The sequence below is a fragment of the Pandoraea oxalativorans genome, from assembly GCF_000972785.3.
In the GTDB taxonomy this organism is placed as follows: Bacteria; Pseudomonadota; Gammaproteobacteria; order Burkholderiales; family Burkholderiaceae; genus Pandoraea; species Pandoraea oxalativorans.
In genome coordinates this window covers 5,230,227-5,287,897 of record NZ_CP011253.3, presented here as the reverse complement: position 1 = coordinate 5,287,897, position 57,671 = coordinate 5,230,227, and the positions used below count along the sequence as shown (strand labels likewise).

At 61.8% G+C, this 57,671-nt stretch carries 45 protein-coding genes, 4 tRNA genes and 3 pseudogenes (2 of these 52 cut by a window edge); 37 read left to right on the top strand and 15 right to left on the bottom strand.

All coding sequences use genetic code 11. The annotated features are described in order from the left end of the window. On the bottom strand, positions 1–287 hold the 5' portion of the coding sequence (locus MB84_RS23405; protein ID WP_046289961.1) for an IS110 family transposase. The gene continues 697 nt to the left of window position 1, outside the view; only the first 287 of its 984 coding nucleotides appear in the window; its start codon is at positions 285–287; its stop codon lies beyond the left edge, outside the window. A 260-nt stretch (positions 288–547) separates the two neighbouring features. Then, a protein-coding gene (locus MB84_RS23400; protein ID WP_157122856.1) for an IS3 family transposase occupies positions 548–1,758 on the bottom strand; the annotation gives its coding sequence in 2 pieces (ribosomal slippage) (positions 548–1,443 and positions 1,443–1,758; 1,212 coding nt in all). A 177-nt stretch (positions 1,759–1,935) separates the two neighbouring features. Here MB84_RS23400 and tnpA point away from each other — a divergent pair. Beyond that, the gene (gene tnpA / locus MB84_RS23390; protein ID WP_052652724.1) at positions 1,936–2,289 is read left to right on the top strand and encodes an IS66-like element accessory protein TnpA; all 354 of its coding nucleotides are present in this window, start codon (positions 1,936–1,938) and stop codon (positions 2,287–2,289) included. A gap of 125 nt (positions 2,290–2,414) precedes the next feature. Here tnpA and MB84_RS23385 read toward each other — a convergent pair whose 3' ends face one another. Genes MB84_RS23385 through tnpB form a run of 3 tightly spaced genes read right to left on the bottom strand, consistent with a single transcriptional unit; the run spans position 2,415 to position 4,966 of the window. Further along, positions 2,415–3,011: a plasmid pRiA4b ORF-3 family protein gene (locus MB84_RS23385; protein ID WP_046290070.1), complete on the bottom strand. Its 597-nt coding sequence runs from the start codon at positions 3,009–3,011 to the stop codon at positions 2,415–2,417. Between the two features lie 11 nt (positions 3,012–3,022). Continuing rightward, on the bottom strand, positions 3,023–4,567 hold the full coding sequence (gene tnpC / locus MB84_RS23380) for an IS66 family transposase (RefSeq protein WP_046290069.1): 1,545 nt from the start codon (positions 4,565–4,567) through the stop codon (positions 3,023–3,025). A 51-nt stretch (positions 4,568–4,618) separates the two neighbouring features. After that, positions 4,619–4,966, bottom strand: a complete 348-nt coding sequence (gene tnpB, locus MB84_RS23375; RefSeq protein ID WP_046290068.1) for an IS66 family insertion sequence element accessory protein TnpB — start codon at positions 4,964–4,966, stop codon at positions 4,619–4,621. A gap of 268 nt (positions 4,967–5,234) precedes the next feature. Here tnpB and MB84_RS23370 point away from each other — a divergent pair, with 268 nt between their 5' ends. Then, complete coding sequence (locus MB84_RS23370) at positions 5,235–6,500, top strand: IS256 family transposase (RefSeq protein WP_046290067.1); 1,266 nt, start codon at positions 5,235–5,237, stop codon at positions 6,498–6,500. A gap of 6 nt (positions 6,501–6,506) precedes the next feature. Here MB84_RS23370 and MB84_RS29190 read toward each other — a convergent pair whose 3' ends face one another. Then, positions 6,507–6,833 (bottom strand): transposase, encoded by a 327-nt coding sequence (locus MB84_RS29190; RefSeq protein WP_245725588.1) that lies wholly within the window; start codon positions 6,831–6,833, stop codon positions 6,507–6,509. 76 nt (positions 6,834–6,909) lie between these two features. On the opposite strand from MB84_RS29190, the pseudogene tnpC (MB84_RS23365) reads away from it, so the two are divergent. Together tnpC (MB84_RS23365) and MB84_RS23360 are read left to right on the top strand one after the other, a co-directional pair. Then, a pseudogene (gene tnpC, locus MB84_RS23365) lies at positions 6,910–7,416 on the top strand (IS66 family transposase); the annotation flags it as partial. Between the two features lie 155 nt (positions 7,417–7,571). Next, complete coding sequence (locus MB84_RS23360; protein WP_046293183.1) at positions 7,572–8,594, top strand: IS110 family RNA-guided transposase; 1,023 nt, start codon at positions 7,572–7,574, stop codon at positions 8,592–8,594. Between the two features lie 326 nt (positions 8,595–8,920). Here the strand turns inward: MB84_RS23360 and istB are convergent, their stop codons facing one another. Further along, positions 8,921–9,742, bottom strand: a complete 822-nt coding sequence (gene istB / locus MB84_RS23355; protein ID WP_044453167.1) for an IS21-like element helper ATPase IstB — start codon at positions 9,740–9,742, stop codon at positions 8,921–8,923. Then, the gene (gene istA, locus MB84_RS23350) at positions 9,739–11,232 is read right to left on the bottom strand and encodes an IS21 family transposase (protein WP_044458677.1); all 1,494 of its coding nucleotides are present in this window, start codon (positions 11,230–11,232) and stop codon (positions 9,739–9,741) included. Before istA ends, istB begins: the two co-directional genes overlap by 4 nt. Before the next feature lie 157 nt (positions 11,233–11,389). On the opposite strand from istA, the pseudogene MB84_RS23345 reads away from it, so the two are divergent. From MB84_RS23345 to MB84_RS23260, 19 genes and pseudogenes are all read left to right on the top strand, one after another. Further along, positions 11,390–12,559: pseudogene (locus MB84_RS23345) on the top strand (IS3 family transposase); the annotation flags it as partial. 289 nt (positions 12,560–12,848) lie between these two features. Further along, positions 12,849–13,934 (top strand): IS110 family RNA-guided transposase, encoded by a 1,086-nt coding sequence (locus MB84_RS23340; protein WP_046289963.1) that lies wholly within the window; start codon positions 12,849–12,851, stop codon positions 13,932–13,934. A 16-nt stretch (positions 13,935–13,950) separates the two neighbouring features. After that, positions 13,951–14,241 (top strand): annotated as a pseudogene (locus MB84_RS29185) (transposase); the annotation flags it as partial. Between the two features lie 133 nt (positions 14,242–14,374). Then, positions 14,375–15,139 carry a glycosyltransferase family 25 protein gene (locus MB84_RS23335; RefSeq protein WP_052652717.1) on the top strand — a complete coding sequence of 255 codons (765 nt, stop codon included), beginning with the start codon at positions 14,375–14,377 and terminating at the stop codon, positions 15,137–15,139. A 162-nt stretch (positions 15,140–15,301) separates the two neighbouring features. Further along, a tRNA-Tyr gene (locus MB84_RS23330) sits at positions 15,302–15,387 on the top strand. Positions 15,388–15,462: 75 nt separating this feature from the next. Continuing rightward, positions 15,463–15,536, top strand: a tRNA-Gly gene (locus MB84_RS23325). Positions 15,537–15,567: 31 nt separating this feature from the next. Next, positions 15,568–15,642 (top strand) — tRNA-Thr (locus tag MB84_RS23320). 72 nt (positions 15,643–15,714) lie between these two features. Then, the gene (tuf, locus tag MB84_RS23315) at positions 15,715–16,923 is read left to right on the top strand and encodes an elongation factor Tu (protein ID WP_046290065.1); all 1,209 of its coding nucleotides are present in this window, start codon (positions 15,715–15,717) and stop codon (positions 16,921–16,923) included. 64 nt (positions 16,924–16,987) lie between these two features. Continuing rightward, positions 16,988–17,063 (top strand) — tRNA-Trp (locus tag MB84_RS23310). A gap of 22 nt (positions 17,064–17,085) precedes the next feature. Further along, complete coding sequence (gene secE / locus MB84_RS23305) at positions 17,086–17,466, top strand: preprotein translocase subunit SecE (RefSeq protein ID WP_039393786.1); 381 nt, start codon at positions 17,086–17,088, stop codon at positions 17,464–17,466. Position 17,467: 1 nt separating this feature from the next. Further along, positions 17,468–18,025 (top strand): transcription termination/antitermination protein NusG, encoded by a 558-nt coding sequence (gene nusG / locus MB84_RS23300; protein ID WP_046290064.1) that lies wholly within the window; start codon positions 17,468–17,470, stop codon positions 18,023–18,025. 143 nt (positions 18,026–18,168) lie between these two features. Then, positions 18,169–18,600 (top strand): 50S ribosomal protein L11, encoded by a 432-nt coding sequence (rplK, locus tag MB84_RS23295; RefSeq protein ID WP_039393782.1) that lies wholly within the window; start codon positions 18,169–18,171, stop codon positions 18,598–18,600. Further along, positions 18,600–19,295 carry a 50S ribosomal protein L1 gene (gene rplA / locus MB84_RS23290; protein WP_046290063.1) on the top strand — a complete coding sequence of 232 codons (696 nt, stop codon included), beginning with the start codon at positions 18,600–18,602 and terminating at the stop codon, positions 19,293–19,295. Before rplK ends, rplA begins: the two co-directional genes overlap by 1 nt. 322 nt (positions 19,296–19,617) lie before the next feature. Next, positions 19,618–20,115: a 50S ribosomal protein L10 gene (gene rplJ, locus MB84_RS23285; RefSeq protein ID WP_046290062.1), complete on the top strand. Its 498-nt coding sequence runs from the start codon at positions 19,618–19,620 to the stop codon at positions 20,113–20,115. Between the two features lie 60 nt (positions 20,116–20,175). Beyond that, positions 20,176–20,553 carry a 50S ribosomal protein L7/L12 gene (rplL, locus tag MB84_RS23280; protein WP_046290061.1) on the top strand — a complete coding sequence of 126 codons (378 nt, stop codon included), beginning with the start codon at positions 20,176–20,178 and terminating at the stop codon, positions 20,551–20,553. Between the two features lie 528 nt (positions 20,554–21,081). Beyond that, positions 21,082–25,188: a DNA-directed RNA polymerase subunit beta gene (rpoB, locus tag MB84_RS23275; protein WP_046290060.1), complete on the top strand. Its 4,107-nt coding sequence runs from the start codon at positions 21,082–21,084 to the stop codon at positions 25,186–25,188. 26 nt (positions 25,189–25,214) lie between these two features. Further along, a complete protein-coding gene (gene rpoC, locus MB84_RS23270) occupies positions 25,215–29,426 on the top strand; it encodes a DNA-directed RNA polymerase subunit beta' (protein WP_046290059.1) in 4,212 nt (1,403 codons plus the stop codon). A 249-nt stretch (positions 29,427–29,675) separates the two neighbouring features. Then, the gene (locus MB84_RS23265) at positions 29,676–31,100 is read left to right on the top strand and encodes a mannose-1-phosphate guanylyltransferase/mannose-6-phosphate isomerase (protein WP_046290058.1); all 1,425 of its coding nucleotides are present in this window, start codon (positions 29,676–29,678) and stop codon (positions 31,098–31,100) included. A gap of 297 nt (positions 31,101–31,397) precedes the next feature. After that, positions 31,398–34,244 carry a Fic family protein gene (locus MB84_RS23260; RefSeq protein WP_046290057.1) on the top strand — a complete coding sequence of 949 codons (2,847 nt, stop codon included), beginning with the start codon at positions 31,398–31,400 and terminating at the stop codon, positions 34,242–34,244. Between the two features lie 60 nt (positions 34,245–34,304). Here MB84_RS23260 and MB84_RS23255 read toward each other — a convergent pair whose 3' ends face one another. Beyond that, positions 34,305–36,461 (bottom strand): TonB-dependent receptor family protein, encoded by a 2,157-nt coding sequence (locus tag MB84_RS23255; RefSeq protein WP_046290056.1) that lies wholly within the window; start codon positions 36,459–36,461, stop codon positions 34,305–34,307. Positions 36,462–36,857: 396 nt separating this feature from the next. Here MB84_RS23255 and hpaH point away from each other — a divergent pair, with 396 nt between their 5' ends. The 8 genes from hpaH (at position 36,858) to MB84_RS23215 (ending at position 43,537) form a co-directional block, all read left to right on the top strand. Beyond that, positions 36,858–37,667 carry a 2-oxo-hept-4-ene-1,7-dioate hydratase gene (gene hpaH, locus MB84_RS23250; RefSeq protein WP_046290055.1) on the top strand — a complete coding sequence of 270 codons (810 nt, stop codon included), beginning with the start codon at positions 36,858–36,860 and terminating at the stop codon, positions 37,665–37,667. 71 nt (positions 37,668–37,738) lie between these two features. Continuing rightward, the gene (gene hpaI, locus MB84_RS23245) at positions 37,739–38,512 is read left to right on the top strand and encodes a 4-hydroxy-2-oxoheptanedioate aldolase (RefSeq protein ID WP_046290054.1); all 774 of its coding nucleotides are present in this window, start codon (positions 37,739–37,741) and stop codon (positions 38,510–38,512) included. Continuing rightward, a complete protein-coding gene (locus MB84_RS23240; RefSeq protein WP_046290053.1) occupies positions 38,509–39,984 on the top strand; it encodes an aldehyde dehydrogenase family protein in 1,476 nt (491 codons plus the stop codon). Before hpaI ends, MB84_RS23240 begins: the two co-directional genes overlap by 4 nt. A gap of 75 nt (positions 39,985–40,059) precedes the next feature. Further along, positions 40,060–40,923, top strand: a complete 864-nt coding sequence (locus MB84_RS23235; protein WP_046290052.1) for a DODA-type extradiol aromatic ring-opening family dioxygenase — start codon at positions 40,060–40,062, stop codon at positions 40,921–40,923. Between the two features lie 12 nt (positions 40,924–40,935). Then, positions 40,936–41,889 (top strand): fumarylacetoacetate hydrolase family protein, encoded by a 954-nt coding sequence (locus MB84_RS23230; protein WP_046290051.1) that lies wholly within the window; start codon positions 40,936–40,938, stop codon positions 41,887–41,889. A gap of 4 nt (positions 41,890–41,893) precedes the next feature. Beyond that, positions 41,894–42,883 (top strand): 2-dehydropantoate 2-reductase, encoded by a 990-nt coding sequence (locus MB84_RS23225; protein WP_046290050.1) that lies wholly within the window; start codon positions 41,894–41,896, stop codon positions 42,881–42,883. A gap of 28 nt (positions 42,884–42,911) precedes the next feature. Beyond that, positions 42,912–43,202 carry a nucleotidyltransferase family protein gene (locus MB84_RS23220; RefSeq protein WP_046290049.1) on the top strand — a complete coding sequence of 97 codons (291 nt, stop codon included), beginning with the start codon at positions 42,912–42,914 and terminating at the stop codon, positions 43,200–43,202. After that, positions 43,199–43,537, top strand: coding sequence for a HepT-like ribonuclease domain-containing protein (locus tag MB84_RS23215; protein ID WP_046290048.1), 339 nt, complete (start codon positions 43,199–43,201; stop codon positions 43,535–43,537). Before MB84_RS23220 ends, MB84_RS23215 begins: the two co-directional genes overlap by 4 nt. Positions 43,538–43,586: 49 nt before the next feature. Here the strand turns inward: MB84_RS23215 and MB84_RS23210 are convergent, their stop codons facing one another. Both MB84_RS23210 and MB84_RS23205 read right to left on the bottom strand, forming a co-directional pair. Further along, positions 43,587–44,873 (bottom strand): MFS transporter, encoded by a 1,287-nt coding sequence (locus MB84_RS23210; RefSeq protein ID WP_046290047.1) that lies wholly within the window; start codon positions 44,871–44,873, stop codon positions 43,587–43,589. 80 nt (positions 44,874–44,953) lie between these two features. Continuing rightward, a complete protein-coding gene (locus MB84_RS23205) occupies positions 44,954–46,153 on the bottom strand; it encodes an amino acid aminotransferase (RefSeq protein ID WP_046290046.1) in 1,200 nt (399 codons plus the stop codon). A gap of 128 nt (positions 46,154–46,281) precedes the next feature. On the opposite strand from MB84_RS23205, the gene MB84_RS23200 reads away from it, so the two are divergent. The 4 genes from MB84_RS23200 (at position 46,282) to MB84_RS23185 (ending at position 52,882) form a co-directional block, all read left to right on the top strand. Then, the gene (locus MB84_RS23200) at positions 46,282–47,214 is read left to right on the top strand and encodes a LysR family transcriptional regulator (protein ID WP_046290045.1); all 933 of its coding nucleotides are present in this window, start codon (positions 46,282–46,284) and stop codon (positions 47,212–47,214) included. 331 nt (positions 47,215–47,545) lie between these two features. Further along, the gene (locus tag MB84_RS23195; protein ID WP_046290044.1) at positions 47,546–51,670 is read left to right on the top strand and encodes an autotransporter family protein; all 4,125 of its coding nucleotides are present in this window, start codon (positions 47,546–47,548) and stop codon (positions 51,668–51,670) included. Beyond that, on the top strand, positions 51,634–51,870 hold the full coding sequence (locus tag MB84_RS23190) for a DUF302 domain-containing protein (protein WP_245725439.1): 237 nt from the start codon (positions 51,634–51,636) through the stop codon (positions 51,868–51,870). Before MB84_RS23195 ends, MB84_RS23190 begins: the two co-directional genes overlap by 37 nt. Before the next feature lie 256 nt (positions 51,871–52,126). Next, a complete protein-coding gene (locus MB84_RS23185; RefSeq protein WP_046290043.1) occupies positions 52,127–52,882 on the top strand; it encodes a dienelactone hydrolase family protein in 756 nt (251 codons plus the stop codon). A gap of 287 nt (positions 52,883–53,169) precedes the next feature. Here the strand turns inward: MB84_RS23185 and MB84_RS23180 are convergent, their stop codons facing one another. Next, on the bottom strand, positions 53,170–53,478 hold the full coding sequence (locus MB84_RS23180; protein WP_084009946.1) for a DUF4148 domain-containing protein: 309 nt from the start codon (positions 53,476–53,478) through the stop codon (positions 53,170–53,172). Positions 53,479–53,896: 418 nt separating this feature from the next. Between MB84_RS23180 and MB84_RS23175 the strand changes: the two genes are divergently transcribed. After that, a complete protein-coding gene (locus MB84_RS23175; protein ID WP_046290042.1) occupies positions 53,897–54,295 on the top strand; it encodes a CopD family protein in 399 nt (132 codons plus the stop codon). Between the two features lie 154 nt (positions 54,296–54,449). After that, complete coding sequence (locus tag MB84_RS23170; RefSeq protein WP_046290041.1) at positions 54,450–55,241, top strand: AraC family transcriptional regulator; 792 nt, start codon at positions 54,450–54,452, stop codon at positions 55,239–55,241. On the opposite strand, the gene MB84_RS23165 is transcribed toward MB84_RS23170, so the two are convergent. The 3 genes from MB84_RS23165 to MB84_RS23155 all read right to left on the bottom strand — a co-directional run. Continuing rightward, entirely contained in the window at positions 55,189–55,911 is a 723-nt protein-coding gene (locus MB84_RS23165; RefSeq protein ID WP_046290040.1) for an HAD family hydrolase, read from the bottom strand. The genes MB84_RS23170 and MB84_RS23165 overlap by 53 nt on opposite strands. 159 nt (positions 55,912–56,070) lie before the next feature. Further along, a complete protein-coding gene (locus MB84_RS23160; RefSeq protein WP_046290039.1) occupies positions 56,071–57,306 on the bottom strand; it encodes a hypothetical protein in 1,236 nt (411 codons plus the stop codon). A gap of 193 nt (positions 57,307–57,499) precedes the next feature. Beyond that, positions 57,500–57,671 carry the final stretch of a hypothetical protein gene (locus tag MB84_RS23155; RefSeq protein ID WP_052652711.1) on the bottom strand. The gene runs 1,010 nt beyond the window's last position, so only the last 172 of its 1,182 coding nucleotides appear in the window; the start codon falls outside the window, past its right edge — the gene reads right to left on this strand; it ends in the stop codon at positions 57,500–57,502.

Below are 57,671 nucleotides of genomic sequence, written 5' to 3'. Positions count from 1 at the left end.
ACGCCCATTCCCGTCGCAAAAGCACGCACCTGCGCAGGATTAACGACAGACACGGAGAGCCCGGCATCGTGCAGGCCACACGCGGCCATCTCGTGATAGACGCCGGTACCTTCGAGCGCGACATGTACGTGGCTCGGCTCGGTGTGTCTCTTGCCCAACCAGCCCAACAGATCGGTTAGGCCGGCGCGGCTATTGGCAACAACCTTCGTACTATGCTTGCCGTTTGTCATGTCCAGCAGGCAGCAATCCAGCTTGGCTTTGGCAACATCAATACCGAGGTAGAACATCAATTTGATCCTTAATCGAGGAATCAATACCAACTCACCCACTTGCCTTGTACATACAGGGTCCACGCCCTTGGCTACCGTTCAGTGTCTGTGCTGGTGAGGGCGAGGCGAAGGGCATTATCTCCACAGCAAGGTCCAAGCCTTCAGGCTCCAAACATGCTCACTTCACCTCATGTGACGGTAGCTAACCATCACGAAGACGAAGATACAAGGCTCCAACTCTTGAGAGTGGAGTTGACCCTGTAAAACCGGACACACCATCACACTAAGGTTGCTGAATCCATCGAGCGCCGGAACTCGCGAGGCGAGCGGTATTTCAGCGCGCTATGGGGGTGCTTCTCGTTGTAATGCTCAAATGCAATGGCCAGATTGTGAGCAGCGGTTGCAGCATCCGGCTTCGGCATGAAGGCGACGTAGTCGCGCTTCATCGTTTTCACGAAGCTCTCGGCCATGCCGTTACTTTGCGGACTGCACACGGGCGTGGTCAATGGCTTTAGTCCGATGTTCATCGCAAACCGGCGCGTATCGTCAGCCGTATAGCCCGAACCATTGTCGCTCAGCCACTCGATTTCGGACGGCGTATGCACCTCGTTGCCGAACCGATTTTCCACTGCGGCCAGCATCACGTCGCGCACAATGTCGCCGCTGTGGCCTGCTGTCGTCGCCGCCCAGCTCATCGCTTCTCGGTCGCAGCAATCCAGCGCAAACGTCACACGCAGCGGCTCGCCGTTGTCGCAGCGGAACTCGAAGCCGTCCGAGCACCATCGCTGATTGCTGCGCGCGACGGCCACTTTGCCATCATGTCGACGGTGGGCTCGCGGCGCAATCGGTCGGCGCTGCGTCAGCAGCCCATGCGTTCGCATGATGCGATAAATGCGCTTGGCATTGAACGGCGCCAGTCCAACTGCAACGCGCTCGTTGCGCAACGTGCCCCAAACCCGCCGGTAGCCATAGCTGGGCAAATCGCCGACGACACGGCGGATTTCCTCGACTACAGTTTCGTCGTCGGTCGGCCTTGATTGCCGGCCATCGCGCCACGTCGCCGGACGCGACAGTCGTGCCGATACGTTCGAGCGCGACACGCCGAGAACTTCACAGACCAGTTTCACTGGCCGTCCTCCGGCAGCAAGGGCGAGTGCGCTATCCATTTTTTTGCTCGGCTGTATTCAACTGCTTCCCGGAGAATCTCGTTCTCCATTGTTTTTTTGCCGAGCATCCGTTGCAGCTCGCGAATCTGCTTGAGCGCATCAGCCAACTCCGATGCCGGAACCACTTCTTCGCCAGCCTTGACCGCTGACAGGCTACCGTCCTGGTACAGCTTGCGCCAGTGGAATAGCTGGTTCGGGTTCACGCCGTAATGGCGCGCGACCATTGAAACCGATTTTCCCGGTTCGAAACTCTCGCGAACCATCGACAGTTTCTGCTCCGCCGTCCAGCGACGCCGGCGCTCTGGGCCCGTCAACACTTCCATCACTTCCTGCTTGGTGTTAGTCAAAAACACAGTCTTATGCCTACCCGTTATTGTAAGTGGGTCGCTGTGTCCGGTGTTTCATGGGGCCGCTCCACGCTCCAGCAACCGGCGAACTCATCTTCCGTGGTGAGCGCGAGCACGCGATAGTGTCCACTTAAAAATAAGTGGACACCTATCGTGGACAAAAATGTAGCGGTTAAGCGCGTGCGGCGCTCGTACTCCAGGCAGTTTAAGAGCGAGGTCATTGCCCAATGCTTGGCTGGTGGCAAGTCAGTCGCCGGCATCGCGCTCGAGCATGGCTTGAATACTAATGTCGTGCACAAATGGCGGCGCCGGGCGCAGGCGGCTGCGCTCCCCGTCCCCATGCCACCCTTTGTGGCAGTGGCCACTCCCGCGCCAGCCGTCGCAGACATCGTCCCACGCCAGGCGATCGACATCGAAGTCGTCCGAGGTGACACCACCGTCTCGGTGCGATGGCCGCTCGACGCCGCGCCGGCCTGTGCGTCCTGGTTGCGAGATTGGCTGCGATGATCCGCGTCGATGCCATCTGGCTGGGTAAGCGTGACTTGAAGGCCGCATGGACAAAGGTTCCTGCGGTGTCCAAAGTGATGTCCGTTACTTCAAGTGTAAGCGTCACTCTAAGGCCGTCTTGACGATCAGAGCTTGACCTCTGAGAGCCGCTGATTCGTCAGCACGAGATCGAAAGCGGCGGGATCGAAGCTGCCGCCACACCTCTCGAGGAAGTGGTCGTGTTCCTCGTGCGTCGGATCGGTGATCGCTTCGAGGAAGTCGGCATATCCTGGAACTCCACCGACGTCTTCCGGTGGACACGCATTCTGCCCGTCCAGGCACAGCGGCCGGCGCATGTCTGGATCAGGCGTCAGCGCCTTCTCGACCTTGATCCGATGCTGCCAGTTGTCCCCGTAATCGTAGACGTAGGTGAATGACTTCAACCCGCCCAGCGCCTTCGCCAGCGTGACCCGTGCTTCATTGAGCATTGGCGGATCGCTCTCGAACCCGAAGTCATCCGGTTCACCATAGTTGGTTTCGCCGAAGACGAATTCGTGCAGGTGCCCGCCCTCCCAGCCCATGGCCAGCAGTAGCACGACATGCAGCTTGCCCAGCCGGATCGAACCGGGAACGATGATTCGGCGCCAAATCGCAGGCTTGATGTACTTCAGCTCAACGCGCAGTACGTAATCGGGCACTGGCGCCTTGACTCGGCGCACAGCAGGTCTGAGGGGGTGGACCATCGGATTGATTCTCAGGCGGCGTGCTGCTCGACGTGTTCGGCTGACATCAGGCTCCACGGCAGCAACTCGTCGATGCGGTTGATGGGATGATCGGCGATGCGCTCAAACACCGTGCGCAGGTACGCAAACGGATCGAAGCCGTTCAGGCGTGCAGTACCGATCAGGCTGTAGATCACCGCCGCGCTTTCGCCGCCGCCGTCTGAGCCTGCGAACAGATAATTGCGCCTGCCGAGGACCAGCGGCCTGATCGCACGCTCCGCCGTATTGTTGTCCACCTCGACGCGCCCGTCTTCGCAATAGTGTGTGAGTGCGTGCCAGTGCCCCAGCGAGTATCTGATCGCCTTGGCCAACCCCGACTTCGTCGAGACCTGTGAGAGCGAGTGTTCGAGCCAAGCCTTCAGCTCGGTGAGCAACGGTGCCGAGCGTTGCTGACGCGCAGACAGGCGCACGTCCGGCGTCTGGCCGCGAACCTCGCGTTCAACAACATATAGCGCCCCGATGCGGCGCAGTGCTTCTTCGGCAATCGGTGAGCTGTCCAGCTTGTACAGGTCGTAGAACTTGCGCCGCGCATGCGCCCAGCATCCGGCCTCGATGACCGTGCCGTCACGATACAGGGCGTCATACCCGCTGAAGGCATCTGCCTGCAGGATTCCCGTGTAGCCCGCCAGATGTTCCCGAGGTCGCTCCCCTTTGCGGTCGGGTGAGTACCTGTACCAGACTGCTGGTGGCGCACGGCTTCCTGCCGGGCGGTCATCGCGCACATAGGTCCACAGGCGCGCCGTGCGTGTCTTGCCACGCCCCGGCTCCAGCACAGGCATGGGCGTGTCGTCGGTATGGATCTTGTCTGCATCGCGCACGTAACGACCAAGTGCATCGGACAGCGGTTGCAGCAGCGCAGCTGCTTCACGCACCCACGAAGCCAGTGTTGCCCGATCCAGTTCGATGCCCGCGCGTCGATAGATGCCGGCCTGCCGGTAGAGCGGCGTATGGTCAGCGTACTTCGCGACGACGACCTGTGCGAGCAGCCCCGCACCCGCCATCGAGCGTGCTATCGGCCGCGAAGGTGCCGGCTCCTGCACGACTGCGGCACAGCGCGGGCAGCTCAGCTTCGGACGGACGTGACGCAGTACCTTGAAGTAGCCGGGCACATAGTCGAGCACCTCCGAGACGTCCTCGCCGAGTGCTCGCATCTGTTTGCCGCACTCCGGGCATCCGCAGTTTGACGGCGCATGCACAACCGTTTCGCGAGGAAGATGGGCAGGGAAGTGCCGCGACTTGCGGCGCAGCGGGACAACGTTCGTTGTGGCTGATGTATCAGCAGCCGTATCAGCATCGGGCACCTTCGACGTCGCGGTCATGGCCGATTCAGCAGCGGGCAGTTCACCGAGCGCGAGCTGCAACTGGTCCATCAGTTCGGTCATGCGCTCCGATGACCGCCCATACTGCCAACGCTTGAGTCGCGAGATCTCGGCCAGCAACTGTGCGATGGTCTCGTCGCGCGAAGCAACGATTCGCTTGAGTGCGGGGATGTCATCGGGCAGATGGCTAGCTGGCATGCGTGCCAGTGTAAATGAAGCCCACGGGTTTGTGGACCCTCGCTTCCCCCTTTACGCCGCGTGCGTCGGCTGCCACGTCCGCTCGGGATGCCGCCAATCAATCCCCTCGAGCAGCATCGACAGTTGGGCGGCAGATAGATGGACCGTTCCTGAATCCGCTTGTGGCCACACGAAGCGTCCGCGCTCGAGTCGTTTCGCGTACAGGTTCATGCCGTCGCCGCTCCACCATAAAATCTTGATGAGGTCACCGCGACGCCCGCGAAACAGGAAGATGTGCCCCGAGAAGGGGTCACGTCCGAGTGCTGACTGCACCAGTGCGGCAAGCCCATCCATGCCACGGCGCATATCGGTAATGCCCGCTGCCAGCCAAACGCGGGTACCGCTTGGCGGCGCAATCATGCTGGCATCAGGCAGCGCAGCACGAGGCGCAACTGCACGGGGTCGACCATGCCCGTGACACGTACACGGGCACCGTTTAGTTCAATTTCGATGCCCGATGCTGCCGGCACGCTCTCGCGATGTGGCTCGACAGACTGTAGAGGAGCTATTGTCGAATCTGGTGTACGGGGTGCTTTGGGAAATATGAGAAGGCGGTGGCGGTTTAGCTGAGAATGTTGCTTGTCGAAGGCACACCGAGCAAAGCCGGCGCGAGCCGGCCCCGACCACCATGAAGAAGATTACGAAAGAAACGAACGGCAGTAAAGCACAAACGAAGAGCGCGCTCGATGAACTGATCCAGCAAGGCGCGCGGCAGATCATCGAGCAGGCAGTCGAAGCGGAACTGGCGAGCATGCTTGAACAGTACAGCAACGTGAGGTCGATCGACGGTCGGCGTGCCGTGGTGCGCAACGGCTACCTACCAGAGCGCGAAGTCGTCACGGCCATCGGTCCGGTGCCGGTTCGGGTACCGAAGGTGCGTGATCGCTCGGGTTCGGGCATCCGCTTCAATTCGGCGGTCGTGCCGCCGTACGTTCGCAAATCCGCACGCGTGTCGGCCGCACTACCGTGGCTGTACCTGCGAGGCATCTCGACGGGCGACATGAGCGAAGCCATGGGCATCATGCTGGGCGGCCAGGTCAGCGGCCTGTCGCCAAATGTGGTGAGTCGTCTGAAGGCGCAATGGGCCGATGAGCATGCTCAGTGGAATCAGCGTGAGTTGTCGTTGGCGCGCTGGGTGTACTGGTGGGCTGACGGCATTCACACCGGCGTGCGCAGCGACGATTCCGACGGCCAGTGCCTGTTGGTGATCATTGGTGTCAAACCGGACGGAACGAAAGAGCGTGTGGCGATCAGTGACGGGTATCGGGAATCGAAGGCGTCGTGGGCCGAACTGCTGCTCGATCTGAAAAAGCGCGGTCTGCAGTCAGGGCCGCTGCTGGCTTGCGGAGATGGTGCGATGGGATTCTGGGCAGCGATGGAAGAAGTGTTCCCGCAGACCGAGCATCAGCGCTGCTGGTTCCACAAGATGGGCAACGTGCTCAACGCGCTGCCGAAATCGCAGCAGGCCCGCGCCAAAAAGGCGATGCAGGACATTTGGATGGCCGCCACGCGTGCCGAAGCGCTGGTTGCCTTCGATCACTTCGTTGATACCCACTCGGCAAAGTATCCGAAGGTGGTCGAAAAGCTGACGCAAGATCGCGACGAGCTGCTGGCATTTTACGATTTCCCGGCCGAACACTGGCAGCATCTGCGCACGACGAATCCGATTGAATCGACCTTCGCGACGGTGCGTCACCGCACCAAGCGCACGCGCAACTGCGTCTCGCGCGCGACGTTCCTCGGCCTGGCATTCAAGCTGATCGAGTCGGCCGAAGACTCGTGGCGGCGCATCCGCGCCCCCGAAAAGATCGCGACGATGCTTGACGGGATGACGTTCAAGGATGGAGAGCCGGTGACCGACAGCACACCGGCTCAGCAGCCCCTGGCCGCCTAATCTTGCTCACGCCCCGTACACCAGATTTGACTTTAACTCCTGTAGAGCGGGCGACACCGGTTCTGCTCTCTCGCCGCTCGGTGCATCAGGTAGCGCTACGGGCAGCAACACCGCTGTGCTGTGCCCCGTCCCTTCAAAAAGTCCCGCTCGCAGTTGCCGACGCCACTTGAACACCATATTCGAATTCAGCCCGTGCACCTGCGCGAGCTTGGCCACCGAAATACCCGGCTCGCATGCCGCGACGGCAACTTGCCGTCGGTACTCTGGTGTGTAATTCGGTCTGCCTTTACGGTTCGAAGGCTTTACATTCCGTGTGTCCAAAGTAGTCCCCACCACTTGAAGTAACGGACATCACTTTGGACACCGCAGGAACCTTTGTCCATGCGGCCTTCAAGTCACGCTTACGCACGACACGCGCCGGAAACCCAAACGCTTGCCATTGCCGGAGCGCTTGCCACGAACAGAGATTCACCACGAGCCGGAGAGTATCGTTTGCACCTGCGGATGTGAGCGGGTACGCGTGGGCGAGGACATCAGCGAGAAACTCGACTACACGCCCGGCGTCTTTACGGTGGAGCGCCACATCCGAGGCAAGTGGGCCTGCAAGGCTTGCGAGACGCTGATTCAGGCACCCGTGCCGGCGCACGTGATCGATAAGGGGATTCCGACGACGGGCCTGCTCGCGCAGGTGCTGGTCGCGAAGTTTGGCGATCACCTACCGCTGTACCGGCAGGAACGTATTTTTGTCCGCGCGGGCCTGGCGATCCCGCAATCGACCCTGGGTGCCTGGGTAGGCGCGTGTGGGGTGCAGTTGCAACCGCTGGTCGACGCGTTGCGTGAGGCCCTGCTTGCCCAAGCGGTATTGCATGCCGACGAGACGCCGGTGCAGATGTTGGCACCGGGCAAGGGCAAAACCCTAGACAGATGGTATGAACGCCGCCCTCCCTTCGCGCTGGATTCAGGCCCCGGACACGGAAGTGACTTTGGGAGTGTTGGGTCCCTCCAGAACCGAATGGCATCAATGTGCCAAAGTGGAGGTGTCGCGACCACTTGAGGAACGGAGGGACCATCATGAATACTACGACGTTCGGGCTCGACATTGCAAAGCGGGCTTTCCAGATGTATTGGGTCGAAACGGAAACGGGAGAGATTGTGAACCGGCGGTTCACGAAGCAACAGGTTATAGAATTTCTTGGCCAGCGACCGGCCGGACGGGTGGCTTTGGAAGCCTGCGGAAGTGCGCACTGGTGGGCACGCAAGATCGTAGCGCTGGGTCATGAAGTCGTATTGCTGCATGCGAGATTCATCCGCCCGTTCGTCCAGAATAACAAGACCGATGCGACGGACGCTCGTGCGATCTGGACGGCAGCACAGCAACCCGGCATGCGTTCGGTAGCACCGAAGACAGCGGATCAGCAGGCCACGCTGGCCCTGCATCGCATGCGTTCACTGCTAGTCAAGTCACGTACCATGCAAGTCAACCAGTTGCGCGGCCTGCTGTACGAATTTGGCGTGACGCTCAAAGCGGGTCGCGTCGCCGGCCTTGCCGAGGTCCGCGAGCGACTACATGAAATCGAAGAGGTCGTTCCGGGCACGTTGTTCGATGCGCTGCGCGACCAGCTTCAGCACATCGAGCGGATCGACGGCGAGATCAGGAAACTCGAGAGACAGATCGTTGCCTGGCAACGACAGGAGGCGGCATGTCAGCGGGTCGCTACGATTCCAGGTATCGGACCATTGACGGCGACAGCCCTGGTCGCGACGATCGGCGATCCTGCTGCATTCAAATCCGGACGTGAGCTTGCCGCGTACCTCGGCCTGGTTCCCAGGCAAAGCGGTACAGGCGGCAAGGTACGGTTGGGCGGCATAAGCAAGCGCGGCGACAGCTATATACGCATGCTACTGATTCACGGTGCACGAGCGGTCATGTTCAAGAGCAGGAGCAAGGGCGCCTGGAGCGAGCAACTGTCCCTGCGTCGGCCTACGAATGTGGTTGCCGTCGCGCTGGCAAACAAGATGGCGCGAACAGCGTGGTCGTTACTCGCGCACGACAAAACTTACCAGACAGACTACGCAGCACAAAGGGCTAGCTGAAAAGCAGGGGTATCGAGCACGAGTCACGCAGACAGGTTGCGAAGGTCGATAACGATGTGATGGCGAGACAGGTTGGTCCGCAAGAACGTAAGCCTGATTGACGCTGTGCGCTTCGAGCGCGCTAGACAGTAGAGGTCGTTCTTGGCGAATTCCATCAGGGCGCGCAGGCTGGCCTGCAGACGCCGGATATAAGCCTGCAACCAAATTCTCGTCCAATGTCACAACGATATTACCTTGCAAGCCGGGCGGCGTTCATATAAGCGTCAAGCAGCATGGCCGGTCAGCGACAACTATCTTGGCCGGTCAACGGGTGTAGTTGTCGCTGGTTAAGAGGCCATAGTTGTCGTTCCTCCTTCGCAATTGTCGTTAGGTAATTGACGCCGGCGGGCGCTTTGTTTGTCGCTGGCCTTACGACGGCGATAGCTTTCGACGTTGAGCTCGAAGATCGTCGAGTGATGGACGAGCCGGTCGATAGCGGCGATCGTCATGCCCGGATCAGGGAAGACATCGTTCCATCCAGAGAAGGGCTGGTTGGCCGTAATCAGCAGGCTTTTGCGCTCATATCTCTCGGCGATCAGCTCGAACAGCACGCTGGTTTCGGCCTGGTCCTTGCGAGCGTATGACAGGTCATCCAGGATGATGAGATCGAAGCGATCGAGCTTCGCGAGCGCGGACGGCAGTTGCAGGCTTTGGCGCGCGGCCTGGAGCTTCTGGACAAGTTCAGCGGTGCGCGTGAACAGCACGCGATAACCGGCGTCGATCAACGCATGACCGAGGGCTGAGCCCAAATGACTCTTGCCGCCGCCCGGCGGGCCGAACAGGAGAATTGTGGCGCCTTTCTCCAGCCAGGATTCTCCGGTGGCCAGCGCCGTAACATGCGCCTTCGAGACCATCGGCACCATGCCGAAGTCGAAGGTAGCAAGCGTCTTCGTCGGGTCCAGATGCGACTCGGTACGGTGCCGCTCAATGCGTCGTTTGGCGCGTTCGGCCAGTTCGTGCTCAAGCAGCGCCCCAAGCAATCGCGTAGCGGGCCAGCCTTCCTTGTCAGAGCGCTCAACGAACTCGGGCCATAGCCTGCCGATCGTCGGCAGGCGTAACTCGTTCAACATCAGGGCCAGACGGCCGTTGTCGTGGGCAGGGGCGTTCATGCTGCCACCTTGTCGAGAAGCTCGTCATAGAGCGCAACGGGCGGCATCTCGACCACCACCTCGGGACATAGGGCCTGACGCGGCGCGAATTCATTGCACAACTGCTTTAGATCGGGCAGCTCGCCTGCTGCGAGCAACGCATCAAGCCGTTCGGCCAATAACGCCTCAACGCCGTGGTGGCCCGCGAGTTCAAGCAGACCCACCATGGTCTTGCAGGCCTGCCGTTGCGTCAGTTGCGCCTCCAGCCGCTCCCAGGTCCGGCGGTAGGCCTCGCGAGGAAACAGTGCGTCACGAAACGCGAGCCCTTTGAACGCTTGTGGCTTGCGTCGCAGCGAGTCGATGAAGTGTCGGTAATCAAGCGCGTGGCGGTTGTCGGCGGCACGGGAGCCTCGCGGGGTGCTATGCACCAGTGCGCCGGACAGGTAGCAGTCGAGCCGGTCACCGTAGACCCGCACCTTCAAGCGGTGGCCGATCAGGCGCGACGGCGCACTGTAGAGGATCCCGCGCACGGTGAACGTGCTGCAGCGGGTCACGCGTGCCTCTTCCTCGACGAAGTCAGTGGTACGACGTTCAGGCAGATCCTGCAGCTGTGCGCGCTCGATGCGAAACGCTGCGGCGTTGCGCCGGTTTCGACGCATCACCACCTCGCGTACGAACTCATCGTAGGCAGGCCGGTCAGCGAAGTCACGATGGCCGCGAAGCATCAATGCCTGCTCGAGCGCTTCCTTCAGATACCGATGCGAGGATTCCACGCTGCCGTTCTCATGGCCCAGGCCGCGATTGTTGCGCGTGCCATTCATGCCGTAATGGTCGAGCAGCGCTGCGTAACGCGCCGTGAAGTCCTCCTGCTCCGTCAGGTTCTTGAAGGCGGCCGACAGGCTGTCAGATCGATGTTCACGGGGACAGCCGCCCGCCTGCCATAGCGCGTTCTGCAATCCGGCCGCGAGGGCTTCGAAACTCTCGCCCCCCTCAACCACGTTCGCGTACTCCCAGCGCGAGAACGCCAGCACGAAGTGATACAGCCGGTGACCGAACGGGGCGCCACCGATCGTCACGCACAGCTTGCTCATATCAGTGAAGTCCGACAGTCCGCGCACACCGGGCTGATGCTCCTGCGGGAAGAACACCTCTTGAGTGGGGCCCTCGAGAGCGCGCCACTGGCGAATACGCCGCTCCAGCGTGCGCCGCATACTATCGGGATAACGATCCGGGTGATCATCTTGCAGCTTGCGTAAGACCGTGATGCCCATCAGGTGGGGCGAGTTACGCAGCAGCGGCACGACTTCGCGGTCCCAGACGTCGACAAACGGATCGGGACGGGTCCGCCAGGAATGCCGCGGCTTCTGGGATGGCAAAGTGGCGTCACGTTCGATACGGCGTGCCGTACGCACGCTGATGCCGGTCTTGGCGGCCGCGACTTCCTGCGGGTGGTGTTTGCGCTTGTTCATGTAGAGACGAACCTGTTGGTCGGTAATGCGGGTTCCAGACATGAGCTGACCGCTTCCTCAAGCTTCGGTCAGTTCATCCTAAGCCCCGTCGACCCGGCGTCGCCGGTGGCTCGTCGTCTCCGGCGGCTACGCCGCCTCCAACGCCTCACCACCGGCCAAAACAATCGTCAACGACCGGCCAAGATAATTGTCGCCGCCCAAGTTGGGTTACCCGACGAAGAATTCTCTCAAGGCGTGGTGTAACGAATTCGAGAAGATTGGCGATCTGCAGAGGGGGTATGTTCGCGTAAAGCCGAAGTACTCAGAAGAACAGAAGAACGTAGCACTCGAGCATTACGTCAACCACGGGCGCTGCTTCGCCTTCACCCTCAGGACATTGGGCTATCCCTGTCGCCAGATACTAACGGAGTGGGTTCGCGAGCGCTATCCGGAAACCAGGAAATGCGTGGTTGGCAAGGCCGGTCGACCAACTGCTTCATTGGTGTCCAAGCAGGCTGCGGTGTACGAACTGTGCACACGGGAAGGAAGTGCAGAGGCGGTGGCCCGAAAGCTGGACGTCGACAGGGTGACGCTGTACAACTGGAAGAACCAGTTACTCGGCCGAGAGGCTCCTGCATCCATGAAACGCGACAAAGGCTCGCCCGCAGAGACAGATCGGGACGAACTGGAACGGCAGGTCGAAGCGCTCCAGCGCAAAATTCGCAATCTGCAGCTTGAACAGGACCTGTTGAAGAAGGCGAATGAACTCCTAAAAAAAGACCTGGGCGTCGACCTGCAACTCCTGAGCAACCGGGAGAAGACGACGCTGGTTGACGCCCTGAGAGAGCAGTACGTTTTGGCTGAGCTGCTTGAGCAGCTGGACTTGGCGCGCAGCTCCTATTTCTACCATCGGTCGCCCATGCGGGTTGCCGACAAATATGCCGAAGTTCGTCGTACCGTTGCGGAAATCTTCGAGGACAATCACCGATCCTACGGCTATCGTCGGGTGCAGGCAGCGCTCAGCAGACAACGCGTGTTTCTATCGGAGAAAGTCGTGCGTCGCCTCATGAAACAAGGCGGCCTCTACGCGGCGAGGCCCAAGCGGCGCCGATATCGTTCTTATGTCGGGGAAATTAGCCCTGCCCCAGATAACATCATCAATCGCGATTTCCACGCTACCGCCCCCAACGAAAAGTGGCTGACGGATATCTCCGAGTTCCAGATCCCGGCCGGGAAGGTATATCTATCGCCGATGATCGACTGCTTCGATGGCATGGTAGTCAGTTGGTCGATTGGCACAAGCCCCGACGCCGAGCTCGTGAATACCATGTTAGATGCGGCTATCGAGACCGTGACCGAGGACGATGAGAAGCCGATCGTACATTCCGATAGTAAGAATACGGGTATCAGATGTTTCCGGGCTTCTCGCGGCTTTCAATGAGGGCTGTCCGGCGACTTTTGGTGCCGTAAAGCGTTCCGGGCGACCTGACCCACATTCCGATCGACGTAGTGTCTTTCCCCTGACCTGTCGATCGTCCGGAACCGCCGAGCGGCGAGGTTTCGCCTCGTCGATACGTGTGACTCAAGAAGGGCCTGACGCTCTGTCGCTTTACTGTCTTGTCCAGGTACTCGATGCCGGTGAAATCGCCTCAATCTCATCGGCAACCGGAGCAAGGCTCATGAAAGAAGAACCGGCTATTTCTGGATATCGCAACGTTGTGGGCGGCGTGGATACCCATAAGGACGTGCATGTTGCAGCTGTCGTTGACGAACACGATCGTCTGCTCGGCAGTGAATGCTTCCCTACCACGCGGCATGGCTACAAACAGATGCTGCTCTGGATGCGCTCATTCGGAGAGCTTGCCCGGGTTGGCGTCGAATGCACCGGCTCCTACGGAGCGGGCTTGCTTCGCTACCTTCAACTGGCCCACGTAACGGTGCTTGAGGTCACGGCACCCGACAGGAGCGACCGGCGCAAACGCGGCAAGGACGACACGCTGGACGCTTGCAACGCGGCGCATGCTGCCTTTGCTGGTGTGCGTACAGTCACGCCCAAGACACGCGACGGCATGATTGAATCGCTGCGCGTTCTGAAAGTCTGCCGGAAGACCGCCATCTCCGCGAGGCGCGTTGCATTGCAACTAATTCACAGTACCATCATCAGCGCGCCTGACGAGTTACGCGAATCGCTGCGCAAGATGACACGGATGCAGCTTATTCGAACATTGGCCGCGTGGCGTCCCGATCTGTCTGACTATCGGAGCCTGATCTCTGCCAACCGGATTGCATTAAAATCACTGGGGCGTCGGTATCTCGAGTTGCACGACGAGATCGCCGACCTCGATGTCATGATCGCGGCTCTGGTCGATGAACTCGCCCCCGATCTGGTCTCCCGGTATTCAATTGGCTATGAGTCCGCTTCGCAACTGCTACTGACCGCTGGCGACAACAGCGACCGGCTTCAGTCAGAGGCCAGCTTCGCCGCCCTCTGTGGAGTGAGTCCCGTCCCGGCGTCTTCTGGCAAGGTGACACGACATCGACTGAATCGCGGTGGAGATCGCGCGGCCAACAGCGCCCTGCACATTATCGCCATCGGTCGATTGCGAACCGACGATCGCACAAAAGCCTATGTCGCCAAACGCGTCAGCGAGGGCCACTCAAAGCTTGAAGCGATTCGATGCCTCAAGCGCTATATCGCACGAGAGGTCTTCTACGCCATCCGGCAACGTTACCGCCAGATCGCGCAGACCCAATTTACCTCTTGACCTTTAGAAGGGCGTCCGGGGTGGCCACTACCGTTGGCCTGGCTGGCTATCGCGAGTTGCAAAGGCTAATCTGATCCGATCCATGTCGCGTAAAGCCTGCTCACCAGACAATGCGGCCTGTGAGGGATTCTTCGGAAGGCTGAAGACCGAAATGTTCTATCCAGGGGACTGGCGTTCGACGACCATCGTGCAATTCGTAGAGGCACTGAACGCCTACATTCGCTGGTACAACGAAAAGCGGATCAAGGGCTCCCTTGGCTATCTCAGCCCCATCGAGTACCGTGAAAGCCTCGGGTTAACGACGTAAAACAGTCCAAGAAAATAGCCGCATCCCCGGTGGGTCAGTTTTACATCGGCGCTAACATTTATGCTGACAGCTGTTTCGAACAGCAATATGAGCATGCCGCATTCTCGATGTGGTGCTTACGCAGCGTACAAAAATGAACCAGGTATGTGTCCCGGGGTTGCGTCTTCCTCCCGTTATCGTCGTGTCGTTAGTGGGCAGCCATGAGCGTCGTGCTCACATCACTGCGCAACTGACCCAGGCGAGCGTCCCATTCAGATTCTTCGATGCTCAGCGCATTGACCGATATCCGGTGACGTACGACGAGGCGACTCGCCTCAAAATGTATTCCAACCACCTGACGCTCGGAGAAGTGGGCTGCTATGACAGCCACTATCGCATCTGGGAAGCGCTGGCGCGGTCAAATGACGATATCTGGTGTGTCCTGGAAGACGACGTCGAGCTGACGCCCGACTTCTCCGGCCGCCTTGCCGCGGCGCTGGACGTCTCGATCCACTGGGGGATCATGAGACTAAAGAGTGGCGGAGATTCCGGGCGCTGGAAGGTGGGCGACCTCCCAGATGGCAGCATCCTCCATGACCACCGCAAGCAGCCTGGTGGCACGCAGGGCTACCTCATTCGTCGCGACGCTGCGTTGGCCCTGCTGGACTACGCCAAACGGATGATCCATCCGGTCGACGACATGCTGAACCGCACTTGGGAACACGGCGTCCGGATGATCTCGATGTCGCCGGACATCGTTGTGGATGTGGGAAATGATCTCGGTACGACGATCACTGGCCGCCGAAAGGCGGAGCGGAGTCTCACACAAAAGCTGCGGCGAGAGTTTTACATGGCAAGAGACTGCCTGAGCAGCCACCTGCACGTTATGCGCAGACGACTGTTAGCGGGCGCTCGCTGACCATGCTTCGTCGATTTGCCGAAATTCAAGATAGTCCGACAAATCAAAGAGTTGCCGCGTTCTCGTGATTTTTTTCGGGCCGCAGGCATAGAAACTGCATATTTAATGCGTGGAAGGTGTTGACAAGGCAAGGGGACATCTCCATAATTGCAAATTCTCTGCGGAGGGGTGCCCGAGTGGCTAAAGGGGGCAGACTGTAAATCTGTTGGCTTACGCCTACGTTGGTTCGAATCCAACCTCCTCCACCAGAATGCGGAAGTGATGAGCGCCGGAAACATAAGTTCTCCGGCGCTTGTTACCAAGTGGCGAGAGTCGAAATCCAAGCGGGTGTAGCTCAATGGTAGAGCAGAAGCCTTCCAAGCTTATGACGAGGGTTCGATTCCCTTCACCCGCTCCAGGTGACGCGCAGAAACAGTAGTACAGGATTCGCCCATGTGGCTCAGTGGTAGAGCACTCCCTTGGTAAGGGAGAGGTCGGCAGTTCGATCCTGCCCATGGGCACCAAAAGATAGTGTGAAGCGCGGCAATCAACATGCCGAGCAACCTCGGCAATAGATAACCCGTTAGGAGTCGGAAATGGCAAAGGAAAAATTCGAGCGGACTAAGCCGCACGTGAACGTCGGTACGATTGGCCACGTTGACCACGGCAAGACCACCCTGACGGCTGCTATCGCAACGGTTCTGTCGGCCAAGTTCGGCGGCGAAGCCAAGAAGTACGACGAAATCGACGCGGCGCCGGAAGAAAAGGCACGTGGTATCACGATCAACACGGCACACATCGAGTACGAAACGGCTACGCGCCACTACGCACACGTTGACTGCCCGGGCCACGCCGACTACGTCAAGAACATGATTACCGGTGCTGCCCAGATGGACGGCGCAATCCTGGTTTGCTCGGCTGCTGACGGCCCGATGCCGCAAACGCGTGAGCACATCCTGCTCGCCCGTCAGGTCGGTGTGCCGTACATCATCGTGTTCCTGAACAAGTGCGACATGGTCGACGACGCCGAGCTGCTCGAGCTGGTCGAAATGGAAGTTCGCGAGCTTCTCTCGAAGTACGACTTCCCGGGCGACGACACGCCGATCATCAAGGGTTCGGCCAAGCTGGCGCTGGAAGGCGACAAGGGCGAACTGGGCGAAGTGGCGATCATGAACCTGGCCGACGCGCTGGATTCGTACATCCCGACGCCGGAGCGCGCTGTTGACAAGCCGTTCCTGATGCCGGTGGAAGACGTGTTCTCGATCTCGGGTCGCGGCACGGTGGTCACGGGTCGTATCGAGTCGGGCGTGGTCAAGGTCGGCGAAGAAATCGAAATCGTCGGTATCAAGATGGACGGCGACAAGCCGCACATCGACAAGACGACCTGCACGGGCGTTGAAATGTTCCGCAAGCTGCTCGACCAAGGTCAGGCAGGCGACAACGTTGGTCTGCTGCTGCGCGGCACGAAGCGTGAAGACGTTCAGCGTGGTCAGGTTCTGGCCAAGCCGGGCTCGATCAAGCCGCACATGGAATTCACGGCCGAAGTGTACGTGCTGTCGAAGGACGAAGGTGGTCGTCACACGCCGTTCTTCAACAACTACCGTCCGCAGTTCTACTTCCGTACGACGGACGTGACGGGCTCGATCAGCCTGCCGGCCGACAAGGAAATGGTCATGCCGGGCGACAACGTGTCGATCAGCGTCAAGCTGATCGCCCCGATCGCCATGACCGAAGGTCTGCGCTTCGCAATCCGCGAAGGTGGCCGTACGGTTGGCTCGGGCGTCGTTGCTAAGATCGTAGCTTAAGCCGGTACCTTAACGGTCCGCGCTTACGGGGTCAGCTTTTGGCAGCTGACCTCTCTGCTGTTTTAGGGGTATAGCTCAACTGGCAGAGCGTCGGTCTCCAAAACCGAAGGTTGGGGGTTCGATTCCCTCTGCCCCTGCCAAACAACTGTCTGCAAGCTGGAAATGGCGAATTCTCCCGTAGAAACTGTACGTACGACTGGCGACAAGCTGCTGCTGGCTCTGGCCGGGCTGCTGGTGATTGCTGGCGTCGTGGCGTTCTACGCTTTGGAGCAACAAGCACTGTATGTGCGCGTTGCTGCCATCGTCGTCGTTCTGGCCATCGCAGCAGGTGTTGCATTGGCATCGCAAACTGGCAAAGGCTTCCTGGCTTTTGCCAAGGATGCGTATCGGGAAGTGGGTAAGGTCGTTTGGCCGACCCGTAAAGAGGCTGCCCAAACGACCGCGATTGTCTTCGCGTTCGTCATCATCATGGCGCTGTATCTGTGGATCAGCGACAAGACGATCGAATGGGCAGTGTTCTCTTTGATTCTTGGCTGGAAGTGATATGTCTGATACCGGAGCTGCACCGAGCAAGAAGCGCTGGTACGTCATTCATGCCTACTCCGGCATGGAAAAAAGCGTAGCCAAGCAACTGCAAGAGCGCATTACGCGCGAAGGCATGCAGGATTACTTCGGTCAGATTCTTGTCCCGACCGAAGAAGTTGTTGAAACCACGGCTGGCCATAAGAAGGTCACCGAACGTCGTTTCTTCCCCGGCTATGTGCTGTGTGAGATGGAAATGACGGATGAATCGTGGCACTTGGTGAAGAACACCCCCAAGGTCACGGGCTTTATCGGCGGAACGGGCACCCGTCCGGCACCGATGATGCAAAAAGAAGTCGACCGAATCATGTCGCAAATCAAGGATGGGGTTGAAAAGCCGCGTCCCAAGACGTTGTTCGAAGTGGGCGAGCTGGTTCGAGTCAAGGATGGTCCTTTTACGGACTTCAACGGCTCGGTGGAAGAAGTGAACTACGAAAAGTCCCGCCTCCGTGTCTCCGTCACCATTTTCGGACGGGCAACTCCGGTAGAGCTGGAGTTCGGACAAGTCGAAAAGATCTAAGAATAAAATGCGCCGGCGCGACGTCCGGCGCGTTTTTGCGTTGGTGACACCCGTCGCCGAGGAGCGTCAGTAGCCCGTTTTTGGTGAACGCGCGCTATGACTCAACCCCGAATATGCGCCACATATTCGTTCCGGAGTAAACCATGGCAAAGAAAATCATCGGCTTTATCAAGCTGCAGATTCCTGCAGGTAAAGCCAATCCGTCGCCCCCCGTGGGCCCGGCCCTGGGTCAGCGTGGCCTGAACATCATGGAGTTCTGCAAGGCGTTCAACGCGCAAACGCAGAGCCTCGAACCGGGTCTGCCGATTCCGGTGGTGATCACCGCTTTCGCGGACAAGAGCTTCACGTTCGTCCTGAAGACCCCGCCGGCAACGGTGCTGATCAAGAAGGCTGCCAACCTGCAAAAGGGTTCGGCCAAGCCGCACACCGACAAGGTGGGCAAGATCACCCGCGCACAAGCGGAAGAAATCGCGAAGACCAAGATGCCTGACCTTACCGCCTCCGATCTGGACGCCGCGGTTCGCACCATCGCTGGCAGCGCACGTTCGATGGGCATCACGGTGGAGGGTCTGTAATGGCTAAGATCTCGAAGCGTCAACAAGCACTGGCCGCAAAGGTCGACCGCAACAAGCTGTACCCGGTCGGCGACGCTCTGGCCCTGGTCAAGGAATGCGCAAGCGCCAAGTTCGACGAGTCGATCGACGTCGCCGTACAACTGGGCGTGGATGCGAAGAAGTCGGACCAAGTGGTTCGCGGTTCGGTCGTTCTGCCGGCCGGTACCGGCAAGTCGGTTCGCGTGGCTGTTTTCGCCCAAGGCGAAAAGGCCGAGCAAGCCAAGGCTGCCGGCGCTGAAATCGTCGGTATGGAAGACCTGGCCGAGCAGATCAAGGCCGGCAACATGGACTTCGACATCGTGATCGCTTCGCCGGACACGATGCGTATCGTCGGTACGCTGGGTCAGATCCTCGGCCCGCGCGGCCTGATGCCGAACCCGAAGGTTGGCACGGTCACCCCGGACGTTGCTACGGCAGTGAAGAACGCCAAGGCAGGTCAGGTGCAATACCGTGTCGACAAGGCCGGTATCATCCACGCCACGATCGGTCGCGCTTCGTTCGAAGCCGCTGCTCTGCAGCAGAACCTTTCGGCTCTGCTGGAAGCCCTGACGAAGTCGAAGCCGGCTTCGAGCAAGGGTGTCTACCTGCGCAAGATCGCCCTGTCGAGCACGATGGGCGTTGGCGTGCGTGTGGACCAGGCCAGCCTGTCGGCCTAAGCGATAAATATCGCAATCGCAGGGTGATGGCGTCCCCTGCGATGGCTGAGATCCTTGAGATCGACAGCCTGTAGCAAAAGACTTTGGGCGGAAGCGGATTCTTCGGAAGACGCTTCCGGTTATCAAAGACCGTTGGCGGGAATGGGCATTCACTGACGCTCCCTTAATACGCCAGCCAACGCAGATGGCGAACCCGAACAAGTTATGCAGTCACACCGTCGCACGCGGGCAACCGGGCGCGAGGGTTGAAACTCCAGACATGTCGGTAAGCCGTTAGTGGAACGGCATCACCATGAGGTGATGTCAATTTTGGAGGTTAACCGTGGCACTTAATCTTGATGATAAGAAAGCCGTCGTGGCAGAAGTATCGGCGCAAGTCGCCGGCGCTTCGACCATCGTTGTGGCTGAATATCGCGGAATCACGGTTGGCGATCTGACGAAGCTTCGCGCCAATGCGCGTCAGCAAGGCGTCTACCTGCGCGTTCTGAAGAACACGCTGGCACGCCGTGCAGTGGAAAACACTGCATTTGCTGACCTGGCTGAGCAGATGACCGGTCCTCTGATCTACGGTATCTCGACGGATCCCGTAGCCGCTGCGAAAGTCTTGAACGACTTTTCGAAGGGCAACGACAAGTTGATCTTGAAGGCCGGCTCGTACGACGGCAAGGTGATGGACAAGGCAGGCGTGCAAGCGCTGGCCTCGATCCCGAGCCGCGACGAACTGCTCGCGAAGTTGCTGGGTGTCATGCAAGCGCCGGTTTCCGGCTTTGCTCGCGTCCTGGCTGCCGTGGCAGAGAAGAAGCAAGCGGAAGCTGCTTAATTCTCTCCCCGGTTACACGATCGCTGACTTCGGTCCGAACACAATCTAGGAGTTTTACAAATGGCAATCACGAAAGACGAAATCATCGAAGCCGTAGGCGCGATGTCGGTTATGGAACTGAACGACCTGGTCAAGGCGTTCGAAGAGAAGTTTGGCGTGTCGGCTGCCGCGATGATGGTCGCTGGCGGTGCTGCTGGCGGCGGTGCTGCTGCAGCTGCTGAAGAGCAAACCGAATTCAACGTCATCCTGGCAGAAGTCGGTGCAAACAAGGTCGGCGTCATTAAGGCCGTCCGCGAAATCACCGGCCTGGGCCTGAAGGAAGCCAAGGATCTGGTTGATGGCGCTCCGAAGGCTGTCAAGGAAGGCGTCGACAAGGCTGCTGCTGACGAAGCCAAGAAGAAGCTGGAAGAAGCCGGCGCCAAGGTCGAAGTTAAGTAATTCGACTCTGCGCGTAGGGAAGGCTGGCGACGAAATGTCGTCAGCCTTTTTGTGCTTTCAGGAGATGCAAATCCCAAAACCGGGATTCCAAATTCGAAAGCGGGCTTGAAGTCGAGCCAAGTGTTTGAAAATGAAGTGATTTCGCTGTGCCACGTGTGACTCGTACGGTTTCAAACGGGTGTTTACCCGGCGAGACGAGTTCAGAGACATGCGATAGCGGCCGACGTGCCGCGTTGGGGAAGTGAGCGAGAGGCCAAAGAAAAAATCGCGACGGGAAGCGTATTCGATGCGTCAGGCATCGGCCCGTGACGGTTTTCTCTTTGTCTTCTGAAGCGACTGCAGAAGGCAAGTTTGGTCGGGCGACGGGCAACACAGGCATCCGTCGCCGTCAGCCAGCGGTTGGTAGCGGCCAACCACCAAGCTCGTTGCTCCGCGGCAAGCCCGCCGTGGGGGACGTCTGGTCTCAGTCGATGAACACCCGTTGGCGATGCCTGCCGTCGTCGTCAGCGTAGTGATTCGGAGATCGTAATGCACTATTCCTTCACCGAGAAGAAACGCATTCGCAAGAGTTTTGCGAAGCGTCCGACCGTGCACAAGGTGCCGTTTTTGCTGGCCACCCAGCTCGCCTCGTACACATCGTTCTTGCAAGCCGATGCGCTTGCATCGGAGCGGAAGCCGGAGGGTCTGCAAGCAGCCTTCTCCTCCATTTTCCCGATCGTTTCTCACAACGGGTTCGCACGCCTGGAATTTGTCAGCTATTTGCTTGGCACGCCTGCGTTCGATGTCAAGGAATGTCAACAGCGCGGCCTGACCTTCTGCTCGGCCCTGCGCGCCAAGGTTCGTCTGGTGATTCTCGATAAGGAATCGCCGAACAAGCCGGTAGTCAAGGAAGTAAAGGAACAGGAAGTGTACATGGGCGAAATTCCGCTCATGACCTCGACGGGTTCCTTCGTCATCAATGGCACGGAACGTGTCATCGTCTCGCAGCTGCACCGTTCGCCGGGCGTGTTCTTCGAACACGACAAGGGCAAGACGCACAGCTCGGGCAAACTGCTGTTCTCCGCGCGTATCATCCCCTACCGCGGCTCGTGGCTCGACTTCGAATTCGATCCGAAGGACATTCTGTACTTCCGCGTTGACCGCCGTCGCAAGATGCCGGTCACGATCCTGCTCAAGGCCATCGGCCTGACGCCGGAACAGATCCTCGCGAACTTCTTCGTGTTCGACAACTTCAAGCTGATGCCGGAAGGCGCGCAGATGGAGTTCGTGCCGGAGCGTCTGCGTGGTGAAGTGGCTCGCTTCGACATCACGGATCGCGAAGGCAAGGTCATTGTCCAGAAGGATAAGCGCGTCAACGCCAAGCACATCCGCGACCTCGAGAACGCCAACACCAAGTTCATCTCGGTGCCGGAAGACTATCTCCTCGGCCGTGTGCTCGCGAAGAACGTGATCGATGGCGACACCGGCGAAGTGATCGCCAACGCCAACGACGAAATCACCGAAAGCGTGCTGCTCAAGCTGCGCGAGTCGGGCGTGTCGGACATCCAGACGCTGTACACGAACGATCTGGATCAGGGTTCGTACATCTCGGCCACGCTGCGTATCGACGAAACCGCCGACCAGACGGCCGCGCGTATCGCGATTTACCGCATGATGCGCCCGGGCGAGCCGCCGACCGAAGATGCAGTCGAGGCCCTGTTCAACCGCCTGTTCTACAGCGAAGAAGCTTACGACCTGTCGAAGGTGGGTCGTATGAAGTTCAACCGTCGTGTTGGCCGTGACGAAGTGCTCGGACCGATGACGCTGGAAGACGACGACATTCTCGCGACCATCAAGATCCTCGTGGATCTGCGTAACGGCCGCGGCGAAGTCGACGACATCGACCACCTGGGTAACCGTCGTGTGCGTTGCGTCGGCGAACTGGCGGAGAACCAGTTCCGCGCCGGTCTGGTGCGTGTCGAGCGTGCTGTGAAGGAACGTCTGGGTCAGGCCGAGTCGGAAAACCTGATGCCGCACGACCTGATCAACAGCAAGCCGATTTCGTCGGCCATTCGCGAGTTCTTCGGTTCGTCGCAGCTGTCGCAGTTCATGGACCAGACCAACCCGCTGTCGGAAATCACGCACAAGCGTCGTGTTTCCGCACTGGGCCCGGGCGGTCTGACGCGCGAGCGTGCAGGCTTTGAAGTCCGCGACGTGCACCCGACCCACTATGGCCGCGTGTGCCCGATCGAAACGCCGGAAGGTCCGAACATCGGTCTGATCAACTCGCTGGCACTGTACGCCCGCCTGAACGAATACGGCTTCCTCGAGACGCCGTACCGCAAGGTGGAAGACGGCAAGGTCACCGACCAGATCGACTATCTGTCGGCCATTGAAGAAGGTCGTTACGTGATCGCTCAGGCGAACGCGTCGATCGGCGCCAACGGCGAACTCACCGACGAACTCGTGTCGTCGCGTGAAGCCGGTGAAACGCTGATGGTCACGCCGGACCGCATCCAGTACATGGACGTGGCCCCGTCGCAGATCGTCTCGGTCGCAGCCTCGCTGATTCCGTTCCTCGAACACGATGACGCGAACCGCGCATTGATGGGTTCGAACATGCAGCGCCAGGCCGTGCCTTGCCTGCGTCCGGAAAAGGCGGTTGTCGGGACGGGTATCGAACGTACGGTGGCGGTTGACTCGGGTACGACCGTGCAGGCGTTCCGTGGCGGTGTGGTCGACTACGTCGATGCAGGCCGTGTGGTGATTCGCGTGAACGACGACGAAGCCGTTGCCGGTGAAGTCGGCGTGGACATCTACAACCTGATCAAGTACACGCGTTCGAACCAGAACACCAACATCAACCAGCGCCCGATCGTGGAAGTGGGCGATAAGGTTGCGCGCGGCGATGTGATCGCCGACGGCGCGTCGACCGACCTGGGTGAGCTGGCGCTGGGTCAGAACATGCTGATCGCGTTCATGCCGTGGAACGGCTACAACTTCGAAGACTCGATCCTGATCTCGGAACGTGTCGTTGCGGAAGACCGTTACACGTCGATCCACATCGAAGAACTGAACGTTGTCGCTCGCGACACGAAGCTCGGACCGGAAGAAATCACGCGCGACATCTCGAACCTGGCGGAAGTGCAACTGAGCCGTCTGGACGAGTCGGGCATCGTGTACATCGGTGCGGAAGTCGAAGCCGGCGACGTGCTGGTGGGCAAGGTCACGCCGAAGGGCGAAACCCAGCTCACGCCGGAAGAAAAGCTGCTGCGCGCGATCTTCGGCGAGAAGGCTTCGGACGTGAAGGACACCTCGCTGCGCGTGCCGTCGGGCATGAGCGGCACCGTCATCGACGTGCAGGTGTTCACGCGTGAAGGCATTCAGCGCGACAAGCGCGCTCAGCAGATCATCGACGATGAACTGAAGGGCTACCGCCTCGACCTGAACGACCAGCTGCGTATCGTGGAAGGCGACGCATTCCAGCGTCTGGAGCGTTTCCTGGTGGGCAAGACGGCCAATGGCGGCCCGAAGAAGCTCGCCAAGGGCACCAAGATCACCAAGGAATACCTGGCCGATCTGGACCGCTACCACTGGTTCGACATCCGTCTGGCGGAAGACGAAGGTGCGCAACAGCTCGAACAGATCAAGGAATCGATCGAGCAGAAGCGTCACTCGTTCGACCTGGCTTTCGAAGAGAAGCGCAAGAAGCTCACGCAAGGCGACGAACTGCCGCCGGGCGTGCTGAAGATGGTCAAGGTGTACCTGGCGGTCAAGCGTCGTCTGCAGCCTGGCGACAAGATGGCCGGTCGTCACGGTAACAAGGGTGTGGTCTCGAAGATCGTGCCGATCGAGGATATGCCGTACATGGCCGATGGCCGTCCGGCAGACATCGTGCTCAACCCGCTCGGCGTGCCGTCGCGGATGAACGTGGGTCAGATTCTCGAATCGCACCTCGGCTGGGCGGCGAAGGGTCTGGGCTGGCGTATCGGCGAAATGCTGCAAGCGCACACGAAGGTCCAGGAGCTTCGCAAGTTCCTGACGAAGATCTACAACGAGAGCGGTCAGCAAGAAGATATCGACAGCCTGTCGGACGACGAAATCATGTCGCTCGCTCGCAACCTGCAGAACGGTGTTCCGTTCGCGACGCCGGTGTTCGATGGCGCGCATGAAGAGGAAATCCGTCGCATGCTGGATCTGGCTTTCCCGGATCACATCGCGAAGGAACTCGGCATGACCCCGTCGAAGAACCAGGTCACGCTGTTCGACGGTCGCACTGGCGAAGCCTTCGAGCGTACGGTCACTTGCGGCTTCATGCACATGCTCAAGCTGCACCACTTGGTCGACGACAAGATGCACGCACGTTCGACCGGTCCGTACTCGCTGGTGACGCAACAGCCGTTGGGCGGTAAGGCTCAGTTCGGTGGTCAGCGCTTCGGTGAAATGGAAGTGTGGGCACTGGAAGCTTACGGCGCATCGTATGTGCTGCAGGAAATGCTGACGGTGAAGTCGGATGACGTGACGGGTCGTACGAAGGTGTACGAGAACCTCGTCAAGGGCGATCACGTGATCGATGCCGGCATGCCGGAGTCGTTCAACGTGCTGGTCAAGGAAATCCGTTCGCTCGGTATCGATATCGACCTGGAGCGCGGTTAATCGCGTTCAGGCAACAGGAGAAAGCAATGAAAGCTTTGCTCGATCTATTCAAGCAAGTCCAGCAGGACGAACAGTTCGACGCGATCAAGATCGGTCTGGCTTCGCCGGACAAGATCCGCTCGTGGTCGTTCGGTGAAGTGAAGAAGCCGGAGACGATCAACTACCGGACCTTCAAGCCCGAGCGCGACGGTCTGTTCTGCGCCAAGATCTTCGGTCCGATCAAGGACTACGAGTGCCTTTGCGGCAAGTACAAGCGCCTGAAGCACCGTGGCGTGATCTGCGAGAAGTGCGGCGTTGAAGTGACGCTGGCCAAGGTGCGCCGTGAGCGCATGGGCCACATCGAACTGGCTTCGCCGGTCGCACACATCTGGTTCCTGAAGTCGCTCCCGTCGCGTCTGGGCATGGTGCTCGACATGACGCTGCGCGACATCGAACGCGTGCTGTACTTCGAAGCGTACGTGGTGCTCGAACCGGGCATGACGCCGCTCAAGCGTTGCCAGATCATGACCGAGGAGGATTACTACAACAAGGTCGAGGAATACGGCGACGAATTCCGTGCCGAGATGGGTGCGGAAGGCGTGCGCGAACTGCTGCGCTCGATCGACATCGACGCACAGGTCGAGCATCTGCGCGCCGAGCTGCAAGCCACGGGCTCGGAAGCCAAGATCAAGAAGTACGCCAAGCGCCTGAAGGTTCTCGAGGCATTCCAGCGCTCGGGCATCAAGCCCGAGTGGATGGTGCTCGAAGTCCTGCCGGTGCTCCCGCCCGAACTGCGCCCGCTGGTGCCGCTCGACGGTGGCCGCTTCGCGACCTCGGACCTGAACGATCTGTATCGCCGCGTCATCAACCGTAACAACCGTCTGAAGCGTCTGCTCGAGCTCAAGGCCCCGGACATCATCGTGCGCAACGAAAAGCGCATGCTGCAAGAGTCCGTGGACTCGCTGCTCGACAACGGTCGTCGCGGTAAGGCGATGACCGGTGCGAACAAGCGCCCGCTCAAGTCGCTGGCCGACATGATCAAGGGCAAGAGCGGTCGTTTCCGTCAGAACCTGCTGGGTAAGCGCGTCGACTACTCGGGCCGTTCGGTGATTACCGTGGGCCCGACGCTCAAGCTGCATCAGTGCGGTCTGCCGAAGCTGATGGCGCTCGAACTCTTCAAGCCGTTCATCTTCCACAAGCTGGAAGTGATGGGCGTGGCCACGACCATCAAGGCCGCGAAGAAGGAAGTCGAGAACCAGACGGCGGTGGTGTGGGACATCCTCGAAGAGGTGATCCGCGAACATCCGATCATGCTGAACCGCGCACCGACGCTGCACCGCCTGGGTATTCAGGCGTTCGAGCCGGTGCTGATCGAAGGCAAGGCAATTCAGCTTCACCCGCTGGTTTGCGCGGCGTTCAACGCCGACTTCGACGGTGACCAGATGGCTGTTCACGTGCCGCTGTCGCTCGAAGCGCAGATGGAAGCGCGTACCCTGATGCTGGCCTCGAACAACGTGTTGTTCCCGGCTAACGGCGATCCGTCGATCGTGCCGTCGCAGGATATCGTGCTGGGTCTGTACTACGCGACGCGCGACAAGATCAATGGAAAGGGCGAAGGCCTGTCGTTCATCGACGTGTCCGAAGTGCTGCGTGCGTACGACAACAAGGAAGTCGAATTGGCTTCGCGCGTGAACGTGCGTATCACGGAGTACACGGTCGACGCGGAAACGGGCGAGAAGACGCCGAAGATCACGCTGTACCCGACGACCGTCGGCCGCGCGATCCTGTCGGAAATTCTGCCGCCGGGCCTGCCGTTCTCGGTGCTGAACAAGTCGCTCAAGAAGAAGGAAATCTCGAAGCTGATCAACACGGCATTCCGCCGTTGCGGTCTGCGCGAGACGGTGATCTTCGTCGACAAGCTGATGCAGTCGGGCTTCAAGCTCGCTACGCGTGCCGGTATCTCGATCTGCGTCGACGACATGCTCGTGCCGACGAAGAAGGAAGAGCTGATCGGCGAAGCGTCGAAGAAGGTCAAGGAATACGACCGTCAGTACATGTCGGGTCTGGTCACGGCGCAAGAGCGTTACAACAACGTCGTGGACATTTGGGGTGCTACCGGTGACGCCGTGGGTAAGGCGATGATGGAGCAGCTCTCGAAGGAAAAGACCACCGACCGCGATGGCAACGTCGTGGATCAGGAGTCGTTCAACTCGATCTACATGATGGCCGACTCCGGTGCTCGCGGTTCGAGCGCCCAGATTCGCCAGCTCGCCGGTATGCGTGGCCTGATGGCCAAGCCGGACGGCTCGATTATCGAGACGCCGATTACCGCGAACTTCCGCGAAGGCCTGAACGTGTTGCAGTACTTCATCTCGACCCACGGTGCACGTAAGGGTCTGGCCGATACGGCACTGAAGACGGCAAACTCGGGTTACCTGACGCGTCGTCTGGTCGACGTGACGCAGGATCTGGTCGTGGTCGAAGACGATTGCGGCACGAGCAACGGCGTGGCGATGAAGGCGCTGGTCGAGGGCGGTGAAGTGGTCGAAGCCCTGCGTGACCGTATCCTGGGTCGTGTGGCTGTGGCCGACGTCGTGAATCCGGAAACGCAAGAAACGGTGTTCGAAGCCGGCACGCTGCTCGACGAAGACGTTGTCGAAATGATCGAGTCGCTGGGTGTCGACGAAGTGCGCGTGCGCACGCCGCTGACCTGCGATACGCGTTTCGGTCTGTGCGCAGCTTGCTATGGCCGCGATCTGGGCCGTGGTACGCGTGTGAACGTCGGCGAAGCCGTCGGCGTGATCGCAGCACAGTCGATCGGTGAACCGGGCACGCAGCTGACGATGCGTACGTTCCACATCGGTGGTGCGGCGTCGCGTGCAGCAGTGGCCTCGTCGATCGAAGCCAAGTCGAACGGTACGGTCCGCTTCACGGCGACCATGCGTTACGTGACGAACGGCCGCGGCGAGCAGATCGCGATCTCGCGTTCGGGTGAAGTCCTGATCACGGACGATCACGGTCGTGAGCGCGAGCGTCACAAGGTGCCGTACGGCGCCACGCTGCTGCAACTGGATGGCGCACAGGTCAAGGCCGGTGCCCAACTGGCGACGTGGGATCCGCTGACGCGCCCGATCATTACCGAGCACGGCGGTTTCGCCAAGTTCGAGAACGTCGAGGAAGGTGTCACGGTTGCCAAGCAGATCGACGATGTGACGGGTCTGTCCACGCTGGTCGTGATCGATCCGAAGCGTCGTGGTCCGGCGTCGAAGAACGTGCGTCCGCAGGTCAAGCTGCTCGACGAGAACGGCGTGGAAGTGAAGATCCCGGGTACGGATCACCCGGTGACGATCGGCTTCCAGGTCGGCGCACTGATCACCATCAAGGATGGTCAGCAAGTGCCGGTGGGCGAAGTGCTCGCACGTATCCCGACTGAAGCGCAGAAGACGCGCGACATTACCGGGGGTCTGCCGCGCGTGGCCGAACTGTTCGAAGCACGTGCACCGAAGGACGCCGGCATTCTGGCCGAAGTCACGGGTACGACGTCGTTCGGTAAGGACACGAAGGGCAAGCAGCGTCTGGTCATTACCGATCTGGACGGCAACCAGCACGAATTCCTGATTCCGAAGGAAAAGCAGGTGCTGGTGCACGACGGTCAGGTGGTGAACAAGGGCGAAATGATCGTGGACGGCCCGGCCGACCCGCACGACATCCTGCGTCTGCAGGGTATCGAAGCGCTGTCGCGCTACATCGTCGATGAAGTGCAGGACGTGTACCGCTTGCAGGGTGTGAAGATTAACGACAAGCACATCGAGGTGATCGTTCGCCAGATGCTGCGTCGTGTGCAGATCACCGACAACGGCGATACGCGCTTCATCATCGGCGAACAGGTCGAGCGTTCGGACATGCTCTACGAGAACGACGCCATGAACGCCGCGGACAAGCGTCCGGCGCAGTACGAGAATGTGCTGCTGGGTATTACGAAGGCGTCGCTGTCGACGGATTCGTTCATCTCGGCTGCATCGTTCCAGGAAACGACGCGCGTGCTGACCGAAGCCGCCATCATGGGCAAGAAGGACGACCTGCGTGGCTTGAAGGAAAACGTCATCGTTGGCCGTCTGATCCCGGCAGGTACGGGTCTGGCGTATCACAAGGCCCGCAAGGCCCGCGAATCGTCGGATCGCGAGCGTCACGACCAGATCGCTCTGGAAGAGGCGTTTGCCCCGATCCCCACTTCGGTGGAAGAGCCGACGGCAGAGTAAGCCGGACGCGGGCGGCGCTGGCGCAAGCCGGCACCGCCGATCTGGCACTGCGCTGTATCGCTCTGTATCGCTGTATGAAAGCGGCACCCTTTGCGGGGTGCCGCTTTTCTTTTGCGCGACGGTAAAACGTGCCCCCGACGTCGATCCGAGGCAAACTTCCGTCATCGCAATGTCGTTTTAAGTGTTTGAAATGACGATATAATTTTCGCTTCCCCAAGCGATGTGGCGTAACTTTCTACGAACCGGAATATGGCGATAACTCCTGTAATTCTGTGCGGCGGTAGTGGTACACGTTTGTGGCCTTTGTCGCGAGCCAGCTATCCAAAGCAATATCTCGCGCTCGCCGGTTCGGACACATTGCTCCAGCAGACGGTCAAGCGGGTCGGTGCGCTCGACGGCGTGGCCGCACCGCTGATCATCTCCAACAACGAACAGCGATTCCTCGTGGCCGAGCAGTTGCGCGCGATCGACACGACGGCCGGCGCTATCGTGCTCGAACCCGTGGCACGCAACACCGCACCTGCGGTCGCGGCGGCGGCGCTGGTTGCCCTGCGCCAGGACGCCGACGCCACGCTGCTCGTGCTGCCTTCCGATCACGCCATCGCCAACGAGGCCAGGTTCCTCGAAGCGGTGCGCGCGGCCAGAACGCTGGCCGACGACGGCTATCTCGTCACCTTCGGCATTCCGCCGACGTCCGCCCATACCGGCTACGGTTACATTCGCCGCGGCGCAGCCACGCAAGTGTGCGCGAGCGGGTTCAACATCGACCAGTTCGTCGAGAAGCCGGACGCCGACAAGGCCGCGGCACTCATCGCCGCTGGTGACTGCTACTGGAACAGTGGCATGTTCATGTTCAAGGCGTCGGCCTATCTCGACGAACTCGAACGCCTCGCCCCGGCGATGCTCAAGCAGGTGAGGGCGGCAGTGGAGCAGGGCGCGGTGGATATCGACTTCTTCCGTCTGGACAAGGCGAGCCTCGAAGCCTGCCCGTCGGATTCCATCGACTACGCCGTCATGGAGAAGGCCCGGCGCGCCGCCGTGGTCGATGCCGACGGTCTGGGATGGAACGACATCGGTTCGTGGTCGGCGGTCGCGGAGATTGCCGAGCGTGACGAGAACGGCAACAGCCTGATCGGCGATGTCGTGACGCATGGTGTGAAGAACAGCTATGTGCGTGGCGAGAGCCGCATGGTCGCGGCCATCGGTGTCGAGAATCTTGTGATCGTGGAAACGCCGGATGTCGTGCTGGTCACGTCGAAGGATCACGTGCAGGACGTCAAGCGCGTGGTCGAGACACTGATCGCCGAAGGCCGCTCGGAGTCGGTATTCCATCAGCGCGTGTTTCGGCCGTGGGGCGACTACGAAGGCATTTGCGTGGGCGACCGCTTCCAGGTGAAGAAGATCGTCGTGAAGCCGGGCGCTTCGCTGAGCCTGCAGATGCACTTCCACCGCTCCGAGCACTGGATCGTGGTGAAGGGCACGGCGCGTGTGGTGAACGGCGACACGACGACGCTGTTGACCGAAAACCAGTCGACGTACATTCCGCTGGGCACGACACACCGTCTGGAAAACCCCGGCCGCGTGCCGCTCGAACTGATCGAAGTGCAGTCCGGCGCGTATCTGGGCGAAGACGATATCGTCCGATTCCAGGACGACTACGGCCGCACGAAGTAAGTAGGAAATAGGCACGCAGCAAGCACCGAGCAGTCCCGCTCGCCCCGTTAAAAGGGCGAGCCGCATGACGAAGGCACGCGCAGCACAGAAGACGTTGTTCGATAAATGCACGAATGACACGGGGCAGCGATGAGCGAGGGGGCGAAGGCACGAAGGCAAGCGGTGAGTGCGCGCCAGGAGGGCGTGCGGGTCGTCGGTGATGCATCCGCCATATCCGCCATATCCGCTATATCCGCTGTATCCGCCTCCACGCCCGCGCTCGTCGATAATCGCCCGACCAGCCGTGCCCACGCGCAGTTGCGCACCACCATCGACGCCAGTCCGCGCACCCGCGCGGTGGCCCAGCAGCAAGCGCTGGCGTCACCGCCGCCACCCACCGCAACGCCGTCGTCATCGGCCCCCATCCAGCGTGTCATCGACTTCTCGGCCGACGTCGAGCGGCAGTACACCAAGGACGCGTATCTGACGAAGCTCATGCACGTCAGCCACCTGTCGTTCGACCAGATTCGGCGGACGTGGATCGCGGCGGAAAAATCCGCAGAGCACGTCACATTGCCGGACAACATCGAACTGGCCTGGGCCATGCTGGCGCCGTTCCAGCCCAAGCCACCGAGACGCCGGGGGGCCAAAGCGCCCGTTCTGCCGCAATACCCTGAGAACGACGTCGGTCTGCTCGATGAGGCGGCCCGCGCCATTCCGATGACGTCGCGCTTTGACGTCGGCAAACATCAAGCTGCCATCAGCAGCCACTATCAGACGATTTTTCCACCCGCGAAAGAGGAGTCGGCCCAGGCGCAGCAGCCCTGGAACCCTGAGGAACCCGGTGAATTCGAGGAGCATTTGTCCACTGTCGACTTCACGACGTGGGACAACCTGGAGCCGGAACAGAAGGGCGTGCTACTGCTCAACCGGAACAATCCGAAATTGCTGATGCGCGAGCTGAAGAAACTCGTCGCCCACACATCGGACGCCACGAACGACTACCTCATCGCGCTTTACAGTCATCTCGCCGCGTTGCGGGGGGACGCCCGTGCCGTGGGCACGGAGGCAGGGCTGCCCGATAACGGTGAATACCTTCAGACGATCGTCGACATCCGAAGCGGGAAGGCACTCGATGCCGACCCGTACAAACCGCCGAAATTCAGTCAGGTGTCGTCCATCGACTGGACCGAAAGGCGCGAGTTGGTCGAGGACCACCCGTTCCTGCGTCAGCGAAGCGACCAGCTTTACAGGCATCTGGATGCGCGGCGCGACAGGAATGCGCTGGACGTTCTCACCAAGTGGGCGTCGCCAGCTACCGGGGTGCAGAAGAACAATGTGGGCATGGACATCGGTCTCTCGGCTAAGAGCCACGACTCGGGACACGCAGGCGACGACATCGCGTTGCTGGATTCGACGCTCGCACGGATTGCGCCCATCGAAGGCACCCTTTACGCCGCCTATCCGAGAAACGATTCGCTCCAGCCGGGCAGGCTGTTCAGTCAGGGAACGCCGCTGAGCGCAAGCGAATCCGCTGGCGGCACGGTCGCGTTCTCGAAGGGCGGCATGAAGAAGAAAGGCGACCGGATGGATCGCTATCGTATTTACGCCAAGGGCATGAACGGCATTCCGATCAGCCCCGTCGCACCGGATATCGGGCACGGGCAACGGGAGGTCGTCTTCCGGGCGAGTGCGACGTTCAAGGTGCTCACCGTTGAGGAGGGCAACTACGGCGCGGGCGTCACGCGGCTCGTGACGATGGTCGAGCAAGGCGAGTCGACATCGCAGATCGATGCCGTCAAGCAAAGTCAGGAAGCGCTGCTCAACAGCAACGACCGGTGGCTGACACGGCTCGGTGACGTGGACCTCGATCAGCGCACGCAGTCGTGGTTCATCTCCAACAGCACGGGCGGCTCCGTGGAGGGGCAGCGCGACGCCAGCTTTGCGTTCCCGTACGGGAAGAAGACTGCGCAGGCATGGCACGACGTCATTACCGACAATGGCATCGATATCTGGTCGATCGACGGATTCCGTACGGTGGCCGCGCGCCTGGCAGGCGAGACCCGCAGCGAAGTCGAGTTCATCACGCAGGACGACGAGCCGTCATTCTGGGGCGCACCGGTGAGACTGACGTCGCCGGAGAAGAAGACGCTGGCCGGACACGGTCTCTCGGTGACGAGCGTAAAGGGTAGAGGCAACAAAGGCCTGTTCAATGTGAGTTACCAGCAAGAAGACAAGGCATCGGCACTCGGCGAGCTGCTTGCGCGGAGCAAGCGCGAGTTCGACGACATTCTTGCTTCGAAACCTAAACCCAAACCCAAAGGACCTCGCCGGATCGATCCGGCGAAGGAAAAGGAAAACGACATCGCCCGGCTGGCAGCGCGTGTTCAGCAGCAGATCAGTGTGCTGCATCCGCTGCACGATACCAACGGGCGCGTGAGTCGCGCGTATGCATATCTGATTCTTCGTCGTGCGGGATATGGCGACAGGCCGCTTCGGTTGTTCGATCAGGACAAGGACCAGACCACGTCGCGCGCGGATTGGGAAAACCAGTTCGCCAGCTATCAGCCGGAAGAAGAGGAGGAAGACGACTGGTTGCCGAGTCCCACGCCCGTGACGGACATGGGCGGTGCTCGCAGCTTCATCGGCACGTTGGCGGGCGGCACCATGCCGCAACGCCTATCGGAAGTCGAGAAGGAGGAAAAGACGCTCAGCGCTCGGCAGGACGTGGAAGACGACGACTTGTGGGTCGAGCAGGAGATGTTGGCGTTTGCGTCGCACCGACCGTCATGGCTGCCGCCCGATCTGGGCCTGGAGATGGACGCCTTCGTCGCGTCCGACAGGAAGCGCAGGAAGGAGGAAGAGGCGCCAGAGAAGAAGGGCAAGAAGAACAAGAAGAAGCGGGTGCGCGCGACGCCGTCGACAAAGCCCAAGCGCTATGCCGACGCGGTGGCACTTCAGCATCGCGTGACGATTGCGATATCGAATAGGATTCAGACCAGTCTTAACCGGAAGCGACGCTTCGACGAGATCGAAGAGCAGGGCGCGTCGGACGAAGAGGCGTCGGACCGGGATAACGTGTCGGATATCGAGGACGACGAAGACGATCCCGATTACCTGCCCGGCGACGAGCAAAGAAAGCGGAAGAAGCCGAGGGTGCTGTAATGAAAAAGCCCCGCCGTCGAATCGAGGGTGGGGCTTCATGTCAGCGTCAGGGAACGTCGATCAGAACCCGAAGTGCCCTTGCACGTAGACCATGCGCGGTGCGCCGACCATGATGCCGCCGTTCTGGTCGGTGTTACGCGTGTAGAAGCGCTTGTCGAACACATTGTTCAGACCCACGGTGATATCCGCGTTCTTGTAGAACGGCAGCTTATACAGCGCTTGCAGGTTCCACACACGGTAGCCCGGCACCTTGCCGTTCAGGCCGTCGGCCGACGGCGCATCGGTGTTCGCGAGATCCGAGTACTGCGAGCTTTGGTGCGTGGTGGAGACGTTGAACGTCCACTGACCGATCGTGTAGCGCGCGCCGAGCGTGTCGGTGAAGCGCGAGTAGAACGGCACGTCGAGACCGGCCGTCGTGCCCGACTTCTGGATCGCACGCACATACGTAAAGTTCGCGTACAGATTCAAGCCGCGCAGCGCGCTGTCGCGATCGAACGTGTAATCGATGGCGGTTTCGACACCGTCGTGATTCGTCGCGCCGATGTTCTGGAACGTCGCGGGACTCACGCCAGGCACTTGCAGAATCTGGTTGTCGAACTTCATTCGGAAGGCCGTCAATTCTGCCTTCCAGCGACTGTCCGTCCAGCGCGTGCCGATTTCATACGTGCGGGCCAGTTCCGGCTCCAGCGGGTTCGACGCCGACATCGAATTCAACTGCGTGTTCTGCACCGGGCCGAACGACGTGCTGTAGTCCGCGAAGATCGTCCACGCACTGTTCACCAGATACGACAGGTTCACCGACGGCAGCGGCTTGTTGTTGTCCGTGCGGAAGGTGCTGCCCGAGGCTTTGTCCACGCGCTGCGACGCGATCATTTCGTAGCGCAGGCCCGGCGTGAAGCGCCAGTTGCCCCACGCCATACGGTCGTCGATGTAGAACGCGTTGGCGCTGGTGTAGTTGTAGAACGTGGTCGTGGCGGACGTCTTGCCATTGGACAGCGTCGTCTGGAAGTTGTTGTCGTCGCCACGCTCGCGGATGAAACGGTAGCCGACGGTGACGTCATGCGCCGTGGGACCGAAGAACAGACGCTGGGTGAAGCGCGGTTCGATGCCGAAGGTCTGATAGTTGCGCGGCTGGTGAATCTGCACCAGCGGCAGGACCGAGAGGTTCGTCAGCGTGCTTTGACGATAGCTCTCGTTGTAGAACGTGCGGATCTCGAATTCCTGCGTGTCCGAGATCGTGTTCAGGTAGCCGAAGTCGAGGCCGGTGCGATTGCCGCTCCAGTAGTCGGTCGGGCGCGTGTTCTGGAACGGATCGGCGTTGTACTGTGCGGCCGTCAGCCCGCCCGGGGTCATCGACTTCGCGTCGAAGTACGAGATCTTGCCGTACACCTGCTGGCTCGGCGTGATGTCGTAGCGCCACTTCAGCGCGAGATCGTTCACGTGCTCGTCGCTGCCCTTGCGCCAGTCGCGGCCGACCATGCCCGAGTACAGCAGCGCGAGACCCAGACCATTGTCCATCTGGGTGCCGAGGAAGAGGCCGTACTGCGTGTTGGCTCCGCCTCCGGTGGTGTACATGTTTTCACGCACCGTGGCGTCGGCCGTGAGACCCGGCGTGCTTGGGATCGAACGTGTCTTGAAGTTGATCACGCCACCGACGTTCTGCGGACCGTAGCGCACGGCACCCCCGCTACGCACGACGTCGATGCTCTCGATGTTGAACAGGCTGACAGGCGCGAACGACAACTGCGGTTGGCCGTACGGCGCGACAGCGAGCGGAATGCCGTCGAGCAGCACGGTCGAGCGCGGGCTGAAACGGCCCGCGAGACCGCGCACGCCGATGTTCAGCGAGATGGCGCTGCCTGCCGAGCTGGAGTTGTCCGTGGCCTGAACACCGGGAATGCGGCGCAGAACGTCGCCGATGCTCGCGGCGCCCGAAGCGTCGATCTGCTCCTTTTTCACCACCGTGCGCGCGCCCGGGAAAGTCTTCGCGCTGTTGTCGAGGCCGGTGCCCAGCCAGTCGCCGGAAACGTTCACCGCGCCGAGTTCGACGTCGGCGCGGGCTTCGGCCCCCGACGTGGCTTGTTGCGCGTGCGCGGCACCGAGCGTGGCCATCAGCAAGGCGGCGGCGCAGGCGGTCGCGCGGGGCAGGCGTTGCAGACGATGGGAGGGAACGGCGGCGGCAGGAACAGCGGCGTGGCGACTTGCGGACATCTTCATCTTGGCAGACCTTCGTAACTTCTGGCGGTAGCGAGCGAGGCCGCTGAGGGATGTGCGCGTGACGGCAAGGCACATCTGCGGCGTGCGGATGGTTATAAGTAAGACGTTGTAATAAAGCGACGCGAATTATAAATGCAAATCACTCTCATTTTTGATGGGTGCCGTCGTCTTTGCTTCAATGGACGGTTGAGACTGTGGCTCCGGTACCACAACCGTACGACCGACGGGGTTTCAGGCGGCATCGGATTATCCAGTTTTACTTATCAATCGCCCAAAATCGATTGATTGTTCGTGGCGCGCGGGACCGCAAGAATAGGGGCTTATTCAACGTCAAACCCACGACAAGCCTGCATCGCCCGCCGCCGGTGACGATGCCGGTAACGGAGACCCCCCGCGATGCCGAAGCTCGACGCCTCGACCCATCAGGCCCTTGCCCGCGAACTGCACGACGCTGAGCGAAGCCGCACGCCGGTGATGCAGTTCTCCCGCCGTTATCCCGAGATGACGATTGCCGACAGCTATGCGATTTCGCAGGCGTGGCTTGCGTTGAAGTTCGCCGAGGGTCGTCGCGTGATCGGGCACAAGATTGGGCTGACGTCGCGTGCCATGCAGGTCGCCGCCCAGATCACCGAACCCGATCACGGCACGCTGCTCGACGACATGCTGGTCGCCGACGGCGCAACGCTGGAGGCGTCGCGCTTCATCGTGCCGCGTCTCGAAGTGGAGCTGGCGTTCATTCTGGCCAAGCCGCTCAAGGGGCCGGGCGTGACGCTGTTCGACGTGCTCGATGCCACTGCCTGGGTGACGCCCGCGCTGGAACTGATCGATGGCCGCATCGAGCTGTTCGACCGCGACACCAAAGCGCCGCGCAAAGTCTTCGACACGATTGCCGACAACGCGGCGAATGCCGCCGTGATTCTCGGCGGACGCCCTGTCAAACCGGACGCCATCGACCTGCGCTGGGCAGGCGCGCTGTTGTATCGCAACGGCGTAATCGAGGAGTCCGGATTGAGCGCGGCCGTGCTGAACCATCCGGGCAATGGCATTGCATGGCTCGCCAACAAGCTGGGCGCCTTCGACGAAGGGCTGCAGGCGGGCGAGATCGTGCTGGCGGGCTCGTTCACACGGCCAGTGGCCTGTGCTGCGGGCGACGTCTTCCATGCCGACTACGGCCCGCTCGGCGCCATCGGCGTGCGCTTCGTCTGACGCTTCATCCGCACCCGGATGCGGTCATGGGCCGCCTCCGGGGCGCCCCTCACATCAGGAAGCCCCTTGTCATGAAAACACCTCCGAACACCTTCCGTCAGGCGCTTGCCAATGGCGAGCGTCAGATCGGCCTGTGGATGGGACTCGCGACGCCGTACGCTGCCGAACTGTGCGCAGGCAGCGGGTTCGACTGGCTCGTGATCGACGGCGAGCATGCGCCCAACGACCTGCGCACGATGCTGGCGACGTTGCAGGCTGTCGCGCCCTATCCGGTGCACCCCGTCGTACGTCTGCCACACGGCGATGCGGCCCTCATCAAGCAAGTGCTGGAAATCGGCGCAACGACGGTGCTCGTGCCGATGGTCGAGTCTGCCGCGATGGCGCGCGATCTTGCGAGCGCCACGCGCTATCCGCCGCAGGGCACGCGGGGTGTCGGCAGCGGACTGGCGCGCTCGTCGCGCTGGAATCGCTATGCGGACTATCTGCACGCCGCGAACGACACGACATGCCTGCTCGTTCAGGTGGAGACGGCCGATGCCCTCGCGCAAGTCGACGAGATCGCAGCGGTCGATGGCGTGCACGGCGTGTTCATCGGCCCGGCCGACCTCGCGGCGTCGATGGGCTATCTCGGACAGGCCACCCACCCCGACGTGCGCCGCGCCATCGAAGACGGCATCGCGCGCATTCGTCGCGCGGGCAAAGCGGCGGGCATTCTGAGTGTCGACGAGACGCTGGCGAAACACTACCTCGACCTCGGGGTGACGTTCATCGCGGTCGGGATCGACACCACGTTGCTGGCCAACGCGAGCCGCGCGCTCGCCGCGAAGTTTGGAGACAAGGCATGAGTGATACCCGTTTTGACGTCGCCGGTGTGTCGGTGTCGCCGGACCACTACATCGATGGCCGCCGGGTGGCGTCCGCCGAAACGTTCGAGTGCGTCTCGCCCATCGATCAGACGCCACTGGGCGACATCGCCAGCGGCAACCTCGGGCACGTCGATGCGGCGGTGACGTCGGCCTCGCTGGCGTTTCCCGCATGGGCGGCGCTGAGCGCGGCGCAACGTCAGCCGTATCTTCAGCGCTTCGCCGACGCCATCGGTCGACGCGCCGACGCGTTCGCCACCCTGGAGAGCGCAGACGCCGGCGTGCTGCGCTCTCGTATGGCGCACGGTGTCGTGCCGCGTGCCATGCAAAACATCACGTGGTTTGCCGAGCATGCGCTGACGCTGCAGGACCGTGTGATCGAGACACCGCAGGCACGCCACCTCGTGCGTCACGATCCGGCCGGTGTCGTGGCCATCATCACGCCGTGGAATTCGCCGTTGATGCTGGCGACGTGGAAGATCGGCCCGGCGTTGGCGTCCGGTAACACGGTGGTGCTCAAAGCGCCCGAGTGGGCACCGCTCACGTCGTCGTTGCTCGCGGATTGTGCGCACGAGGCGGGATTGCCGCCGGGGGTTTTCAACCTGTTGCAGGGCTCGGGCGCACAGACCGGGGCGGCGCTCGTCAGCGATGCAAGGCTCGCGCGTATCTCGTTCACCGGCTCGGTTGCCACGGCCAAATGGATTGCGAAGACGGCTGCCGACAACCTGGTGCCGTGCAGCCTCGAACTCGGCGGCAAGTCGGCATTCATCGTGCTGGCCGATGCCGATCTCGATGCGGCCGCCGCCACCGCTGCGCTGATGTACCGCAACGCCGGGCAGGTGTGCCTTGCGGGCACGCGTCTGCTCGTGCACGCGGACGTGGCCCCCGTGTTCGTCGAAAAGCTGCGCGAGGTGGTCGGGCGTCTCGTCGTGGGCGATCCGCGCGACGCCGCGACCGAAGTCGGACCGATCATCCACATGCGTCAGCTGGAGCGTGTGCAGGGGTTCGTCGAACGCGCGGTCGCGGGCGGCGCCCGCCTGCTGTGGGGCGGCACGCGGCATGACTTCGGTGCGCAGTATTTCGCGCCGACGCTGCTTACCGATCTGCGCGTGCACGACGAGATCGTGCAGCAGGAAGTCTTCGGCCCGGTGCTCACGCTGCAAACGTTCGCGAGCGACGACGAAGTCGTCGCCATGGCCAACGGCACCGACTACGGGCTGGGCGGCGTTTGCTATGGCGACGAAGCGCACGCCATCGCGATTGCCGAGCGTGTGCGCACGGGCTTCATCTGGATCAACAGCTTCGGCATTCGCGATCTCGCCGCGCCGTTCGGTGGCATCAAACGCTCCGGCGTCGGACGCGAAGGCGGCGACTGGAGCTTCGAATTCTTCTGCGACGTGAAGGATGTCGTCGTACCGAAACAACCGTTCAAGGCGAGCTTCAGCCATCGCTGAGGGCGCGCTGTCACATCGTCAAAACAATCGGCAAGACAACAAGAAAACAAGATTACAGGACAACAGGAGAGCAGCATGGGACAGATCGTTGGCGCGGCGCTGGTGTCGCATCACCCCGGCCTGATGCAGTGTGAGGAGTTTCGCGTGTTGCAGGGCGCGGGGGCGGATTCGGACCTGATTCCCGGGTACGCGCGAGTGCGCGAGCGCATTGAAGCGGTGCGTCCGGACGTCGTCATGATTTTCGATTCGCACTGGTTCACGACTGGCTATCACCTGGTCGACGGCGGCGCGCGCTACTCGGGCATGTACACGTCGGACGAGATGCCTTGGTATCTGCACGGTGTGCCATACGACTATCGCGGACACCCAGAACTGGCGCTCGCCATCGACGGCGTAGCGCGTGAGCGTGGCGTGCGTGCGCGCGCCGTGCAACATCCGGATCTCGCGCGGCATTACCCGACGATCAACGTCATCAAACAGATGCGTCTCGACGCATGGCCGATCGTCACCGTGAGCTCGTGCCAGAACTGCGAGACGCAGCACTTCCTGCAATCGGGCGAAGTGATCGGCGAGGCGATTCGCCGCAGCGATCTGCGGGTGGTGATGCTTGCGTCCGGCGCGCTGAGTCACAAGTTCAACGGCCTTGACTGGAAGCCGAATCATCCGCGCATCTTTCACGAGAGCAACGTGTCGCGTCCGGAGAACATCGAGAGCGACAAGCGCGCCATCGAAGCGTTTCGCGAGGGACGTCACGACCGGATACTGGCGGACTGGGATACGGACTACCGCAAGCGGCCGTGGGAAGCGCACGGGGCGCACTATCTGCAGATGGTCGGTGCGCTCGGCGGGGCGGAGTGCCGCAGCGCGGGCACGGTGCTGTCCGACTACGAGAACGCGCGCGGCACGGGCAACGTGCACATCTGGTTCGATACGATCTGACGGGGCGACATCATGGATTTCGAATTTCCGCTGCGTGAATTGCCTGCAGTGATGCGTGGGCCCCGTGTCGAGCGTCGCCATGTTCTGCTGGGCGGCAGCGCGTACTGGGGCACGATAGTCGAGGAGGCCGGGCAGGCGCAAGGCATGCTGCGGCTCGACGACGGACGTCTTGTCGATCCGCAAACGGTGACGCATCTGCCGCCGGTGAACCCGTCGAAGATCATCGCCGTGCACATCTCCTATCGCTCGCGTAGCATGGAGACGCGCAACAAGCCCAAGCCCACCGACACGCCAACGTACTTCATGAAGCCGACGACGTCGCTCAACGGGCATGACGGCCAGATTCTGAAGCCGGCGGATTGCCGGTATCTGAACTACGAAAGCGAGTATGCGGTGGTGATCGGGCGCACGTGTCGCAACGTGCTGCCGGACGAAGCATGGGATTACGTCGAAGGCTTCTGCCCGGCGCTGGACATGGGCTTGCAGGACTTTCGCGACACCGATCAGGGATCGATGCTGCGGGTGAAGGGCGCGGACACGCTGCTGCCCATCGGACCGGGTATCGTGCGAGGCGTGAACCTGTTCGAGCAGACGTTGCGCACCTATCGCAACGGACGTGTGGTGCAGGAAGCCCATATCGGTGACGAAACGATCTGGGGCCCGCATTACGTGATCGCGGACATTGCGCGTCACATCACGCTGATGCCGGGCGACGTCATTCTGATGGGCACGCCGTGCCACTCGCGTTCGGTGGACGCGGGCGATTTGGTGGAGTGCGAGATTACGGGATTGGGACGGCTCTGCGGTCGGGTGGTGCAGATCGATGCGCCGCGCGCGGCGGCGCTCGGTGTGGGCCATCCGCCGGGCGACAGTCCGGAAGTGCGCCGTGTGGCGCTGGGTTTTGACGAACGTGTGCCGGAGCGATTCAAGGAGAACTATCGTCTCGCGGCACATCAACCGGAGTGAACGGATGAAGGTGACGATCATTGGCGCGGGCGCCATCGGTGGACTGATCGGGCAACGACTTGCGGCGACAGGCGAAGCGCAGGTCAGCGCGCTGGCGCGTGGCGCGACGCTGGCCGCACTGCGCGAGCGGGGCTGGCGGGTCAAGCAGGGGGAGACGCTGGCGACCGGTCCGGTGGCGGCGGCGCATCCGTTGGAAGACGCTGCGAAGCTTGGCGAGCAGGATCTGGTCGTGATCGCGGTGAAGGGGCCGGCGCTGGCGCAGGTGGCGGCGTCGGTGGTGCCATTGCCGGGTCCGCAAACGCTGGTATTACCGGCCATGAACGGCGTGCCGTGGTGGTTCTGTCAGGGCGTGCCGGGGTTCGACGGGGGCGCGGCAACGCTGACGAGCATCGATCCGATGGGTGCGATCGGTGCGGCCATTCCGCTGGCGAACGTCATCGGTTGCGTGGTGCACGCGAGTGCTTCGACGCCGGAACCGGGGCTGGTCGATCACAAGATGGGGCGTGGGCTGATCATCGGCGAGCCGGGGGGCGGTGCGAGCGAGCGCGTGCAGCGTCTGGCGGCGTTGCTCGAGCGTGCAGGCTTCGAGGCGAAAGCATCGGAGAACGTGCGTCTGGATATCTGGTACAAGCTCTGGGGCAATCTGGCGATGAACCCGGTGTCGGCGATCACGGGCGCCACCATCGACCGGTTGCTCGACGACCCGCTGGTGCGCGATTTCTGCTCGGCCGCGATGCGTGAGGCGGCGGCCATCGGTGCGAAGATCGGATGCGCCATCGACCAGTCGCCGGAAGACCGGCATCAGGTGACGGCAAAGCTGGGGGCGTTCAAGACGTCGATGTTGCAGGACGTGGAAGCCAATCGCCCCATCGAGCTCGACGCGCTGGTCGGCGTGGTGCGCGAGATCGGTCAACGCGTGAGCGTTCCGACCCCGAACATCGATGCGCTGCTGGGCCTGACGCGATTGTTCGGTCGGGTGCATGGGTTATATTGACGGATATCGTAGGTAAGCGAGGTGAGCCATGCGACCGTCCATTCTGTTGAAACGTCATTGCACCGCTGTTCGTGAAGCTGCGCGGCGTCATCGCACGTCGAATCCGCGGGTGTTCGGGTCCGTGCTGCACGGCACGGATCGTGACGGCAGCGATCTCGATATTCTCGTCGATGCCTTGCCAGGCACCACACTGTTCGATCTCGGCGGTTTGCAGGACGAACTGGAGTCGATGCTGGGCATTCATGTGGATGTGCTGACGCCGCTGGATCTACCGGCCCAATTCAGGGAGTCGGTCTTGGCTGAGGCCCGCCCGGTATGATTCAGACGAGGTTGCCGGACTATCTCGATCACATGCGTCAGGCGGCGACCGACGCATGTGATTTTGTCGATGGTCTGTCAAAAGAGGATTTCGTTGGCGACAAGCGCACGCAGCAGGCGGTTGTGATGAGTCTGATTATCATCGGCGAAGCCGCGACCAAGGTGATGGACCAGCACGGTGACTTCGCGCAGTCGCATCCCGATATTCCGTGGCGTGCCATGCGTGGTATGCGTAATCGCATTGCTCACGGGTATTTCGACATCAACCTCGATGTCGTTTGGGACACCATTCAGATTGCCCTACCCGATCTACTGAAGCACCTCAAAGCGCTTTGAGCGCCTTCTGAGGTGCTTCAGCTTTTCCTATCTCATCCGTCATTCAAGCTCAGCGCACGCCCGTGTGGCGATACACCTGACTCAGCGCTATCAGCCCCACGGCGGCAGCGGCCATCATGTAGAAGCTCGGCGCGAGTTTGCTGCCCGTCGCGGTGATCAGCCAGGTCAGAATGAACGGGGCGAAGCCGCCGAAGAACGTCACCGACAGGTTGTACGACAGCGACAGGCCCGTCGTGCGCGTCTTCACCGGGAAGATCTCCGAGGCCAGCGCCGGGAGCGGTGCGAAGTACATCGTCATCAATACGCCCAAGACCGTCTGCAAGGCCAGCATCACGCCGAAGCTCGGATGCGTCGACAGCAGCCAGAACATCGGCCAGATCGTCACCAGAAGAAGCGCGGCGGCGATCATCATCGGCCTGGCGCGTCCCACACGGTCCGACCACGCCCCGACAATCGGCGAGAGGAACATCTGCACGATCCCCGTTGCGACCGTCGCCGCGAACGCGACCGACGCCGGCAACCCCAACTGCTTGATCGCATACGTCGGCATGTACAGCACCAGATACGTCGAGACGGTGGCAACGACCACGGCACCGACCGCGAGCAACAGGCGCATCTTCTGATGACTCAGCGTGTCGCGCAGCGGCGTTTGCGTCGGCTCGGCTTCCAGAAACTCCGGCGTCTCGCTCACGTGACGGCGAATGTAATACGCCACCGGGCCGATCAGCAGGCCGAACAGGAACGGCACGCGCCAGCCCCAGCTCTGCATCTGATCCGGCGACAACGTACTCGTGAGCACCGCACCGAAACCGGCCGCAAGCAGTGTCGTCAGCCCCTGACTCGCGACCTGAAAGCTCGCGAAGAAGCCGCGCCGTTGCGGTGCGTGCTCGGCGAGGAACGCCGTGGCGCTGCCGAACTCGCCGCCCGCCGAGAAGCCCTGAATCATGCGTGCCAGCACAATGCCCGCCGGTGCGAGCAAGCCGATGGTCTCGTACGTCGGCATGAACGCGATGATCGCCGTGCCCGCCATCATCAGCAAGATCGTGAGCGTCAGCGCTTCACGACGTCCCCGTCGATCCGCATAGACGCCGATCACAATCGCGCCCAGCGGCCGCATGAAGAACGACACGCCGAACGTGCCGAGCGTGAGTAGCAGCGAGGTCGTGTCGTCGTGCGTGGGGAAGAACAGCTTCGAAATCGTGACGGCGAAAAAGCCGTAAACGACCAGATCGAACCATTCGAGTGCGTTACCGATCGACGCCGATATCACCGCGCGCCAGGTGTGTGAAGTCGAGTGCCCGCGAATATGGGCACCGGCAGCCGTTGCAGTGTTCATGAAGTCTCCATTCGTTGTTTTATGTGTTGAGCATGCTTTTGAGCGTTTTGCGGCGAGCATGCGCGCCGTGCCATGTCCGGTCAGCGCTGCGTGAGCACCTGGGCAATGGCGTGCGCAACGGTGTCGACGTTGCGCGTGTTCAGGCCCGCGACGCACATGCGTCCCGAGCGCAGCACATAGACACCGTGCGTCTCGCGCAGCGCGTCCGCCTGCGCGGCCGACAGGCCCGTGTACGTGAACATGCCGCGCTGCGCGATGTAACGCGACAGCTTCTCGCCGCTCACGTGCGGCGCGAGACGCGCGTGAATCTGTTCGCGCATCGACGCAATGCGCGTGCGCATGCCGTCGAGTTCGGTCTGCCACGCGCTGCGCAGCGACGGCGTCGTCAGCACCTGCGCAACGAGTCGCGCACCGTGCGTCGGCGGATTGCTGTAGTTCGCACGCACGGTGCCCATCAGTTGACCGAACACGCGCGACGCTTCGTCCGCCGTGGCGCAGACCACCGACAGCGCGCCGCAGCGCTCGCCATACAGCGAGAAGTTCTTCGAGAAGGAGTTGGCGACGACCGTCGGCACGCCTGCGTCGGTGAGTGCGCGAACCGCGAAAGCGTCGGCGTCGAGCCCGTCGCCGAAGCCCTGATACGCCATGTCGACGAACGCGATCAGCCCACGCTCGCGCAACACCGGCACGAGCACTTCCCAATGCGATTGCGAGAGGTCGACGCCGGTCGGGTTGTGACAGCACGCATGCAGCAGCACGATGCTCTTGGGCGGCAGCGAGGACAGCTTGTCCATCATGGCGTCGAAGCGCAGTCCGCCGGTGGCGTCGTCGTAATAGGGGTACGACTGCACCGGGAATCCGGCGCTCTCGAACACCACGCGATGGTTGTCCCAGCTCGGATCGCTGATCCAGAGGGTGCTCTCGGGGAAGTAGCGCTTCAGGAAATCGGCCCCGACGCGCAATGCGCCGCCGCCGCCCAGCGTCTGCAAGGTGGCGATGCGCTGCTCGCGCCGTGCGGCGTTCTGCTCGCCGAAGACGAGAGCCTGTACGGCGTCTCGGTACGTCGGGGTGCCCGCCATCGGCAGATAGGGACGCGGACCGATGTCGGCGAGAACGGCGGACTCGGCGTCACGCACGGCCTGCATGACCGGCAGACGGCCGTCGTCGTCGAAGTAGATGCCGATGGACAGGTTGACCTTGTGCTGGCGGGGATCCTGACCGAAGGCTTCGTTCAGGCTGAGGATGGGGTCGCCAGGGTAGGCGTCGACATGGGAAAACATCAGGCTCGCTCCGTCTCGATCGTCGGTTCACGGGGGAATTTTGAAAATCGATTGTGGGCGACGCCCCTTTACGGAACAATCAATCGATTCTGGTCCATTCGTAAGCGAAACTTGATAATCGAAACGCCATGCCCCTGACCCGTGTCACGCTGCGCCAGTTCGAAGCACTGGTGGCCATTGCCGAATTGCATAGCTTTGCCGAGGCAGGTAATCGCCTGGGACTCACGTCGTCCGCCATCAGTCAGTTGGTCGCCGAGCTGGAGTCGGTGCTCGGCTTTCGCATCTTCGATCGCACCACGCGGCGCGTCGCGCTCTCCAGCGCCGGGCGCGACTTTCTGGCGTCTGCCGAATCGGTGCTGCGTTATGTGCAGGCGGCCGAGAAAACGGCCGACGACTTGCGCAACCGAGCGGCCGGTATCGTGCGTGTCGGTGCACCGCTGGTGCTGGCCAGCATGGCGTTGCCTGCGGCGATTCGCGAATACGCTGCCTCGCGGCCGAAGGTCGTGGTGCGTGTGGTCGACACACCCGTCGATGCGCTCATCGATCATGTCGCCAACGGCGATCTCGACATTGCCATCGGTCCGAATCGCGCGACAGGGGCGCATGTGGCCGGTACGCCCGCGTTCGATAGCCCGTGGGTGTTGTGGTGCGCGCCGCAGCATCCGCTCGCGCGCCGCAAGCGCGTGCGGTGGACCGACCTGCGCGACACGCCGCTCGTCGCCACCGGGCGCGATCACGAGCGCAGCGTCGCGCAGATGCGTCAGTCTGCCCCGCCCGACGCGCGTATCGCTTCCATCGATGTCGTCGATAACGTGACGACGGCACTCGGCGTCGCCTCGCAGGGCTTGGCTGCGACGCTGACTCCCGGCTATGTGGCGGCGCTCGCCCATCCGTTCGGATTGCTGATGCGTCGTGTCGTCTCGCCCGAGACGATTCGCCAGGTGTGTGTCTACCGGCCAGTGTCGCGCGCGCCTTCGCCAGCGGCGGAAGGGTTCGCGCAGTTTCTACTTGAGTGGCTGCCGCAGTGGAACGCACGGATCATGGAGACCGCGAAGACGTGATTCACGACGTGGGCATGACGATGTCGCGCCCATCACATGCGCGAGAAAGCAACATTTCGGTAATTAAAATTACGATAAGAAAACCGGATTCGATGATTTAAATAGTTAGTTCTCAATGCGCATTGAAATTTAGGCGTATCGGCATGCGCGCGTGCTGTAGTTTTCGAAGCGATTGGTTTAGTGTTTACGTCAGCATCCACCGGATTGCCTGACGTAAAACGCTTCGTATTGCTACTGATGTGTCTGCTTGACTCCATTCCCGGGAGGTAGAGTGACTCACGCCGAGCACGAACGCTTGCCCCGCCGCCGTCCCGTTGCGACGGCGGCGTCTTTGCTTTTTCTGATCGCCGGTGCCGCGCACGCACAGGTCTATCCGCTACCCACAATCGTCTCCGGCACCACGCTCACGTACGAACAGTTTTACGACGGCAATGTCGTGCCGGTCGGGGAGATTCAGGGGAGCGTGACGATTCACCCCGTCCCGCCTTATCCGACCCATCTCGGCGGCGCCGGGATTTCGGTGTTTCGCGGCGCAAGTGTCACGATCAATCCGAATCTCGGTATCCCCGGGGTCGTGTCGGTGACGTCGGACTACCGCTTAGGTGCGCCGAACGACGCGCTTTACATCGCGAACGGCACCGTCAATATCGTCGCGAGTCAGGCGGGCGTGTTGCTGACCGGCGTCGGCGAACAGGTGCACGGCGTCTACATGCCCGAATCGTCGCAAGGCAACTCGGTGCTGACCGGTGCCAACGTGACCATTGTGACCACCGGCCTGAAAGCCGACGGCATGCGTCCCTATGGCGCATCGTCGACCATCGATCTGAGCGACACGTCGATCACCGTGAACGGTCAGGACAGCTGGGGCGTGCGTTCCTGGGGCGGCAGCAACATCACGCTCACCAACTCGACCGTGACGTCGAAGGGGGCCGTCGGCACGGGGGCTGGTGCTGGCGCGGGCGGTGTGCAGGTGTACAACGGCTCCATCGCCACGATCAACGGCAACTCGACCATCACGACAGCGGTGGCCGGTAATCTCGGACTGAACGCGGAGTCCGGCGGCACGCTCAACACGAACACCGACCCCAACACACCCGGCACCGTGACCGTCAGCACGACCGGCGCGGGCAGTCACGCGGTGCGTATCGGTACGGCGAACGGCAACCTCAATCGGTTGAGTCTCTCGACCACGCAGAACGCGACCTACGGCTTGCTCGTGAACGGCACGTCGACCGTCACCGGATCGCAGGTCGCGGTGAACACGCAAGGCACCTCCGCCTACGGCATGTGGATTTCCGGCAGCACTACGGCCACGCTGAACGGCGGGTCGATCACCACGCAGGGACAGACGGCCTACGGTTTGCTTTCCGGCAGCGGCGCGGCGACGGTGAATCTCTCCGACTTCGCCATTGCCACGCACGGCACGCAGGCCTACGGCATTTATGGGTGGACGGGCAGCACGACCAACTTCGCCGGTGGCACCATCACGACCGATAAGGCGAGTACCTATGGTATCTACGCCAACGCGGGGACCGTCAACCTGCTGCGCAGCAGCGCGAGCGGCGCGGGGACGTCGATCACCACGACGGGGACCAACGCGTACGCCGTGCGCATCCAGAACGGCGGCATGGTCAATGCGACCGGCGCGACGATACGCGCCACAGGCGCTGGCACGGCGGCCATCGTGTTCGACGCGCCGCCAACGCTTAGCGGTCTTCTGACGTCGGCCCCGACGCCGGGCCTGCCGCCCTTGCCCGCGACGACGCCGTTGCTTGCGTCGTCCGACCCGGCCCCGTCGTTCGCCATCGACACGCCGATCCCCGCTGCGCCGACGGATCTCGGCAGCGATCTGCCGTCGCCCGCGCTGAGCGCCGTGTCGCGCGCAGGCATCGCGGCCCCGCTGCGCGCGGGCGGCTACAACATGACCTTGCAGGACACGACCGTGACGTCGGACAGCGGTGTCGCGTTGTGGATCTACGGCGGCATCGCCAACGTCAACCTGGTGAACTCGACGCTGAGCGGCGGCGGCGGGGCGATCAATGCCTCGGCCCGGTCGGGGCTTGGTGCGACGCTCAATCTCGACGCCAGCAACTCGACCATCACGGGGCGTATTTACACGGACAGCAGCAGCACGTCGGTCGTCAACCTGAGTAACAACAGCGCCTGGCATGTGACGGGTTCGTCCAACGTCACCGAGTTGAACAATACCAACAGCCTGGTCGATTTTCCGGTGACGGCGTTGCTCACCTCCGCACCCACCAGCCAGGGGTCGTATCGCAATGTGACGGTCGGCAACGGTTACACCGGCGGCAGCGGCACGGTCGCGCTCAACACGTATCTGAACGCAGGCGGCGCGCTGTCGAATCAGTACACCGACCGTCTGCTGATTCAGGGCAGCGCGAGCGGCACGACGACGCTGCGCGTCAACCCGACGACGGGCAGCCCGGGCGCGCTGACGTCGCTCACCGGGGTGATCAACAACAACGAAGGGATTTCGCTGGTGCAGGTGGCAGGCGCCTCGACATTCAACGCGTTCAGACTGGCGGGCGGTTATGTGGTGGCACCGAATTCGCCGTACGAATACCGGCTCTATGCCTACGGTCCAGGATCGGCCCATGGGACGGCCGACCCGACGCAGAACCTCGTCGGCACTGGCGCGGGCTATTGGGACTACCGGTTGCAGAGCGCCTTTGTGTCGCCCGGAGGGGAGGTGGATCCGGAGGAGCCGGGCAACCCCGGGGGCGGCGTCGATGAGCCGATCCCACCGGATGCGCGGCGTGAGGTGGCGCCGCAGGTGGCGTCTTATCTGAGCGCACCGGCCGCCTTCCTGCAAGCGGGGATGACGGACATCGATTCGTTGCACCGGCGTCTGGGCGAAGTGCGCGACGACCGGATTCTCGGCCGCGACCGTGGACCGGGCGAGATGTTCATGCGCGGCTACGGCGGCAGCTTCAAGTACCGCTCCAACCAGAGCTTTCAGGCGTTCGGCTACGACATGAACGCCGACTACGGCGCGATTCAGATCGGTGGCAATCTGTTCAAGCACTTCACCGATAACGGCACGTGGCGCTTCGGTGCAGCGGGTTCGATGGGATGGCTGCATTACGAGCCGACTGCCATTGACGGGCCGAGCACCACGCGCGCCAGCGTCTATCGTCTGTATGGCTATGGGACGTATCAGAGCCAGCAGGGCTGGTACGTGGACGGCATCGCGTCGGTCGGGTGGTTCAACGGGCGCACGACGACCGAGGCGCGCGGCGATGTCGCGCCGATGCGGGGCAACAGCTACGCGGCGTCCATCGAAGCCGGTTATCCGCTGGCGCTCGCGTATGGCATGAACCTGGAGCCGCAGTTGCAGTTCGTCGGCCAGCACCTCGGCTTCGACAATGTGACCGATGCCGACGGACTGGCCGTGAACATCGGCTCACAGAACCAGTTCACCGGACGCCTCGGCGTGCGGCTCACGCGTCCTTTCGATGTCAGCACCGGGCGCATCACGCCGTACTTCGGGTTCGACGTCATCCACGCGTTCGTCGGCGGCACCAATGTTCAGGTCAGCGACGCGATGTTCCAGACCGGCAAGTACGGCGATTCGATGATGTTCTCGCTGGGAGTGAACAGCGTGCAGGGCGCGAGCTTCTCGCTGTATGGCCGTGTGTCGTATCAGAAGAGCTTCGGCACGGGGGGGCATGCGCGGCGTGCTGGTAAACGTCGGCGCGAAATACACGTTCTGATGCGCGGGCGGCGCACCCGTCGACGCGGTGTCGCCGGGTGCGGTGCGTGTCGAAACTTAGCGACGCTTGGTCTCGGGCGTGGGGAGGGCCGCGAGGTCTTCGCTCAGTTGCGCGCGCAACGTGGCGATGGCCGCCGTGGTGTCGGTCGGTTTCAGTTCCTCACGCGCGATGGCCTCGCGCAAGTGGTGACGCAGCATCGGGTCGCGCGTTTGCGTCAGTGTCTCGCGATAGAACGGCAGGACATTCTCAGGATGACCGCCGATGCGATAGAGATGCGCGATTTCCTCGATGGTACGAACTGCAGCAAAGCCCGGGCCGCCGTGCCCGGCCGGGCCCATAGGCCCGCGCTGATCGGGGCCACCGAAGTGCGGGCCCATGCCCGGCGGCGGAGGCGGCATCTCGCCCAGTGTGGCGGCGGCAGCGGGCAGGCTGACGCCGGTGGCCGTCAGCGCGAGCATCAGCGCAAGGCTGCTCACGGTTTGGCGCATCGAAATCTTGGTCATATGGACTCCGTATCAAATACGTTCACTGAATTGTCGAACGACGGGGCCAAGCGTAACGCGCCTCGAATGGCCGACAGCGGGGCGGTAACGACATGTAAGGCGGGGCACGGTGCGAGGGCCGATGAGATCGGCTGGCGAAGGCGGCGGCCTCGGCGGGCACGTCGCTACGTCCGACCCGGTTGGTGCTGTTCGGTAATCCGAAGGGCGGTACGCCCGTGATGGCCGCAAACCCCCATGCAGGACTGGAACTGCCATTGAAAGTGATGGTGTGGGCTGCGAGCGCCGACGACGTGCGTGTGGATTTCCTGAATCCCGGACCGTCGCTGAGCGCGTTGTACGGCATCGACTCCGCGCAGGTGGCGGCGTTCGGCGGTGTGGTGAAACTGCTGGAAGCGGCGCTCGCGAAAGCGCCGGACTGAGTCCCGGACGGCGCGCTGGACGCAACGCGGGCGGGTTCGGACGTCGAAACGATGGACGGCGCTTTACGGCGACAAGGCGCGATTTATGCGTCAGGCGGTCGCAGGGCGCGTTGTGTGACGTGGCGTCGAGCCTTATCCGGCGGGCTTTCCGACGCGCTGTGAATCGTCTCAAAAGTCCCTATACTGATCCGGCCTAACTGTGTCTGGCCAACTCGAACGTATCGAGTGGCCGCGCCCGATCCCAGGGCGTTGTTCGATGTCAGGGCGCAGGCATTTCCCCCTTTTTGATGGAGCAACTTCCGTGTCGAACAGTCAATGGATTCGTGTTGAAACCGTGGATGGCGCCTTCGATGCCTATCTGGCATTGCCGCCGAATGGTAAGACGGCCAGCGCCCAGGGCGTCGTGCTGGTGCAGGAAATCTTCGGCGTGAACGAGCATATTCGCGGCGTGGCCGATCAGTACGCGATGGACGGTTATGTCGTGCTCGCGCCGGACATCTTCTGGCGCTCGGCGCCGCGCATCGAACTCGGCTACTCGGGCGACGACTGGGGCCGCGCGATGGAACTGCGCAAGGCGGTCGACGTCGAGAAGGCCGTGAAGGATATCGAAGCGACGGTGAAGGCGCTGCGGGGCAAGCTGGACGCGGGTGCCAAGGTCGCCGCCATCGGCTATTGCTTCGGCGGTCTGCTGTCATACCTGAGCGCGGCGCGTGGTTTGGTCGACGCCGCCGTGCCGTACTACGGCGGCGGCATTCACAACTATCTGAGCGAAGCGGCCCACCTCAACGTGCCGACGCAGTTCCACTATGGCGCGCTCGACAGTCACATCACGCCTGACATCGTCGCGCAGGTGAGCGAGGCCGTGAAGTCGCGCCCGAGCACCGAAGTGTTTGTGTACCCGAACGCGGATCACGGCTTCAACTGCTGGTCGCGCGAGTCGTACCATCAGCCCTCGGCCGCGCTGGCCCACGGCCGTGCGCTCGAATTCCTGGCGAAGTCGTTCGCGAAGTAAGGCATTGTTTTCCTCGGTGGCCATGCGTGGCCATCGAGTCGGTAAACGCGAAGAAGCCCGCTGATGCGGGCTTCTTCGTTTTCGTGCGTCCCGGCTAAAAAAGCCCGTCGCCGAAGCGACGGGCAAAGTCCTGTGCGTCGAACCGCTACGCACAGCGACAGGAGTCTTAGGTCGGGAAAGACCGGAGATCACACTGAGCACCGGCAACCGGTGCGTCGTTATGCGCAGAACGCGCGCCGCGCCGCGGCCTCTCGTCGGGCAAGAGGTCCGCGGCGCGGCGAGTTACATTACGAACCGAAGTAGGTCGTGCCTGCACGTTGCTGGCCGCCCACCGAACCCATCGTGATCGGGGCGCTGGCCGTTGCCGGTTGTGCGCTCGGGGCTGCCTTCGGGTAGACGGCGTCGTGTTGCACCACGAGACCGGCCTGTTGCGCCTGAACGAGTTCTTCACGAACCTGTGCGCGGCTCAGGGCGCTGGTTTGCGGAACCCACGAGAATTCCGAGGGGCCGTCGAATGCGTCGCTGGCGAAAGCCGAACCGGCCGAAACAGCCAGCATTGCGGAAACGAGGGCCGAGGTAATAAGGGTGCGCTTCATGATATTTCTCCTGTCTTGTGGAGTCTGTTCCTGTCCCATTCGGGCTCGCGTTGCCTGGCCAAAGGGGCGGTCGCGAGGAATGGTCCGAAGCGAATATCGGGAATATTCGCGAGGGCCATGACGTGGCGAGCGCCCCTTTGGGTGGGCAACCCGTAGGGAACGTGCCCTGCCGGCCGTCTGGCGGCGTTGCACGCAGCTTATTTGGGCGACCAAACGGCGCCGCGTGCGCCTTGCCAGCCAGCCGGCAGAACACGTTCGCGAGCCCGAATGGGACAGGAACAGACTCCGATGAGGCGATGTTCAATTCATCGTCGACAGTTGAAGTGTATTAATGCGGTCCATCGCGATAAAGACGACTTATTACAAGCAACTGTTGCTTAGATGGAAATAATCGTCCGAACCCTTTTGGAGACATCCGATGCTCTATCTCTGGATCAAGGCGGTGCATCTGATCGCGGTCATCACTTTCGTTGCGGGGCTTGTGACGATGGCGCTGGGCGGGCGTCTCGCGCAACCGGAGTGGCGTCGTGTGGCGCGACGGGCAGACTATGCACTGGCGTCGCCCGCATTGATCGTGGTGTGGATCACAGGACCGACGCTCGCCATCATGGCTAACGGGTGGCACGCACCTTGGCTCATGGCCAAGCTTGTGTTCGTGGTTGTGATGTCCGCGTTGCACGGGCGGTTATCGGCCACGTTGCGGCGTCTGGAGCGCAACGGAAGTACGCAGCCGCCCGCCGTGTTCGGACGCGCGCTGCCCGTTACCCTCGTTTCGATGACCATCGTCGTCGTGCTCGTGATCGTCAAACCGTTCTGAGCGGTGCACGGATTGCAATGACGCGGTAAGGAATTCGGGCCGCGTTCGGCTTGGTTGGGGCCTGGTAGGGCTTGGTAGGGGCGAGGGGGCGGTGTTACGCTGACGACGTCGCCAAATACGTCCCAAATTTCGCCTTTTTTGAGGCTTGGTCCCAATGCCGATCACCAGTGCGATACCCCTGGAGTTTCAGGCTCACGACCGCCCCGTCGGCGCGTTGGCGAAAGACTACCCCGATGGTCATGTGGTGCGTCCTCACAGTCATCGACGCGCGCAATTGATGTATGCGAGCGCCGGTATTCTGGAAGTCCGCACCGATACATCGTTCTGGGTGATTCCGCCGCAGCGCGCGTTGTGGATTCCGGCCAACGTCACGCATGAAGTGCGCATGCGCGGCAAGGTGGAGATGCGCACGATTTATGTCGACGTCGAACGACTCGGCATGGCAGCCTCCGATGTGCCGGTCGTCATCCGAGTCTCGGCGCTGCTGCGCGAGTTGATTCTGCGCGCGATGACGTTACCGCCCGACTGGTCGCTGCAGGGTAAGGATGCGCTCGTGATTGCGCTGCTGCTCGAAGAGGTCGAGTGGAAAAGCGATTCGCCGCTCCACCTGCAAGTGCCACGCGACGCGCGTCTGCGCAAGATCTTCGACACGTATCTGACATCGCCCGCAGACCCCCGCAGTCTCCAGGACTGGGCCGTGGAGGTGGGGGCGTCGAGCCGTACGCTGGAGCGTCGCTTCATGACGGAATTCGGTTTGCCGTTCCGGGAGTGGCGTCAGCAGATGCGGCTGCTGGGGGCTTTGCCGTTGCTGGGGGCCGGGCGGCCCATCACGCAAGTGGCGCTCGAAGTCGGTTACGACACGCCGAGCGCCTTTTCCACCATGTTCCGCCGCTTTATGGGCGTGACGCCAAGCGAATACCTGACGCGCGCCCGCGGCCCGGAGTGAGCCAGTGCATCGCGTCCCACATGTCGTCATAGACCGGGACACCTTCGTCGAGCAGCGGCGAACGCTGACGTTTCGAGCCGATGCCGACGAAATCGATGCCGAGCTTGCGCGCGACCTTCAGATCCCACATCCCGTCGCCGATCGAGACCACCGCCCGCGGGCGCGTAATTCCGTAACCCGCCTGCGCCCGTTTGATCGCCTCGGCCACCAACTGGTCGCGCGAGCTGTATTCGGACGCGGTGATGAGCATCGCGTCCGTGTAATCGATGGCCACGGAGCGCAGTTTGCGGTGACTGACCTGCCGGATGCCGCCCGTGGCGAACACCACCCCCCAGCGCGAGCGGTGCGCGGCCTCGACGAAGGCGCGCGCACCGGGGATCTCGGCCAGCCCGTGCGCATTGAGCAGGGCGGTAAAGCGCTCGTCGATCTCGTGCTCGAAGCGGGCCAGATCGTGCGGCTGCGGCAAGGCGCGACCGTTCTCGGCGTGGGCGTGAATCAGGATCCCGGTGTCGGTGTGATGCGGATAGCTTCCCCAGTCGGTGTTCAATTCATCGAACGCTAGCGATTCCATCGCGCCGAGCAAGGCGCGTTGATGAATGCGCACCGAGTCGGTCAGCGTACCGTCGACATCGAGGACCAAAATGCTGTCTTTCTCGAAACTTGCCTGCATGGCGGGTAGTGGACTCGTGTCAGGGCGGCGTGGGGGGAGCCACCGCCGAAATGAGGGAGTGTACGAATTCGCCAGAGTAAGTAAAACGTGCCGAGTGACAGCGGCTACGCCTGATGCGACAGATCGAGCTACGGGAAATGATAGCTTGACGTCGCCCCGTCATTTTCCGAAGCGAGGGCGGCCAAGCTGGCGGTACTTCCGATCCAGCCGTTCGAGCTCCGCGACCGCTTTGGCCATTTCATCGAGTGACACGCTATTGCTGCGTGACGTACGGCGTCTAAGTTGCTGCGGGGGAGGTTCGATGGCTTCCGTCGTTTCTGCCGCTTCCGTGGGTGTCAGGGACGTCGCGAGTGCCGGTTCGGGAGAGCAGAGCGGTTGTCTGATGTCGGCGTGCGATATCGGCGCGAGCGACTCGCGGGTCGCGCCGTAGGCGAAGTCGTGATAGCGCCGATGCCCGTCATGCAGATGCTTCGCGAGGGTCCGGATGAGATTGGGGCGTCGTAGCTCGGCGTGAAGCGGTAACGGCGTCGCATCGAAGTTCTCGGGAATGTCGCCGAACAACTGCTGCTGGTGTCGGGCGGCGTGGGTTTTGATGTCCTTATCGACCCATTCGACCGTATCCGGCGTGGCCAGCGAGACGAACAGGAGCAACTGCCGGTCACGGGCAGGAATGCGGATATAGGCGCCTAGCGTTGCGCGTTGGATCTCAGGCGCCCCCAGGGGAAGACGCAGATCGGCTTGTTGAAACGGTATATCGATGCCATGCCGCCGGGCTTCCGGCACGCTCGTGACCAACCGCGTTACCGACAACTGCGGGATCTCGATATAGGCCCCGGTGTTCTTCAGCAGGCGTCCCATGCCGGGCAACAACTGGTTCAGCCGCTTGGTCAGTCGCTGTTCGATGGAGCGAACGGAATATTGGCCTCGCGACTCCGCGGCACGGGCGTTGGCGAACTCCCGCTCCAGGGTTGCGCTGTTACGCCGCTCACGCGACAGCGCTTTGCGCATCTCCGGCCCCAGCGACGCCTCGCAGCCCGCGAGCAGCAGACGGCTTGCGTCGATGTCGATGTGGGCGTCGGGGGGCAAGTCGAGAAGGCAGTTCTGTGCATCGTCGCGCGCACCGACAACGCACACTGGCCGCACGTCGGCCAGCCGCTGCGCGAAGACGTGGGCCCGTGTGACCGGCGGGTGCGACCAATTGGAGGACGCAGCGTTTTGCACGGTGGGCCAGTCCCGGACGACCGGCGCAATCATGGTGGACGAGATCGGTGCGGAGGCGGCGCGTGTCAGGTCGGTTGCGACGCGCAGCGTATGGGCGTGTACGTGCATTGCGGGGAGCGCCTTGGCTGCACTCGCGGCCGACGTCAGCCATTCGGACATTGAGTTGAGAATCATCGTCACTCCGGTTGAGGTCACGGGGGATTTCCGTGAACCGGAGTATTCCTGCTGAGGCAAATCGGATTGTCGGGTTGAGGCCCCGATATTTGCAGATGGGGATCGGCGCTTTCGCCGCCTATGCACGACGTCAGCCTCGACGCTCCGGTCGCGCCCCTCACCGGGTGGCAGGGAGCGCGACCGCCGGAGACCGTCAGGCGTTTTGTTCCTTGTCCATCCACCGATGCAGGCGCTCGAAGACCTGTGCCCGTTGCCGGGGATTGAGGCCGTCGAACGTGCCCGCGTCGCACAGCGCCTGACGGGCGTTGCGGTGACTGTCCCGGGCGACCCGCTCGCGCGGCCCGGCCGCGGCGAATCGGTAGTAG

Bases quoted from the DNA above. Each gene is read 5' to 3' on its own strand.
- hpaI (WP_046290054.1), top strand. From the start codon at position 37,739: ATGAAAACACCTCCGAACACCTTCCGTCAGGCGCTTGCCAATGGCGAG.
- MB84_RS23370 (WP_046290067.1), top strand. From the start codon at position 5,235: ATGAAGAAGATTACGAAAGAAACGAACGGCAGTAAAGCACAAACGAAG.
- MB84_RS23170 (WP_046290041.1), top strand. From the start codon at position 54,450: ATGCCGATCACCAGTGCGATACCCCTGGAGTTTCAGGCTCACGACCGC.
- MB84_RS23385 (WP_046290070.1), bottom strand. From the start codon at position 3,011: ATGGTCCACCCCCTCAGACCTGCTGTGCGCCGAGTCAAGGCGCCAGTG.
- tnpC (WP_046290069.1), bottom strand. From the start codon at position 4,567: ATGCCAGCTAGCCATCTGCCCGATGACATCCCCGCACTCAAGCGAATC.
- MB84_RS23200 (WP_046290045.1), top strand. From the start codon at position 46,282: ATGCCCCTGACCCGTGTCACGCTGCGCCAGTTCGAAGCACTGGTGGCC.
- MB84_RS23360 (WP_046293183.1), top strand. From the start codon at position 7,572: ATGAATACTACGACGTTCGGGCTCGACATTGCAAAGCGGGCTTTCCAG.
- MB84_RS23165 (WP_046290040.1), bottom strand. From the start codon at position 55,911: ATGCAGGCAAGTTTCGAGAAAGACAGCATTTTGGTCCTCGATGTCGAC.
- nusG (WP_046290064.1), top strand. From the start codon at position 17,468: ATGTCTGATACCGGAGCTGCACCGAGCAAGAAGCGCTGGTACGTCATT.
- rplL (WP_046290061.1), top strand. From the start codon at position 20,176: ATGGCAATCACGAAAGACGAAATCATCGAAGCCGTAGGCGCGATGTCG.
- MB84_RS23255 (WP_046290056.1), bottom strand. From the start codon at position 36,461: ATGAAGATGTCCGCAAGTCGCCACGCCGCTGTTCCTGCCGCCGCCGTT.
- MB84_RS23230 (WP_046290051.1), top strand. From the start codon at position 40,936: ATGGATTTCGAATTTCCGCTGCGTGAATTGCCTGCAGTGATGCGTGGG.
- MB84_RS23180 (WP_084009946.1), bottom strand. From the start codon at position 53,478: ATGAAGCGCACCCTTATTACCTCGGCCCTCGTTTCCGCAATGCTGGCT.
- MB84_RS23340 (WP_046289963.1), top strand. From the start codon at position 12,849: ATGAAAGAAGAACCGGCTATTTCTGGATATCGCAACGTTGTGGGCGGC.
- MB84_RS23225 (WP_046290050.1), top strand. From the start codon at position 41,894: ATGAAGGTGACGATCATTGGCGCGGGCGCCATCGGTGGACTGATCGGG.
- rplA (WP_046290063.1), top strand. From the start codon at position 18,600: ATGGCTAAGATCTCGAAGCGTCAACAAGCACTGGCCGCAAAGGTCGAC.
- istB (WP_044453167.1), bottom strand. From the start codon at position 9,742: ATGAACGCCCCTGCCCACGACAACGGCCGTCTGGCCCTGATGTTGAAC.
- MB84_RS23215 (WP_046290048.1), top strand. From the start codon at position 43,199: ATGATTCAGACGAGGTTGCCGGACTATCTCGATCACATGCGTCAGGCG.
- tnpB (WP_046290068.1), bottom strand. From the start codon at position 4,966: ATGATTGCGCCGCCAAGCGGTACCCGCGTTTGGCTGGCAGCGGGCATT.
- MB84_RS23240 (WP_046290053.1), top strand. From the start codon at position 38,509: ATGAGTGATACCCGTTTTGACGTCGCCGGTGTGTCGGTGTCGCCGGAC.
- MB84_RS23185 (WP_046290043.1), top strand. From the start codon at position 52,127: ATGTCAGGGCGCAGGCATTTCCCCCTTTTTGATGGAGCAACTTCCGTG.
- rpoB (WP_046290060.1), top strand. From the start codon at position 21,082: ATGCACTATTCCTTCACCGAGAAGAAACGCATTCGCAAGAGTTTTGCG.
- MB84_RS23265 (WP_046290058.1), top strand. From the start codon at position 29,676: ATGGCGATAACTCCTGTAATTCTGTGCGGCGGTAGTGGTACACGTTTG.
- MB84_RS23335 (WP_052652717.1), top strand. From the start codon at position 14,375: ATGAACCAGGTATGTGTCCCGGGGTTGCGTCTTCCTCCCGTTATCGTC.
- rplK (WP_039393782.1), top strand. From the start codon at position 18,169: ATGGCAAAGAAAATCATCGGCTTTATCAAGCTGCAGATTCCTGCAGGT.
- MB84_RS23205 (WP_046290046.1), bottom strand. From the start codon at position 46,153: ATGTTTTCCCATGTCGACGCCTACCCTGGCGACCCCATCCTCAGCCTG.
- MB84_RS23160 (WP_046290039.1), bottom strand. From the start codon at position 57,306: ATGATTCTCAACTCAATGTCCGAATGGCTGACGTCGGCCGCGAGTGCA.
- MB84_RS23235 (WP_046290052.1), top strand. From the start codon at position 40,060: ATGGGACAGATCGTTGGCGCGGCGCTGGTGTCGCATCACCCCGGCCTG.
- MB84_RS23175 (WP_046290042.1), top strand. From the start codon at position 53,897: ATGCTCTATCTCTGGATCAAGGCGGTGCATCTGATCGCGGTCATCACT.
- rpoC (WP_046290059.1), top strand. From the start codon at position 25,215: ATGAAAGCTTTGCTCGATCTATTCAAGCAAGTCCAGCAGGACGAACAG.
- MB84_RS23210 (WP_046290047.1), bottom strand. From the start codon at position 44,873: ATGAACACTGCAACGGCTGCCGGTGCCCATATTCGCGGGCACTCGACT.
- secE (WP_039393786.1), top strand. From the start codon at position 17,086: ATGGCGAATTCTCCCGTAGAAACTGTACGTACGACTGGCGACAAGCTG.
- MB84_RS23220 (WP_046290049.1), top strand. From the start codon at position 42,912: ATGCGACCGTCCATTCTGTTGAAACGTCATTGCACCGCTGTTCGTGAA.
- istA (WP_044458677.1), bottom strand. From the start codon at position 11,232: ATGTCTGGAACCCGCATTACCGACCAACAGGTTCGTCTCTACATGAAC.
- tuf (WP_046290065.1), top strand. From the start codon at position 15,715: ATGGCAAAGGAAAAATTCGAGCGGACTAAGCCGCACGTGAACGTCGGT.
- hpaH (WP_046290055.1), top strand. From the start codon at position 36,858: ATGCCGAAGCTCGACGCCTCGACCCATCAGGCCCTTGCCCGCGAACTG.